The organism is Marinobacter sp. M1C (genome assembly GCF_023314135.1).
Taxonomy (GTDB): domain Bacteria; phylum Pseudomonadota; class Gammaproteobacteria; order Pseudomonadales; family Oleiphilaceae; genus Marinobacter.
Window position 1 is genome coordinate 3,622,483 of sequence record NZ_CP092289.1, and the last position, 57,671, is coordinate 3,680,153.

54 protein-coding genes and 3 pseudogenes (2 of these 57 only partly in view) are annotated in these 57,671 nt (G+C 52.1%); 25 read left to right on the forward strand and 32 right to left on the reverse strand.

Going from position 1 to position 57,671, the window contains the following annotated elements:
- Positions 1–91: the beginning of a DUF3703 domain-containing protein gene (locus MIH19_RS17080; RefSeq protein ID WP_249006009.1), read on the reverse strand. It extends 278 nt beyond the left edge of the window; 91 of the gene's 369 nt are visible here — the first part of the coding sequence; its start codon is at positions 89–91; the stop codon falls past the left edge of the window.
- 591 nt (positions 92–682) lie between these two features.
- Here MIH19_RS17080 and MIH19_RS17090 point away from each other — a divergent pair.
- From MIH19_RS17090 to MIH19_RS17110, 5 genes are all read left to right on the forward strand, one after another.
- On the forward strand, positions 683–3,514 hold the full coding sequence (locus tag MIH19_RS17090) for a molybdopterin cofactor-binding domain-containing protein (RefSeq protein ID WP_249006010.1): 2,832 nt from the start codon (positions 683–685) through the stop codon (positions 3,512–3,514).
- 26 nt (positions 3,515–3,540) lie between these two features.
- The gene (locus MIH19_RS17095; protein WP_249009037.1) at positions 3,541–4,086 is read left to right on the forward strand and encodes a (2Fe-2S)-binding protein; all 546 of its coding nucleotides are present in this window, start codon (positions 3,541–3,543) and stop codon (positions 4,084–4,086) included.
- A 2-nt stretch (positions 4,087–4,088) separates the two neighbouring features.
- Positions 4,089–5,300, forward strand: a complete 1,212-nt coding sequence (locus tag MIH19_RS17100; protein ID WP_249006011.1) for a cytochrome c — start codon at positions 4,089–4,091, stop codon at positions 5,298–5,300.
- Between the two features lie 444 nt (positions 5,301–5,744).
- On the forward strand, positions 5,745–5,966 hold the full coding sequence (locus MIH19_RS17105) for a ParD-like family protein (RefSeq protein ID WP_249006012.1): 222 nt from the start codon (positions 5,745–5,747) through the stop codon (positions 5,964–5,966).
- Entirely contained in the window at positions 5,959–6,249 is a 291-nt protein-coding gene (locus MIH19_RS17110; protein ID WP_249006013.1) for a type II toxin-antitoxin system RelE/ParE family toxin, read from the forward strand. The genes MIH19_RS17105 and MIH19_RS17110 overlap by 8 nt, the downstream gene beginning before the upstream one ends.
- Before the next feature lie 349 nt (positions 6,250–6,598).
- Here the strand turns inward: MIH19_RS17110 and MIH19_RS17115 are convergent, their stop codons facing one another.
- The 19 genes and pseudogenes from MIH19_RS17115 to tkt all read right to left on the reverse strand — a co-directional run bounded on the left by MIH19_RS17115 (position 6,599) and on the right by tkt (position 26,327).
- Complete coding sequence (locus tag MIH19_RS17115; RefSeq protein WP_249006014.1) at positions 6,599–6,808, reverse strand: addiction module protein; 210 nt, start codon at positions 6,806–6,808, stop codon at positions 6,599–6,601.
- Positions 6,809–6,999: 191 nt separating this feature from the next.
- A complete protein-coding gene (locus MIH19_RS17120; RefSeq protein ID WP_249006015.1) occupies positions 7,000–7,785 on the reverse strand; it encodes a reverse transcriptase domain-containing protein in 786 nt (261 codons plus the stop codon).
- 34 nt (positions 7,786–7,819) lie between these two features.
- The gene (locus tag MIH19_RS17125; RefSeq protein ID WP_249006016.1) at positions 7,820–9,436 is read right to left on the reverse strand and encodes an IS66 family transposase; all 1,617 of its coding nucleotides are present in this window, start codon (positions 9,434–9,436) and stop codon (positions 7,820–7,822) included.
- A 39-nt stretch (positions 9,437–9,475) separates the two neighbouring features.
- Positions 9,476–9,844 carry an IS66 family insertion sequence element accessory protein TnpB gene (tnpB, locus tag MIH19_RS17130; protein WP_249006017.1) on the reverse strand — a complete coding sequence of 123 codons (369 nt, stop codon included), beginning with the start codon at positions 9,842–9,844 and terminating at the stop codon, positions 9,476–9,478.
- Positions 9,844–10,164 (reverse strand): IS66 family insertion sequence element accessory protein TnpB, encoded by a 321-nt coding sequence (locus MIH19_RS17135; RefSeq protein ID WP_249006018.1) that lies wholly within the window; start codon positions 10,162–10,164, stop codon positions 9,844–9,846. Before MIH19_RS17135 ends, tnpB begins: the two co-directional genes overlap by 1 nt.
- Before the next feature lie 733 nt (positions 10,165–10,897).
- Complete coding sequence (locus MIH19_RS17140) at positions 10,898–12,277, reverse strand: ATP-binding protein (protein ID WP_249006019.1); 1,380 nt, start codon at positions 12,275–12,277, stop codon at positions 10,898–10,900.
- Positions 12,278–12,393: 116 nt separating this feature from the next.
- Entirely contained in the window at positions 12,394–13,593 is a 1,200-nt protein-coding gene (locus MIH19_RS17145) for a TIR domain-containing protein (protein ID WP_249006020.1), read from the reverse strand.
- Positions 13,594–13,930: 337 nt separating this feature from the next.
- Positions 13,931–15,040: pseudogene (locus MIH19_RS17150) on the reverse strand (IS91 family transposase).
- 9 nt (positions 15,041–15,049) lie between these two features.
- A complete protein-coding gene (locus MIH19_RS22480) occupies positions 15,050–15,286 on the reverse strand; it encodes a tyrosine-type recombinase/integrase (protein ID WP_283164063.1) in 237 nt (78 codons plus the stop codon).
- A complete protein-coding gene (locus tag MIH19_RS17155; RefSeq protein WP_283164064.1) occupies positions 15,199–15,909 on the reverse strand; it encodes a site-specific integrase in 711 nt (236 codons plus the stop codon). The genes MIH19_RS22480 and MIH19_RS17155 overlap by 88 nt, the downstream gene beginning before the upstream one ends.
- 182 nt (positions 15,910–16,091) lie before the next feature.
- Positions 16,092–16,460 (reverse strand): DUF3703 domain-containing protein, encoded by a 369-nt coding sequence (locus tag MIH19_RS17160; protein ID WP_249006021.1) that lies wholly within the window; start codon positions 16,458–16,460, stop codon positions 16,092–16,094.
- Positions 16,461–16,570: 110 nt separating this feature from the next.
- Entirely contained in the window at positions 16,571–16,927 is a 357-nt protein-coding gene (locus MIH19_RS17165; protein ID WP_249006022.1) for a cupin domain-containing protein, read from the reverse strand.
- A 337-nt stretch (positions 16,928–17,264) separates the two neighbouring features.
- Positions 17,265–18,029: a TerC family protein gene (locus MIH19_RS17170; protein ID WP_249006023.1), complete on the reverse strand. Its 765-nt coding sequence runs from the start codon at positions 18,027–18,029 to the stop codon at positions 17,265–17,267.
- A 353-nt stretch (positions 18,030–18,382) separates the two neighbouring features.
- Positions 18,383–19,504, reverse strand: a pseudogene (locus MIH19_RS17175) (IS91 family transposase).
- Positions 19,504–20,355 carry a site-specific integrase gene (locus MIH19_RS17180; RefSeq protein WP_249006024.1) on the reverse strand — a complete coding sequence of 284 codons (852 nt, stop codon included), beginning with the start codon at positions 20,353–20,355 and terminating at the stop codon, positions 19,504–19,506. Before MIH19_RS17180 ends, MIH19_RS17175 begins: the two are co-directional and overlap by 1 nt.
- 603 nt (positions 20,356–20,958) lie before the next feature.
- Positions 20,959–22,023: a class II fructose-bisphosphate aldolase gene (fba, locus tag MIH19_RS17185; protein WP_249006025.1), complete on the reverse strand. Its 1,065-nt coding sequence runs from the start codon at positions 22,021–22,023 to the stop codon at positions 20,959–20,961.
- A 40-nt stretch (positions 22,024–22,063) separates the two neighbouring features.
- Positions 22,064–23,230 (reverse strand): phosphoglycerate kinase, encoded by a 1,167-nt coding sequence (locus tag MIH19_RS17190; protein ID WP_249006026.1) that lies wholly within the window; start codon positions 23,228–23,230, stop codon positions 22,064–22,066.
- Positions 23,231–23,295: 65 nt separating this feature from the next.
- Entirely contained in the window at positions 23,296–24,327 is a 1,032-nt protein-coding gene (locus MIH19_RS17195) for a glyceraldehyde 3-phosphate dehydrogenase NAD-binding domain-containing protein (RefSeq protein ID WP_249006027.1), read from the reverse strand.
- Positions 24,327–26,327, reverse strand: coding sequence for a transketolase (gene tkt / locus MIH19_RS17200; protein WP_249006028.1), 2,001 nt, complete (start codon positions 26,325–26,327; stop codon positions 24,327–24,329). Before tkt ends, MIH19_RS17195 begins: the two co-directional genes overlap by 1 nt.
- A gap of 247 nt (positions 26,328–26,574) precedes the next feature.
- Here tkt and MIH19_RS17205 point away from each other — a divergent pair, with 247 nt between their 5' ends.
- The 9 genes from MIH19_RS17205 to MIH19_RS17245 all read left to right on the forward strand — a co-directional run bounded on the left by MIH19_RS17205 (position 26,575) and on the right by MIH19_RS17245 (position 34,675).
- A complete protein-coding gene (locus MIH19_RS17205; RefSeq protein ID WP_249006029.1) occupies positions 26,575–27,576 on the forward strand; it encodes a metalloregulator ArsR/SmtB family transcription factor in 1,002 nt (333 codons plus the stop codon).
- Between the two features lie 151 nt (positions 27,577–27,727).
- Positions 27,728–28,918: a methionine adenosyltransferase gene (metK, locus tag MIH19_RS17210; RefSeq protein ID WP_249006030.1), complete on the forward strand. Its 1,191-nt coding sequence runs from the start codon at positions 27,728–27,730 to the stop codon at positions 28,916–28,918.
- 26 nt (positions 28,919–28,944) lie between these two features.
- On the forward strand, positions 28,945–30,339 hold the full coding sequence (gene ahcY, locus MIH19_RS17215; protein ID WP_249006031.1) for an adenosylhomocysteinase: 1,395 nt from the start codon (positions 28,945–28,947) through the stop codon (positions 30,337–30,339).
- A 110-nt stretch (positions 30,340–30,449) separates the two neighbouring features.
- A complete protein-coding gene (gene metF, locus MIH19_RS17220; protein WP_249006032.1) occupies positions 30,450–31,319 on the forward strand; it encodes a methylenetetrahydrofolate reductase [NAD(P)H] in 870 nt (289 codons plus the stop codon).
- Positions 31,320–31,613: 294 nt separating this feature from the next.
- Complete coding sequence (locus tag MIH19_RS17225; protein ID WP_249006033.1) at positions 31,614–32,372, forward strand: transporter substrate-binding domain-containing protein; 759 nt, start codon at positions 31,614–31,616, stop codon at positions 32,370–32,372.
- An 85-nt stretch (positions 32,373–32,457) separates the two neighbouring features.
- Positions 32,458–33,129, forward strand: a complete 672-nt coding sequence (locus MIH19_RS17230; RefSeq protein WP_249006034.1) for an amino acid ABC transporter permease — start codon at positions 32,458–32,460, stop codon at positions 33,127–33,129.
- Between the two features lie 13 nt (positions 33,130–33,142).
- Positions 33,143–33,889 carry an amino acid ABC transporter ATP-binding protein gene (locus MIH19_RS17235; protein ID WP_283164065.1) on the forward strand — a complete coding sequence of 249 codons (747 nt, stop codon included), beginning with the start codon at positions 33,143–33,145 and terminating at the stop codon, positions 33,887–33,889.
- A gap of 202 nt (positions 33,890–34,091) precedes the next feature.
- Complete coding sequence (locus MIH19_RS17240) at positions 34,092–34,298, forward strand: type II toxin-antitoxin system VapB family antitoxin (RefSeq protein ID WP_249006035.1); 207 nt, start codon at positions 34,092–34,094, stop codon at positions 34,296–34,298.
- 5 nt (positions 34,299–34,303) lie between these two features.
- A complete protein-coding gene (locus tag MIH19_RS17245) occupies positions 34,304–34,675 on the forward strand; it encodes a PIN domain-containing protein (RefSeq protein ID WP_249009039.1) in 372 nt (123 codons plus the stop codon).
- 446 nt (positions 34,676–35,121) lie between these two features.
- Here MIH19_RS17245 and MIH19_RS17250 read toward each other — a convergent pair whose 3' ends face one another.
- A complete protein-coding gene (locus tag MIH19_RS17250; protein WP_249006036.1) occupies positions 35,122–36,057 on the reverse strand; it encodes a LysR substrate-binding domain-containing protein in 936 nt (311 codons plus the stop codon).
- Between the two features lie 421 nt (positions 36,058–36,478).
- Here MIH19_RS17250 and MIH19_RS17255 point away from each other — a divergent pair, with 421 nt between their 5' ends.
- From MIH19_RS17255 to MIH19_RS17275, 5 genes are all read left to right on the forward strand, one after another.
- Complete coding sequence (locus tag MIH19_RS17255) at positions 36,479–37,678, forward strand: CoA transferase (protein WP_249006037.1); 1,200 nt, start codon at positions 36,479–36,481, stop codon at positions 37,676–37,678.
- A 40-nt stretch (positions 37,679–37,718) separates the two neighbouring features.
- Positions 37,719–38,717 (forward strand): TRAP transporter substrate-binding protein DctP, encoded by a 999-nt coding sequence (dctP, locus tag MIH19_RS17260; protein WP_249006038.1) that lies wholly within the window; start codon positions 37,719–37,721, stop codon positions 38,715–38,717.
- 549 nt (positions 38,718–39,266) lie between these two features.
- Positions 39,267–40,592: a TRAP transporter large permease gene (locus tag MIH19_RS17265; RefSeq protein WP_249006039.1), complete on the forward strand. Its 1,326-nt coding sequence runs from the start codon at positions 39,267–39,269 to the stop codon at positions 40,590–40,592.
- A gap of 20 nt (positions 40,593–40,612) precedes the next feature.
- Entirely contained in the window at positions 40,613–41,347 is a 735-nt protein-coding gene (locus tag MIH19_RS17270) for an enoyl-CoA hydratase/isomerase family protein (protein WP_249006040.1), read from the forward strand.
- 237 nt (positions 41,348–41,584) lie between these two features.
- The gene (locus tag MIH19_RS17275; protein ID WP_249006041.1) at positions 41,585–42,358 is read left to right on the forward strand and encodes an ATP-binding protein; all 774 of its coding nucleotides are present in this window, start codon (positions 41,585–41,587) and stop codon (positions 42,356–42,358) included.
- 300 nt (positions 42,359–42,658) lie between these two features.
- On the opposite strand, the gene MIH19_RS17280 is transcribed toward MIH19_RS17275, so the two are convergent.
- The 4 genes from MIH19_RS17280 to MIH19_RS22560 all read right to left on the reverse strand — a co-directional run bounded on the left by MIH19_RS17280 (position 42,659) and on the right by MIH19_RS22560 (position 44,224).
- Positions 42,659–43,240 (reverse strand): hypothetical protein, encoded by a 582-nt coding sequence (locus MIH19_RS17280; RefSeq protein WP_249006042.1) that lies wholly within the window; start codon positions 43,238–43,240, stop codon positions 42,659–42,661.
- Positions 43,233–43,652 carry an OsmC family protein gene (locus tag MIH19_RS17285; RefSeq protein ID WP_349292911.1) on the reverse strand — a complete coding sequence of 140 codons (420 nt, stop codon included), beginning with the start codon at positions 43,650–43,652 and terminating at the stop codon, positions 43,233–43,235. The genes MIH19_RS17280 and MIH19_RS17285 overlap by 8 nt, the downstream gene beginning before the upstream one ends.
- Positions 43,649–43,804, reverse strand: coding sequence for a hypothetical protein (locus MIH19_RS17290; RefSeq protein WP_249006043.1), 156 nt, complete (start codon positions 43,802–43,804; stop codon positions 43,649–43,651). The genes MIH19_RS17285 and MIH19_RS17290 overlap by 4 nt, the downstream gene beginning before the upstream one ends.
- A 129-nt stretch (positions 43,805–43,933) precedes the next feature.
- Positions 43,934–44,224, reverse strand: a complete 291-nt coding sequence (locus MIH19_RS22560) for a LuxR C-terminal-related transcriptional regulator (protein ID WP_349292881.1) — start codon at positions 44,222–44,224, stop codon at positions 43,934–43,936.
- Between the two features lie 313 nt (positions 44,225–44,537).
- Here MIH19_RS22560 and MIH19_RS17300 point away from each other — a divergent pair, with 313 nt between their 5' ends.
- Positions 44,538–44,813, forward strand: a complete 276-nt coding sequence (locus MIH19_RS17300; protein WP_249009042.1) for a D-(-)-3-hydroxybutyrate oligomer hydrolase — start codon at positions 44,538–44,540, stop codon at positions 44,811–44,813.
- 247 nt (positions 44,814–45,060) lie between these two features.
- On the opposite strand, the gene MIH19_RS17305 is transcribed toward MIH19_RS17300, so the two are convergent.
- From MIH19_RS17305 to MIH19_RS17325, 5 genes are all read right to left on the reverse strand, one after another.
- Entirely contained in the window at positions 45,061–46,335 is a 1,275-nt protein-coding gene (locus MIH19_RS17305) for a TRAP transporter large permease (RefSeq protein ID WP_249006044.1), read from the reverse strand.
- Positions 46,336–46,914: 579 nt separating this feature from the next.
- A complete protein-coding gene (locus tag MIH19_RS17310) occupies positions 46,915–47,940 on the reverse strand; it encodes a DctP family TRAP transporter solute-binding subunit (protein WP_249006045.1) in 1,026 nt (341 codons plus the stop codon).
- A gap of 41 nt (positions 47,941–47,981) precedes the next feature.
- Positions 47,982–48,938, reverse strand: a complete 957-nt coding sequence (locus MIH19_RS17315) for a C-terminal binding protein (protein ID WP_249006046.1) — start codon at positions 48,936–48,938, stop codon at positions 47,982–47,984.
- A gap of 101 nt (positions 48,939–49,039) precedes the next feature.
- Positions 49,040–49,795: a fumarylacetoacetate hydrolase family protein gene (locus tag MIH19_RS17320; RefSeq protein WP_249006047.1), complete on the reverse strand. Its 756-nt coding sequence runs from the start codon at positions 49,793–49,795 to the stop codon at positions 49,040–49,042.
- Positions 49,796–49,798: 3 nt separating this feature from the next.
- On the reverse strand, positions 49,799–50,521 hold the full coding sequence (locus MIH19_RS17325; RefSeq protein ID WP_249006048.1) for a FadR/GntR family transcriptional regulator: 723 nt from the start codon (positions 50,519–50,521) through the stop codon (positions 49,799–49,801).
- A gap of 167 nt (positions 50,522–50,688) precedes the next feature.
- On the opposite strand from MIH19_RS17325, the gene MIH19_RS17330 reads away from it, so the two are divergent.
- Positions 50,689–50,844: a hypothetical protein gene (locus tag MIH19_RS17330; protein WP_249009081.1), complete on the forward strand. Its 156-nt coding sequence runs from the start codon at positions 50,689–50,691 to the stop codon at positions 50,842–50,844.
- 39 nt (positions 50,845–50,883) lie between these two features.
- Here the strand turns inward: MIH19_RS17330 and MIH19_RS17335 are convergent, their stop codons facing one another.
- Positions 50,884–51,831: an IS1595 family transposase gene (locus tag MIH19_RS17335; RefSeq protein WP_249009043.1), complete on the reverse strand. Its 948-nt coding sequence runs from the start codon at positions 51,829–51,831 to the stop codon at positions 50,884–50,886.
- 229 nt (positions 51,832–52,060) lie between these two features.
- Between MIH19_RS17335 and MIH19_RS17340 the strand changes: the two genes are divergently transcribed.
- A complete protein-coding gene (locus MIH19_RS17340) occupies positions 52,061–52,624 on the forward strand; it encodes a transposase family protein (RefSeq protein ID WP_249006049.1) in 564 nt (187 codons plus the stop codon).
- A 47-nt stretch (positions 52,625–52,671) separates the two neighbouring features.
- On the opposite strand, the pseudogene MIH19_RS17345 reads toward MIH19_RS17340, so the two are convergent.
- Positions 52,672–53,082, reverse strand: a pseudogene (locus tag MIH19_RS17345) (integrase core domain-containing protein); the annotation flags it as partial.
- Between the two features lie 780 nt (positions 53,083–53,862).
- Here MIH19_RS17345 and MIH19_RS17350 point away from each other — a divergent pair.
- The 3 genes from MIH19_RS17350 to MIH19_RS17360 all read left to right on the forward strand — a co-directional run.
- The gene (locus MIH19_RS17350; RefSeq protein WP_249006050.1) at positions 53,863–54,801 is read left to right on the forward strand and encodes a LysR family transcriptional regulator; all 939 of its coding nucleotides are present in this window, start codon (positions 53,863–53,865) and stop codon (positions 54,799–54,801) included.
- A gap of 872 nt (positions 54,802–55,673) precedes the next feature.
- Positions 55,674–56,684, forward strand: a complete 1,011-nt coding sequence (locus tag MIH19_RS17355) for a PDR/VanB family oxidoreductase (RefSeq protein ID WP_249006051.1) — start codon at positions 55,674–55,676, stop codon at positions 56,682–56,684.
- A 71-nt stretch (positions 56,685–56,755) separates the two neighbouring features.
- On the forward strand, positions 56,756–57,671 hold the 5' portion of the coding sequence (locus MIH19_RS17360; protein WP_249006052.1) for an aromatic ring-hydroxylating dioxygenase subunit alpha. Its footprint extends 200 nt past the window's final position; only the first 916 of its 1,116 coding nucleotides appear in the window; it begins with the start codon at positions 56,756–56,758; its stop codon lies beyond the right edge, outside the window.

The following is a 57,671-nucleotide window of genomic DNA, read 5'->3' on the forward strand; positions in this document are numbered from 1 at the left end:
GCTGAGTGTCCCCAACCGACTCTGCCCGTTGAGCATTCGCCAACTCGGCCTCAACGTAGGGAGCAATCCGCTGTGAATAAGTACGTTTCATCAAGACCTCCATTCAGTCGCACTAAAATCGGGAATCATTTTCACATGGGATTCCATCGTGATCCCCATCCATTTTAGTATTTGGACAGTTTTTGACAAAATGCACAGCTTCAGCTCTTGAACTCATTTGACCACAGTGTTGCCTGCCATCACATTTAAAACTTGATTTTTCTTGGTTACTGCTCTGGTTAGCGCTTACGGTTTCACTAGAAACTATTGTTAATGAGCCTTTAACGGACTCTCGCCTTTCACATACAGTTCCTTGGGGCACGCCTCAAGCGTCTGTCTTCGGTGCTTTGCTGGGCGGGATCAGGGTAGTTCGTAAATCGATATACCTGCTATTTCGTATCGAGAAAAAACACTATCATTAATTTCGTTCCAGCCTTCAGGCAAATACACCCTAATCGGATCACCTGATTGAAGGTGTTCTTTTGTAGTGGTCACCAATGCGCTGACATTGGTGACCGGACGACGGTAAATCGTCTATGTCAAAGCCCAAGGGCTTATGAATGTGGAAGGTACAAACGTATGCATGTTGTCAGATCTTATCTATAGTGAGAGTTAGCAATTCGCACCGATGAGAGATCTTGGTATGTCCAGATGGTCACTATCCCGACGCTCCTTTCTCAAAGGAAGCGCTGTTGCGGGCGTAACTGCCTACCTCGCTCCTTTGGGCAGCGATGCCTTCGGCGCCCTCTTCGAGGGTCGCATACTGTCGCCGACCAATGAGGCGTGGCAGCTTGCGGAGGGTAAAATGCGTTTCCGTCTTGACGGCATCGCCAAGGTGACCGGCAGCAAGGTGTTTGCCCGCGATATCCGGGCGAAAGACATGCCCCACTGGCCGGATCAGCAATCCCACGCCTTTATCATCCGTGCGACCCGCTGTGATCATAGCCTCAAGGACATCAACCTGAGCCGTCTGGAGCAGGACGGGTTAATGCCGGATCGCCTCGTCACCGCGGAAGACATGGAACGGGATAAAATCGAAGTACCCCGTTTTTTCGGCCCCGACTTCTTCCTGGCCAAAGGCGACACGGCAGTCTACCTAGGCTATCCGGTAGCCATGCTGATCTACCACGACTTCGCCCGTTACCGGCTAGCCAAGAACCGCATTCGCTTCGCCGATGATGTGATCGTCTACGGCGAGCAAACACCGCTGCCGGAAAAGCCGCCCTACGGTGCCTTCCGCTACATCCGTGTCGGGGGCGAAACGCCCTTCGCAGAAGACACCTTCTCCGCGCTGCAGGAGACCGTCCTCTATCCGGACTTCCGCAAGCGCCACCCGGTGTGGCCTGAAGCACTGGAGAACGGCAAGAATACCGAAAAGGCGATGTTCTACTCCCAGCAACTGCAGGGCAAACTGGATAATGCGCCTGACGACTGGCTGGTGTTCGAGGGCGAATATAACTCCCAGTACACGGACCATTTCGCAATGGAGGCGGATAACGCCAACTGCTGGTTCGACCAGAGCAAAGGCGATATGCACGTGGTCTGTGGCACCCAGTCGCCCCAGGAACTCGTCAAGTGGATGCCAGAACTCTTGTCCAAGAGCACCTTCCAGAGCACGCGTTTCTTCCTGCATCCGGCCTACACTGTGGGCTACGGCTCCAAGGATGCCACCATCTTCCCGTATTACGGGCTGATCGCTGCACTTTACGCGGACGGCAAGCCGGTGCGATTGGCCAACAACCGCTTTGAGCAGTTCCAGGCCACCATGAAACGCCACCCCTTCACCATGAAGAACCGCCTGGCGGTGGATCGAAAGACCGGCAAATTCCAGATTTTCAAACAGGATCTGACAGCCAATGGCGGTGGCCGCGCCAACTTCTCCAACTCTGTGGCCTTCGTAGGCACCACGGCCGCGCAATCAATTTACTACATGCCCAACAGCGATCTGACCGCCACGGCGATATACTCACGCATGCCAGAAGCGGGTTCCTTCCGGGGCTACGGCACCTTGCAGAGCATGTCTGCCACCGAAATGATGGTGGATGAGATCGCCGGCCAGCTGAACATGGACCCCATCGAGCTGCGCCTGCGCAACGTGTTCAAAAGCGGCATGAAGAATACCCAAGGTGCAATTCCGGCCGGCCACCTTCGAGGTGAAGAAATTCTGCGCAAGGCCCAGAAACACGCCATCTGGACCGAGCGTGAGGAACGTAAGCAGGCGTATGAAACCACCCACCCGGAAGAGCGCTACGGGGTCGGGTTTGCGTGCGTGCAGAAAGACTTCGGCCATGGCGCTGAATCCGCCTTCTCCGAAGTTCGCCTGACGCCAGAGGGCCGTATCGAGGTGCGTAACACCGGCGCCGAAATGGGCACCGGCTACTCCACCGGTCAGGCCGCCGTGGTCGCCGCCTGGCTGGGCCGTGCTGCCGATCAGGTACGTACAGCGGAGATGGAGTGGGACGACATGCAGATGTACGACACCATCAGTCCTTACTTCATTTCCCAGGAGGAACAGGACAAGGCCATTCAGGACCCGCGCTGGACGCCGCTACTCTTGCAGGCTTCCAGTGCCAGCAACTCGGCTTACTATTTTTCATTTCCCACGCTGGAGGCGGCCCGGGTCATCTTCCGCCACGGCCTCTGGCCCGCCGCCCAGGAATACTGGCAGCGCGGGATCGGTGGCGGCCAGTCGGCACCCTATGTGGTGCGTGAGGAAAACGCCCGCTGGGAAGCCGGCCACCTGACGGCCCGTGGCATGGAACCGCTGCCCCTGGAATTCCTGGCCAAACGCGCCCACGAGATGGGCCTGGTCACCGGCGTCATCAGCCACGCCTTCAATCGCTGGGCATGGTCCAGGGCCGACTATGAGATCAACGGTCGATCCGAGAACCTGCCCCTCGACGGACTCGCCGTTCAGTACGGTACAGGCGCCACCGACGCCCAGAAATCCCTGATGACCAGCAAGCGGGGCTATCATTTGCTGACCCGCAAGAATACTTATATCCCACCAACCCAGCGCAATAATGCCGGCGTCACCTACTACAGTGCCTGCGGCACTTTCGTGGAGCTGGCCGTGCATACGGGGACCGGCAAGGTCTCGCTACTGAACCATCACACCTTCCTGGAATGCGGTAACACGCTTGTCGAGCAACTGGTGTCCGGGCAGATTCAGGGCGGCACCGCCATGGGTATCGGCCATGCGCTCTATGAAGAAATGCCTCTATACGAAGACGGCCCCGGCAACGGCACCTGGAATATGAATCGCTACCACATACCCCGGGCCAGTGAAGTCGCTGTGTGGCAGCAAACCTCAGAAATCCTGCCGCCGCTGTCGCGAACCGACCCGCCTAAAGGCATCGCTGAAGTGGTGATGATTCCCATCGTCGGCGCCATCGGCAACGGTGTCGCCCATGCCATTGGCCACCATTTCCGCAGCCTGCCCATTACGCCGGACAAGATCAGGGAGGTCCTATGACAACGGAACAGCCCAAAACCGCCACCATCCCGGCGCGTTCACTGAAGGTCACAATTAACGGACAGGCTCAGCCGGTTGAGGACATCCCCGAAGAGCTGATGATGCTCGACTACCTGCACGAATACCGCAACCTCACTGGCACCCGGTTCGGTTGTGGTCAGGGCATGTGTCGCGCCTGCACGGTGATTGTTGACAAGCCCGACGGCAGCAGCGAGGAAGTGCGCACCTGCATCACCGGCGCCCACTACTTTGACGGTAAGAAAATCCGCACGGTTGAAGGGCACGCACAACGAGACGAAGAAGGCCATATCAAAACCCTCTCCACGGTGCAACAGCAGTTCCTGGAGCATTTCTCCTTCCAGTGCAGCTATTGCGCACCGGGCTTCGTCAATGCTGCCACGGTTCTGGTGGAACGCCTGCAGCGGCAGCCGATCGCGCGTTCACAGCTGGAAAACACCATCAGCGAGGCACTGGAATCGCACATCTGCCGATGTACCGGCTATGTGCGTTATTTTGAAGCCGTCCGCGATGCCGTTCTGAAGACACCGGGCACCACCAAAGAGGCGAGCTGATTATGAACTATCGCAGCATCCTCGTAACGGCCCTCGCGCTGGGCCTGAGCACCACCAGTGTCTGGAGCGCGACATCAGACAACAGCACCCTGGAGCAGGGTCAGTATCTCGTCCGCGCTGCTGACTGTGCCGCCTGCCATACTAAGGAAGGCGGTACGCCCTACGCAGGCGGAGCTCCGATAGCAACACCATTCGGGACCGTTTACGGCACCAACATCACGCCCGACAAGGAGTACGGCATCGGCGATTACAGTGCCGATGAGTTCTACCACGTGCTGACTGAAGGCGAGCTGCCCGATGGCACCCAACTCTATCCGGCGATGCCGTACACGGCCTACCACAGCATTGCCCGTTCGGATTCGGATGCCATGTACGCCTACCTGATGAGTCTTAAGCCGTTAAACATTGAGGCTCCGGAAACCGACCTCAGCTGGCCTTTCAGCATGCGCTGGACGCTTAACTTCTGGAACCTCATGTTCGCCGGCGAGAGCCCCGGCGACGCTAAGGACCAATCCGAGCAATGGCAGCGGGGTCGTTATATGGTGGATGTTCTGGGACATTGCGGGGAATGCCATACACCGCGCAACGCCCTGGGTGCGCTGGAACGCGACAATCATCTTCAAGGCGGCGTTATTGCCGGCTATGAGGCCCCCAGCCTGACGCCAGACGAACTCGCCGACCGCGGCTGGACACCCGAGGACCTGCAAACCTTCCTCCGCGAAGGCATGAGCGACCAGGGCACCATGTTCAGTGAGATGTACACCGTCTTTCATCACAGCTCACGCTATCTGCGTGACGAGGACCTGAAGGCCATGAGCCTTTACCTGATGGGCGAAAACCCGCCGGACGCCCGGATCGTAGACGCAGGAAACCGTGCAGGTGCCGACAGTCCTGGCCGTCGCCATTACCTCAACGTCTGCGCCGGTTGCCACGGAGCACAAGGCGAGGGAGTGCCCCATGTGGCAGTTGCCATGGAGGGGAATACCACCTTGCGTCTCGACGACGGCCGTAACCTGGTGAAAGTAATTTACGACGGTATTGGCGCCCAGAAATTCAGTGGCTTCGAGCGCATGCAGGCCATGCCCGGTTTTGCCGACAAGCTGAGCAGTGCGGAAATCGCCGAACTCGTGAACTATCTGCGCCAGACGTGGGGCGGTCTGGATGCGACCATTGATGCCGCGGCCGTGGACGAGTTGACCGCGAAGAACGAATAAATAAACAAAGGGCGCCAATGCGCTGGTTTGTACCGGATTGGATGAAGATCGGCATTACGATTGGGAAAACAGCCATCGGGGTCAGGTCTTGCGTTTTGCCTCTCGAATAATCCGGCTAGTGATTACCCATCAGGCAGTAGACGTGGCATTCCCAGTTGAAGATCTCACACACTTCGTCGAAAACTGACAAAAAAAGCGCGGCGGTCTGGCCATTCCCTGGTTCCTTTCGTGGTTCTAATTGCGGCAGGACAAACTGAGACGATTACAACGAAATGGCAAGGCTGGGGCAAAACGCGAGACCTGACCCCGGCTCTTTTTAACGCCCCGATTTGCGGCTACTTTGTAGCGTCAGCGGAAAAACAGTCCGACAACAGCGCCTTGTTACAACTTGCCTCAATTGTGGCGAATTGCTACAATTGAGGCAACTCAATGCAGGAGGTACAGATGGCTACGAACAGTATTCGCTTAGACCAAAACCTAATTAAAAAGGCCACTATTATAGCCAAAGCGCTTAATCGAACCCCGCCCAAACAAATAGAACATTGGGCAAAAATCGGCGAGATGATGGAAGATAACCCCGATTTACCTTACGAGTTTGTAAGACAGGCCATCATCGCGCAGGCAGAGCGGGACGCCGGAAAGCTGGAGGCCTACGATTTTGGTTAAAGCCACCAGTGTATTACAGACCCCTACATTCAAAAAAGCGGTAAAGAAGCTTAAGCCCAACCAGAAGAAAGACCTTGATTTGGCCGTTAAGGACCTAATGGCCAACCCCAACATTGGCGAGCAGAAGAAAGGGGATCTGGCCTTTCTGCGAGTGCATAAGTTCAAAATGAACAAACAACTGACACTGTTGGGCTATAGTTTTGATGATGGCGCCCTTGTCCTTGAACTCATGGCCCTGGGCTTACACGAAAACTTCTACCGCGATATCAAGCGGGAAGAGTGACGTTGTAACGCCTTAGCTCACGAGCGGCAGCGAAGCTGCTGTCTTGTGCAGCTGATTGTTACGTTCTGGTCTTCCAACGACCTGGGTGTCTGCTGCCGTGTATAACCGCAATGACTTGGACAGTCTGAGCTTCTATCCTGAAGTAGACACCAAAAGGGAAGCGCTTGAGCAGGACTCGGCGGATGTCTTTATAAAAAACTGGATAGAGCAGTGGATTACTTCCAAGATTATCAAACGAAGCACTGACTGAATCAAGGAATTCACCGCCCAGACCAGACATTTGCAGTTGATACCATTCAGCGGCTTCTCGAAGATCTGACTCGGCTTCGTCCCTGAGCCGAACGTCGTATCATAATTCCCTACGCAGAGCTTCCAGGACTCCAAAGGCCGGAGCACCGATATTCCGATCGATTGAGTAGGCTTGAAGCCGCTTGTCTAGCAAGACTTTTTGCTCTTCGGTGATCGCAAGTGAACTTTGATCGACTGCGATGCTATCCCAGAGCTCCTGCACTAGCTGAATACGGTCTGCCACGGGAATCTCTCTCAAGGATTCTTTCATGCCGATTGCCTCAATATGGAACGGATCAACACTCTGATCATACTAGAACATCGGTTGTCGAGGAATGGAACATGGGACTGAAGTTCGTGAGTATGAAAGTAATCAGGATAGGGAGGCACCTCACGGCACCCCTCCCCCCACACCACCGGGCATACGGATCACGTACCACGGCGGTTCGGTTGATTGAGTTGTCAGCAATCCACAAGGTCCGGGAGCCCCATAGAGGCAAAGTACTGCCTCGGCAGGGCCTGCCTTAACCCCGGACTATGGCTCAAACGCCACGGGCCATGAGCAGACTTGGCCGTATTCCAGGCCAGCTTTACACTCACTCCGCGCTTGCGCAACTGGCGGTAACCGGATCGCTCCCATTGCTTTAAGTGATAACACCGGAGCTTGCGACGTACCCACTTTTCCAGATCCCGGATCGGCGATTTCACTTGCGCAAAACCGTAATAGCCTTTCCAACCTCTCAGGTATACCACTAACTCACCCATCACCGTTTGCATGGTACGACCTCGCGTTCGCCGGGTGATAGCTCGAACGCGATACTTGAACTGCTGAATCGCGTCTTCGCTCACCTTGCGTCGCTTTTCCCGATCCCGTCGAGTGAACGTGAACCCCAAGAACACTCGCTCCCAGGGACGACCAACCGCGCTCTTTTCCTCATTCACTCTGAGTGTCAGCCGGCAAGATAAGAAGCCGGTGATGCTTGCCAGTACTCGTTGACCGGACCGCTGGCTTTTGACGTAGATGTTGCAGTCGTCCGCGTAGCGGACGAACCGGTGACCACGTCGTTCCAGCTCTTTGTCCAGTTCATCCAGTAGCAGGTTCGCTAACAGTGGTGACAGCGGGCCGCCCTGTGGGGTGCCTTCCGAGGCCCGAGCCCAGACATTGCCCACCATGGCACCCGCTTTGAGGCAGCTGTTGATCAGTTTGAGTATCCGTTCATCCGTGATTCGTCGCTTCACCAGCGTCATCAGTGTAAGCGCCGCTAAATCGACCCACTTGCTTTCAGTCGATCTGCGGCACTTTTTTTGAAGCCCGCTCCAGATTCACATTCCACGGCAGCAGTGCTTCCAGCTTTTCCAGCGTGCCTGCCTCGGCAATGCGGTCCAGCACATATTGGATATACGCCGAGGGCTCCAGACTGTTTGCCTTAGCGGTCTCGACCAGGGAATAGCAGGTTGCACTGGCACGGGCGCCCCGTGAGGTATCTGCAAAGAGCCAAGCCTTTCGACCTAGAGCGAACGGACGGATAGCGTTCTCGGCCAGCACGTTGCTGATCTGCAGGTCGCTCCGTTCGCAGTAGCCGACCAAGGTGGACCATTGGTTCAGCGTATAATCCATGGCTTTGCGAGTCAGGGTGCCCTTGGCAACCTTGCTGACGTTGGCCTCCAGCCAGGTCTTTAGGGTTTTCAGTCTCGGCACGCTCAGTTCCTGACGGATGCGGTAACGCTCGTCCACACTCAATTCTTTGATCTGGCGTTCGATGGCGTAGAGTTTGTTGATGTGGCTCAGAGCCACATCGGCTTTGGAGGCTTTCGTGGGTTTGCCTTTACCCTGAGGCTTGGCCGCTTTGGTGGCCTCCACATACTTACGTCTCGCGTGGTCCCAACAACCAATCCGGGTGATGTTGTTGTCCCGGCACACCTTGCCATAGCCGGAGTAGCCATCGGCTTGCAGGATACCCTTAAAGTCGTCGAGCAGACGCACCGGCACTTTGCCCGCCCGTGACGGGTCGTATTCAAACAGAACCGACGGTTGCCCTGGTGGGCCACCGCGGGTAACCCACATCCACTTGTCGGACTGCGCCGTTTTACCGTCCTCTTTCAGGACTTGTATTCGGGTTTCATCGGCCTGCAGGTAATCGCTGCTGTTTTGCACTTCGCGCATCAGGTTGATCAGCGGTTTGAACACGTCCTCCAGGCGGATAACCCAGTGTGCCATGCTGGTACGGCTGATCTCATGACCCAGACGTTTGAGCATGTGTTCCAGACGATATAGAGGCAGGCCATCGGCGTATTTCGAGGTGATGACGTAAGCCAGTAATGACGTGGTGGCCGTGCACTTGCCTAGCGGGTGAATTGGGCGTGCAGCAGCGACTAAGCGTTCTTCACCGTTGTGTTCGAACACCGCTTTTTCCTGCCAGTATTCCAGAACTTTAAGCTGAGCCGGGATGAATTGCAGTTCTTCTTTGACCTTGGTGAAGAAGGTCTTGCTGGCGCCGGCCTTGTCTTCGTCGCTGAGGGTCAGTTCGATGCGCTCACGCAGCAGTTTGTCTGAAAAGCCACGCTGGCGACGTTTGCGAGAGGCCGGTGGTGCCTCTTCTTCTTTGACATCGTCTGGTAGCTGATCGCGCAGGTCATCGATCTCGGCTTCCAGCTCCGCTTCGTCGAATAAATGGATTTGGTGTGTAGACTTCTCACTGCTGGCGCCGAACTGCTGAATCCGTTTCCAGCGCAGCAGTTCTTCGAGTATCTGAATGTACTGATCGCGCTGTTGAACGGCTGCCTTCTTGGCAGACAATTCTTGCTGAAGGCCTTCGACCACCGACAGCAATTCAGCGGCCGTTAGGCCGCTGATATCGGGTGCTTTTGAAGGGGTTTCAGGCTTTAATTTCATGAACAAATTATAGCAAAAACAACGCATTGAAGCACGTAAAAAGACTTAAATAACGGCCTCATAATGCAGAGTTTTATGGCCTTTCAGCAGTGCAATATCGTAGCCGTCCAGCAGCCAGTTAATCTGCTCGCCGGTCAGTACCATTAACTCATCTGAGGCTTTCGGCCACTTGAATTTCTCCTCGGCCAGGGCTTTGTAATAGAGGACAAAGCCGTTGTCTTCCCACATTAAACACTTGATCTTATTCCGCTGCCGATTGGTGAAGGCGTAAAGCGCACCGGTGAACGGGTTATGGCCCAACTCCTGCTCAACCAGCACCGCCAGGCCGTTGGCCTGTTTGCGGAAATCCACCGGTGCCCGATATAAATAAATCTCTGGCAACGACAAGGACGGTCGCAAATACCGGCGGCGCATTACAGCTGCCTCAAAACCACAGCCAACAACTCGATGTTGCCAGCGTGCAAACCCGTGATGGAAACGCCGCCGGGTAAGGAAACAGTCAAACCATCGGAGTCGCCACTACCAACGTCGGACGCAGGAACCACGCGAGTGAACCCTGTGGTTGCCGGCGCCGGCTTCGGATAACCTTCTGCAGAGCTGAGTTTTTGACGCCAATAAACAAATTGATGATAAATCAGGGACTGCTGTTTGCAGTAAGCGCTGCCGGACAAGTCTGTCGCTTCCCAGTCGTTAATCTGTTGTTGCCAGAAGTGCACTTTTTCGGTCGGGGTCATACTGATTCCTCGTGGAATGAATGAGGCGTTCAGTGTGTGCAATTGCCGAGCTGGGGTGTAGGTGCTGATTTATGGGCGCTTACGTTCCATCAGTCGATCGTGAACAACCGGAGTGTCTTCTCTATCAGATCCAGCCACCACTTCACCCCCTGTTTCCAGGGTCAGCGTTTGCTGTTTTTCTGGTGCACTATGGGGTCTCATCACAACAGTAACTGCTCTCTTCTTTCAAACCCCTGTTCCAAGGGGTACCGTTCGGGCCTTCCCATAGACATTCACTACTGAAAAAAAAATCAGTCGAGTAATCACCGGTACTATGCCCTCTGCTGACTTCTCCTGTGCGGTCGAGAGCGATTGCTCGCTCCCCAGCGGTTTTCAACTGCACGCAGTTTCCCAGCGCAGCAGCAGGAGATCTCCCGGGGTAAGACACTTAACTTTCATCGCGTAGACGCTCAATTTATAAAACATATCCCAGTTGCAGATGGAGGGCTTGGCAGTCACGTGCCCGCTGGCCCCGAATATGTCACACCTCATATTGAGTTCTTGTTCATCGCCCCGCGATTTCGCGTTGGGCTTCCTCCAGACCTCCCTCACGGGTTTAGCCCTTGCCCTTTCGCTAACCTTCGGCCCTGCGAATACCTGGTATCGGGACTTTCACCCAACTAGTTAAGTGCCATGCCCGGCACACACGCTGAGCGCACCGGCGCACTTTAGTGCGTCCGAGTGACGCGATTTGTTAGACACTTTTTGTTCGCCACGCTGATGCCGGTCCTTTTCGTTCAGGTATCGGCTCGATCAAGTTTCGATCTTTTAAGCGGAGGAAAACATTTTTCATAGTATTTTCGCTTTTTATTCCGGTAATATCACGAGCAATACGATTGGTGATCTCCCCATGATCCTCCAAGTATTCCAACACCAACTCTTCTGGCGATGCCAGCGATTCATGGGGTATTATTACCAGTACTGAGTTTTCCTTCTCATTCACAATGGGAGGCTTCAATCTCAATGCTTCCATTGCACTAAATGCCGTGTTTAAACCTTCACCTACGTCTTGGTTGGGAGGGTTCGGAAATTTATTTATCAAGCTGACCAGCATTGGATTACGAGAAGCTTGTGCATCCAAAATATTTTCTGTAGTCACGTGGCCAGGAAGTCTTCCAGGGCTCTCAACTTCGATGCGGTTATCAAAAACTCTAACCTGAACATCCGTGGCTATACTATAATCTCTATGTAAAATAGCATTCGTAATTATTTCATGAAGGGTTTCATGTGGGTAAGCAACCGGTTCCATACCTTTTGAGCCGAGCCTTTGTATTTTCTCAACAATTTTTACGGTCTCTTCGACTGAGGAATAAATTACATTGTAGTTGTCGCCTTCGATCGTTAGCGGGACCCCATCAAGAAACTCTCTTCCAATATCTTCCGTCTTCGTTCGGTAACGCATTATTTTAACGCTGCATCGTTTTGGAAGATAGATTGCGGGCTCATCACAGAAAAGAAGAATGCCACATACTTTGCATTGCCCCTTTCTAATAAGCTCCTTATTATTTAAATAAGTTAAAGGCTCAGCGCTAGGCACAACATTCATCATAAAGTTTATAATAGAAATGCTATTTTCTATTTTTTGTAGGTCTACGTTTACCCATTCATCTTCAAAAGTAACAACACCCTTATCAAGCTCAAGCTGCCTCAACTGCTCATCAGTTTTTATTTTTGCCTTTCCGGCATTCAAACGAACAAATACATCGCCATTACTTGACTTTACTATTTCCTTTACCTTTTTCACTGCAACGTGCAATACATACCCATCGAATCCAACACCGTTGAAATATTCAAATTGTAAATGATTGCCAAAAGGATGCGCCTGAAACAACGTTTGAATAATATCGTTTGCAGCTTCTACGTCTTCAAATCCATTCCACTCTCTGGCTTTTTCCTCTCCAACCTCAGAAATTCCAACGTATATGTCTCCTCCACCTGCATTTGCGAACGCAGAAACCGTTTCTGAGAGCTTTGCTGGCTTGATTTCTTTTGCCTTTACATCGTTCAGAAAGCCTTCTTCGACATATATTATCTGTTCTGCCTGCTCTCTATCGATTTCGTAGACTGGGTACATTACGCCTATCCCCTAGGTTTATTTTGCATGTCTAACGCCGAGCTTTGCGGCTAATTTGGAGCGAAGCGGAAAATTTGTCCGACAACAGCTCATTGTTAAAAAATGAGCCATGAAGACTACTCTGGACTAGGATAACCAATCGTCTTTCCCTTCGGCACGGCATACTTGATCGTGTCACTACTCTCTGGCCTTAATTCAATTTGTTTCTCAGGAACATGCCATTCTCTAGAGAGTGTTTCTTTAAGGGTTTCCAATGAAAATTCCCTGAACGATAGCTTCCACATATTACTGAAGGAATCCTCTTCCGCATCAATTAAGAGGTCCTGACCTTTAACTAAAATCGCCTCAATAGTTGGAGGATCTTTCTTCTGAAGGTCAAGATCGACAACCAAAATTTCCGGATTTGAGTTAGGGATAACAGGAAGCTGATCTTTGTAAGGCTGAAGAACGCGCTTTATGAAGCTTATTGACTCTGAGTACTTTTCAACAGATTGAATTTCAAGCAACTCATCTAAGCATCTACTTTTCAAACTGCGACCTCGAAACTCTCCCTTCGAGTCAAAATAAACCTCATAGAACATCCCATTTATTAAATGCTCTGCAGCTATCTGCCGAAGTGCCGCCATTTCCCTCCGCAGATTATCCAGTATATCGTTTGCTTTTTTTTCTCCACCACACGCTGTTTGGTATATATTCCGACCAAGCACGAATAATTCATCGTCACTCAGAGCGTCTAGATCAAGCTTGAATATCTTGTTAATTGCGGGATTCTGGGTATACCAATTGCTGGACTTCAAATCCACAATGATTTCAGATATGGCAGGGTACTCTACAAGAGGAAAATCTATATCGGCTTTGGCAGTATTGGAATAATTAAAATTTTCCTCTACCTTCAGAGTAACTCCGCTATCCTTCAATTTATTAATTATCTTGTCACCGAGCTCCTCGGGCGAAAGACTACGTAAGCTAATATAGCCGGTGGTTTTCAGCAACCCCGGTATTTCGACACTTTCATCAAACATCGCCGGCAGGATATATTCTTGACTTTCGGTAAAAGCACGAGCCTGCGCACTTTTGCGTTCGTGATTAGTCCATAACTTTTCTTTGTAGGCTTCAGATACGAACATAACGGTGTATAAGGCTCGGTTTTGATATATATCCGTTAAATATGTATATAGATCCTTCCCCCAAAGTTTGGTTTCTTCAAACTTATCGTAGAAAACCTCGACACCATTTTCACGTAGATGGGTCGCGACACGATCGACATAATCCCTATCTTCACCAGCGAACGACAGCGCAATATGGTACTTGCTCACAGAATCTCCTTTTTTGTATTTCTAACACCTAAGCATTTAATGGTCGTGCGCAGCATGACCTTTAAATGTCTGTTGGACTAAGCCGCCAACGCCGCAGCTATCGAACGATGCTTAAGGATAAAGTAATTTGGAGGCGAAGCCTGAACGGTACATCTGGGGCCCGGTACGAAGCAATGCCGGCGGGTTTTGGTCTCATTCGATCCTTCATGAGGCGGTTCCTTGTTGTGACTACCCTCAGATTACCCCTCGTATACCCCTTTTTCCAGCGTTCGCCCGCAGAAACGCCCAGCTTCTTTAGAATGGCTGCTTTCCAAGCACCGAACCAGACGGAGATGGGTTACCCCGTTAGGATCATCGCTGGTCTAAATCGTGGAATCTGACGAATCATCCGAACCACACCGCTGTCACAGAGAAGACACGGCCAGCATCGCTGAGACACCGGGTTCTCCAGTGTCGCTTCTGGTTTGGGCGGCTGCGATAAACAGTGCCGGATAACCGCCAGTTTGCGGCGTCGAGTGCAGTTGCTCAGGTAGCCAAAATGACGAATTCGCATGAAGCCTTTGGGCAGAATGTGCATCAGGAATCGCCGTACGAACTCCTGGCCATCCAGCCATTGAGTCTTCAATCGGGAATGATCCCGATAATCCTTATAGCGGAAGGCGATCCGGTCATCCTCCATCGTCAACAAACGCCCATTACTGATGGCAATCCGATGGGTATAGCGCGCCAGATAATCCACCACGCTCTCGGCCTGGCTCAGGCAGTGTCGGGTGTAGACCACCCACTCGTGTTGCATCAGGCCGTCGAGCACACCGTCAATCTCACCGCTGCGGGTCACCCGGTGCAGTTCGCCTGCGTTCACCGACGCTCTCAGCAACAACACCATTCATCCTCGAAAACGCCGGGATAAGGCCCGTACCGGGAACAGGTAGTGGCTTTTGGCTTTGTGCCAATCACCGGTGCCAGTCAACACTCCCCCGGGGATCAAGCTATGCACGTGCACATGACGGCTCAGGTTCTGTCCCCAGGTGTGGAGCACCGCCGTCATACCCAGTTCGCCGCCGAGGTGCCGAGTGTTGCGCCCAAACTGTTTAAGCGTGTCCCAGACGGCGGCGAACAGACAGCGATAGATCACGTCGGGATGGAGCTGAACCCAGCCGTTCAAGGTGTGAGGTAGCGTAAACACCAAATGGAAGTAAGGCACCGGCAGTAACAGGGAGCGCTGACGTGCGCTCCATTGTTCAGTTGCATGGCCCTGGCATTGCGGACAATGGCGATCCCGGCATCCGTAGTAGCAGATGGAGCGGGCCTGGCAATGATCACAACGCATGTCCATACCGCCCATGCGGGCGGTTCGGCAATCCGTTACCCGGGCGCAGACCTTGCGACGGTGGCTGTCCAGTGTTTGATCCGGAAGGAAGCGTTGCAGAATACTCTGGACGCTCAGTGTGAGCCGTCATCCTGCACCTCCAAGACTGGCGATCAGGTCCGCGGGGCCACGGTTCTGAGGCATTACCCCTGGCAGCCAGTGCAAGTAGCGTTGGGTACTGCGCAGATCGCTATGGCCCAAGAGCCGCTGCAACTCATGAAGGGGAACGCCCTGTTCTAACTGATGGGTGGCATAGGCGTGGCGTAGGGCATGAATGCCTCCGCCCTTAAGGATGCCACTGACGGTCTTGGCTTGGTGGTACACCTTCTGAGGCGTGGTGGGGTGATATGAAGGTGCTGGTCCGGTAACAAGTTGCTGGAAAATAACCACGTCATGGGCTGACAGGCCCGCCAATACTGACGAAGCACCCGGAGTACCCCAGGTGCCAGGGGCACCATCCGGTCTTTGGCTCCCTTGCCTTGAGCCACTCGAAGCAGGTGACGTTCACCATCAATGTCTTTCACTTTCAACGCGACCGCTTCGCTGACGCGCAAACCGCATCCATAGGTAACGGATAACAGGGCTTGGTGCTTGGGGTTAAGAACAGCGGCCAAAAGGCGCGCGACTTCCTGGCGTGTCAGTAATTCTGGAATACGCTGAGGTCGCTTGGGCAGCACCAGGGTTACATCGAAGTGCGCCCAGTGCAGCACCTTCAGATACAGAAACCGGATGCCATGGAGGTAAACACGGCAACTGGCCGGTGACAGGGAACGCTCCTGCACCAGATAGTTGAAAAAGACTTGTAAGTCTTCAACCTTCAACTGATCGGGCGAGCACCGATAATAACGGGCCAGCGCGGTGACGACGTAAAGATAGCTGTGCTGGGTTCGGGGGGAAAAGCCATGTTGGCACATGGCCTGGATCATGGTCTGACGTAGTGGTGTCATGACGGACTCTCCTCTTCTGAATAGCCCACTCGGGCTACTCAAAAGTATCCGTCAAGACACCCAATCTTGCAGGAAATGATCAGGCGTAGTCGCTACCGCGAAGCGGTTTAGTTCAACGCGGAGCGCACCTGTGGCCTTTACAGAGCAGAGCGGCGTAAAGGACATCCGTGTGACGCGTATGGTTATACACCGGACTTGGCCTTTTGAATCAAAATGGCCAACTCCGGCGCAATTGGCATTTTCTTGAACGGGCTGACATTAGCTCCGCCAGTATTGCCTTGAGGTACCAACCCGAATGCGGTTTTAGTCGCAGCGCCGACAATGCCAAAAAACTGACCTAGTGCTTCTCGGGCTGAACCGTTACGAGTAGCCCATACCAGCATCAACACGTGGACCTTGACGTGCCAGTACGTTGATTCTTGTCCCAGCACATGCGCCCGTTCCAGATGGGTAAATTCTTGCTGAAGATCACCGGCTGACCTTGCCCGCTTAGCATTCGCCAGCTCGGTCTCGACGCAGGAAGCTATTCGCTGTGTAAAAGTACGTTGCATAAAGACCTCCTCGTAGGTGTATAACGTAAAGTTAAGGGACTCGCCCGCTTCTGGGCGAGTCCCGCTCGAACGCCGAGTTAGAACTAGCTTGGGCACACATTTGAGAGCGTCTATTTTTCAGCCAACGCAAAACCCGCGTTGCCAGATGCAACCACTGAGACAAATACAAACGGCACTGAACCAAAATTCAAAGCACCATGCACTTGCCCAGGTTTTGCTATGGCAATATCTCCAACCTTTAGATGAGCGACTATGCCGTCCCCTTGGTAATATTCAGCTTCTCCAGAGATAACTGTCCAAGTATCTTGGCCGTGCGGATGTATATGAGCGGCTATTTCTTGCCCAGGATGGGCATGCCAAACAACAACTGCTGACTCTTTTGTTTCCAGAACCACTGAACGAATTGGTTCGCCATCAGATGGACGAATATGTTTTTCTACCGAAAATATTCTTGATTTCATTTCCAAATCCTTTCCAAAAATCTAAATGATTTTAAAGTTATTACTGAACAACTGTATCCGAGAGTTCTAACGAGGCTGTAGAAAAACCCTCGAGTATTTTTTGATGACGCTCCTACGTAAAATCTGGGTGTGTTTTCGATGATAGGTCCTCCAGATTTTAAGAATAGGCGCTATTTTTAGATCGTTTATTGATCAATTTCAGATCGAGGATTGTCTTCGACCTTTTTCTACAGCCTCAACGCCTAGCTCACCGGCCCATATTGCGGAGAGCGTTTTGTGTAAAATGGAGCGCAGCGACTACACAAAACGAGCGTAGCAATATGGGTTCGCGTGCAGCTATTTGTTAGGCATTTTCATCTTCAGTGATTTTTTTTGCCAGCTGTATTGTCTCAACAGCTTTTGCCCTGCGATTTCTTATTTTTATGTTGAGCATCTCTACGACGAAGGAAAAGGCCATAGCAAAATAAACGTAACCTTTTGGTATATGAACATCGAACCCCTCCGCAATAAGAGTGAACCCTATCAGCATCAAGAAAGACAGCGCCAACATTTTTATTGTAGGATTCGCATCTACAAAATCACCTATTGGTTTGGCGGCTACAAGCATAACGCCAACCGATGCAACAATTGCTATAACCATTATGCTTAGATGATCAACTAACCCTACAGCAGTTATTACCGAATCAAGTGAAAACACAACGTCAAGGATAGCAATCTGAATGAGGATTGAGATAAACCCGGAGGCTACAAGCTGCGCCTTAGATGCTTCTTGTATTTCAAAACTACCGTGTATTTCGTGTGTGGATTTTGCGAGAAGAAAAAGCCCGCCTATAACTAGTATGATGTCTCTTCCAGATATTTCATTTCCGAAGGCAATAAATAAAGGCTCCACCAGGCCCATAACCCAAGCCAAGCTGAAAAGCAATAGTAACCGAGTGCCCATCGCTAAGGATAGACCAATCTTTCGAGCTTTAGCCCGTTGTTTTTCTGGCAATCTACCAACGAGTATTGATATAAATATAATATTGTCTATTCCAAGAACAATCTCCAATGCCATTAGGGTTGCTAATGCTACCCACGCCTCTGGACTTGCGATCCATTCAAACATTCTTTTTTACTCTACATTTGTGTGAAATTACGATTGCCTAACACCTAAGCATTTAATGGTCGTGCGCAGCATGACCTTTAAATGTCTGTTGGACTAAGCCGCCGGCTCCGCAGCTATCGAACGATGCTTAAGGATAAAGTAATTTGGAGGCGAAGCCTGAACGGTACATCTGGGGCCCGGTACGAAGCAATGTCGGCGGGTTTTGGTCTCATTCGATCCTTCATGAGGCGGTTCCTTGTTGTGATTTCCCTCAGATTACCTCTCGGATACCCCTTTTTCCAGCGTTCGCCCGCAGAAACACCCAGCTCCTTTAGAACGGCTGTTCTCCACGCGTCGAACCAAGCGGGGATGGGTTAGCCCGTTGGGATCACCGCTGGTCTAAATCGTGGGATCTGACGAATCATATGAACCAGACCGTTGTTACAGAGGAGGCACGGCCAGCATCGCTGAGACGCCGGGCTTTCCAGTGTCGCTTCTGGTTTGGGCCGCTGCGATAAACAGTGCCGGATAACCGCCAGTTTGCGGCGTCGAGTGCAGTTGCTCAGGTAGCCAAAATGGCGAATTCGCATGAAGCCTTTGGGCAGAATGTGCATCAGGAACCGCCGCACGAACTCCTGGCCATCCAGCCATTGGGTCTTCAATCGGGAATGATCCCGGTAATCCTTATAGCGGAACGCGATCCGGTCATCCTCCATCGTCAACAAACGCCCATTACTGATGGCGATTCGGTGAGTGTAGCGAGCCAGATAATCCACTACGCTCTCGGCCTGGTTCAGGCAGTGTCGGGTGTAGACCACCCACTCCTGTTGCATCAGGCCGTCGAGCACACCATCAACCTCACCGCTGCGGGTCACCCGGTGCAGTTCGCCTGCGTTCACCGCCGCTCTTAGCAACGACACCCTTCGTCCTCGAAAACGCCGGGATAAGGCCCGTACCGGGAACAGGTAGTGGCTTTTTGCCTTGTGCTAATCACCGGTGCCGGTCAACACTCCGCCGGGGATCAGGCAATGCACGTGCACATGACGGCTCAGGTTCTGTCCCCAGGTGTGGAGCACCGCTGTCATACCCAGCTCGCCGCCAAGGTGCCGGGTGTTGCGCCCAAACTGGTTGAGCGTGTCCCAGACGGCGGCGAACAGACAGCGATAGATCACGTCGGGATGGAGCTGAACCCAGCCGTTCAAGGTGTGAGGTAGCGTAAACACCCAATGGAAGTAAGGCACCGGCAGTAACAGGGAGCGCTGACGTGCGCTCCATTGTTCAGTTGCATGGCCCTGACATTGCGGACAATGGCGATCCCGGCATCCGTAGTAGCAGATGGAGCGGGCCTGGCAATGAACACAACGCATGTCCATACCGCCCATGCGGGCGGTTCGGCAGTCCGTTAGGCGGGCGCAGACTTTACGACGGTGGCTGTCCAGTGTCTGACCCGGAAGAAATCGTGCCAGTATGCTTTGAACGCTCAGTGTGCCCGCCATCACGCACCTCCGAGACTTGCGATCAGGTCTGCGGGTCCTCCGTTTTGGGGTGTAACGCCGGGCAACCAGTGCAGATACCGTTGAGTGCTGCGCAGATCGCTGTGCCCCAAGAGCCGTTGCAGCTCATGAATGGGTAAGCCCCGTTCCAGCTGGTGTGTGGCGTAGGCATGCCGCAAGGCATGAATGCCACCGCATTTTTCAATGCCACTGGTTGTCTTGGCTGTGTGGTAGACCTTCTGAGGCGTGGTGATATGAAGGTGTCTGTCCGGGAGTAAATCGCTGGGAAATAACCAGAGCATGGGATGGCGAATCTGCCAATAGCGACGGAGCGTCTGGAGTAACCCGGGTGCCAGGGGCACCATCCGGTCTTTGGCGCCCTTGCCTTGTTCAATCCGCAGCAGATGGCGTTCACCATCAATGTCTTTGACCTTCAACGCGACCGCTTCGCTGACGCGCAAACCGCATCCATAGGTAACGGATAACAGGGCTTGGTGCTTGGGGTTAAGAACAGCGGCCAGAAGGCGCGCGACTTCCTGGCGTGTCAGTAATTCTGGAATACGCTGAGGTCGCTTGGGCAGCACCAGGGTTACATCGAAGTGCGCCCAGTGCAGCACCTTCAGATACAGAAACCGGATGCCATGGAGGTAAACACGGCAACTGGCCGGTGACAGCGAGCGCTCCTGCACCAGATAGTTGAAAAAGACTTGTAAGTCTTCAACCTTCAACTGATCGGGCGAGCGCCGATAATAACGGGCCAGCGCAGTGACGACGTAAAGATAACTGTGCTGGGTTCGGGGGGAAAAGCCATGTTGGCACATGGCCTGGATCATGGTCTGACGTAACGGTGTCATGACGGACTCTCCTCTTCTGAATAGCCCACTCGGGCTACTCAAAAGTATCCGTCAAGACACCCAATCTTGCAGGAAATGATCGGGCGTAGTCGCTACCGCGAAGCGGTTTAGTTCAACAGCGTGTTAGATAGCGATCTTCATTATTGCGAAAAACTGACCGCCGCATAACACGCAACCCTCTAACGACGAATTTTTTACTTTTATCCATAAATAACAAATGCTTAATAAATACAAGCTGAACAGCTATTTGTAATCGTTTGACCGCTTCGTTATTGCAATAACGAAGAACGCTCTACTTTCCACGCCTCAAGACCCCCATTCAAGCAAGATTCCGGGCAAACCCACCACGAATCAAAAAATAAAAATCAGCGGCCAAAGATGCAGGCACTACAGCATGCAGACAGCCAAGAAAAAAAAAGAATCATTACAGAAGAAATCATCGGCTGTTATCCTTAACAAGCGCGCGCACCCATAGCGCTAATCCGTACACATTAGACCCTTTTGGGCCTTATGACCTCCCCCAAAGGGTCAAAAAACGCAAAAAAAAGCCCCCGGCTCTCACCGAAGGCTTTTCATCAAAACACTACCTACTTCAACACAAAATCACTTCACCTTAGGGTCCAACTCCCCACGCTCATAAGCCTCATACATCCGTTCAAGATTAATTGGCTTGATCTTGCTGGCATTACCCGCAGTACCAAACGCTTCATAACGCGCAATACAAATATCTGACATGGCCACCATGGTGGCTTTCAGGAATTTGCGTGGGTCGAATTCGGCTGGGTTCTCGGCCAGGAAGCGGCGAACGGCGCCGGTGCTTGCCAGGCGCAGGTCGGTGTCTATGTTGATTTTGCGCACACCGTGCTTGATGCCTTCCACGATTTCTTCGACGGGTACGCCGTAGGTTTCGGGGATTTGGCCGCCGTATTGGTTGATGATTTTCAGCCATTCCTGGGGTACAGAGCTAGAGCCGTGCATCACCAGGTGGGTGTCTGGAATGCGTTTGTGAATGGCTTTAATTCGCCCGATATCCAGGGTGTCGCCGGTGGGCGGGCGGCTGAACTTGTAAGCGCCGTGGCTGGTGCCGATGGCGATGGCCAGTGCGTCTACGTGGGTCTTTTTCACGAAGTCTGCGGCTTCTTCGGGGTCGGTCAGCATCTGGCTCATGTCCAGAGTGCCTTCGGCGCCAATGCCGTCTTCTTCACCGGCCTGGCCGGTTTCCAGGGAGCCCAGGCAACCCAGCTCGCCTTCTACCGATACGCCACAGGCGTGGGCCATTTCTACTACGCGGCGGGTAACGTCTACGTTGTATTCGTAGTCGGTCGGGGTTTTGCCGTCTTCACCCAGGGAACCGTCCATCATCACCGAGCTGAAGCCCAACTGAATGGAACGCTGGCACACGGCGGGGCTGGTTCCGTGGTCTTGATGCATAACCACCGGGATGTGCGGAAACTCTTCAATGGCCGCCAGAATCATGCGGCGCAGGAAGGGGGCACCGGCGTATTTGCGGGCGCCTGCCGAGGCCTGAACAATCACCGGTGAGTCGGTTTTGTCCGCCGCTTCCATAATCGCGCGCATTTGTTCCAGGTTATTCACGTTAAAGGCTGGCACACCGTAACCATGCTCGGCGGCGTGGTCCAGCATTTGCCGCATCGAAATCAGGGCCATTAGGTTGTCTCCTTAAATTGTACGATTGGTTAAATGCGTTTTACGCGCCACGCTCTTCAAGCATGGCGACTGCGGGCAGGGTTTTGCCTTCTACGAATTCCAGAAAAGCACCGCCACCCGTGGAAATATAAGAAATCTTCTCACTTACACCGTACTTGTCAATGGCCGCCACGGTATCACCGCCGCCGGCGAGTGAAAATGCAGCGCTGTCGGCGATGGCGTGGGCCAGCACTTTGGTGCCGTTTTCAAACGGGTCGAATTCAAATACACCCAGCGGGCCGTTCCATAAAATGGTTTTGGCATTTTTCAGCAGCCCGGCAAACTGGCCGGCGGTTTCGGGGCCTACGTCCAGAATCATGTCGTCTTCGGTCACGTCTGAAATGTTGCGAATCGTGGCGGTCGCGGTTTCAGAGAACTCGCTGGCAACCACTACGTCAACCGGCAGCGGAATTTCAACGCGGGAGGCGATGTCTTTGGCGGCGTCTATCAGGTCGTGCTCGCACAGTGACTTGCCTACGGGGTGACCTGCAGCCGCCAGGAAGGTGTTGGCTATGCCGCCACCCACAATAATCTGGTCGCAGACTTTTTCCAGAGCGTTGAGTACGTCCAGCTTGGTGGAGACTTTGGAGCCGCCAACAATGGCAACCACCGGCCTGGCCGGGTTATCCAGAGCTTTACCCAAGGCGTCCAATTCACCTGCCAACAGCGGGCCGGCACACGCTTCGGGGGCAAACTTGCCTACGCCGTGGGTAGATGCCTGGGCGCGGTGTGCGGTGCCGAAGGCGTCCATCACGTAAATATCGCAAAGCGCGGCGTATTGCTTGGCCAGGGCTTCGTCGTCTTTCTTCTCGCCTTTGTTGAAGCGCACGTTCTCGAACAGCACCACGTCGCCGTCGGCCAAGTTTAAGTCTTCGCCGTTCAGGTAGTCTTTTATCAGGCGTACGTTCTGGCCTAGGGCTTCACTCAGGTGCTCGGCCACGGGCTTAAGGGAAGCGGCTTCGTCATACACGCCTTCTTCCGGACGGCCAAGATGCGACATCAGCATAACTTTGGCGCCGGCGTTTGCAGCCGCTTTAATGGTGGGCAGCGCGGCACGAATGCGGGCGTCGCTGGTAATGCTGCCGTTTTTCAGCGGTACGTTCAGGTCTTCCCGAATCAGTACGCGCTTTCCTGCCAGATTCAGGTCGGTCATTTTTTTGATGGCCATACTCTTTTTCCCTTCAACAGTTCGTCAGCGTCAAATGTGATTCAGATTTTGAATCTGGTTATAGCTCAGTGCGCTGCCAGCCAGTGCCGGCTGACATCCAGCATGCGATTGGCAAAGCCCCATTCATTATCAAACCAGCACAGCACTTTCACCATGGTTTCTCCGGTAACCCGGGTTTGGCCGCCATCAACCACGCCAGAACGGGAATCGTGGTTGAAGTCTGAGCTGGCCAGCAGTTCGTTGGTGTAACCCAGTATGCCCATCAACGGTAAAGTGGTCGCCGCCCGCTGCAGTATGCCGTTAACGTCGGCTACGGTCACCGGTGTGCGTACGTTCAGCACCATATCAATGGCAGACACGTTTAGCGTGGGCACGCGCATGGCAACGGAACTGAAGCGGCCCTGCATGTGGGGCAGCAGGCGTTCAATGCCACGGGCCAGCGCGGTGTCTACCGGTACTATGTTATGCAGCGCGCTGCGGGTGCGGCGCAAATCCTGATGATGGTAAGCATCAATCACTGGCTGGTCGTTCATTGCCGCGTGAATGGTGGTGGTGGTGCCTTGCTCTATGCCCAGCGCATCGTCCAGCACTTTGATCATCGGCACCAGACAGTTAGTCGTGCAGGAACCCGCGGCCACAATGCGGTCGTCTTTGTCCATTTCAAGGTGATTGATGCCGTAAACCACCGTGCGATCGACATCGGCTTCGGCCGGCTGCGAGAACAGCAGGCGTTTGGCGCCAGCGGCCAGGTGCTGTTCCGCCGTCGCGCGGTCAGAAAACGCGCCTGAGCATTCCAGTACCAGGTCAATGCCCATTTGCTGCCAGGGCAGTTCGGCCGGGTCGGTGCTGTTTAAAACACGGATAACGTCGCCATTCACCCACAGGCTATCGCCCTCAACCGCCACGGTACCTTGAAAGCGGCCGTGGGTGGAGTCGTAACGGGTCAAGTGGGCGATGGTGTCGATGTCTGACAACTCGTTAATCGCGACCACTTGGAAGTGGTCGCGATAACCGTTTTCATACAGCGCCCGCAGCACGCACTGGCCGATGCGGCCGTAACCGTTAATGGCAACGCGGAAAGGCGCGGGCTGGGTCATCAAGCTTCCAATAGCTCGGCGGCCACGTCCAGGATGTTATCGACGGTAAAGCCAAATTCCTTGAACAGTTCGCCAGCGGGTGCCGATTCACCAAAGGTTGTCATGCCTACAATGCGGCCGTCCAGGCCGACGTACTTGTACCAGTAATCGGCAATGGAGGCTTCCACCGCGATGCGGTTGGTGACGTCCAGCGGCAATACCTGCTGCTTGTAGTCGGCGCTTTGGGCATCAAAGATGTCGGTAGACGGCATAGACACCACGCGAACGGCTTTGCCTTGCTCACGCAGTTTGGCGGCTACTTCTTGGGCCAAGGCAACTTCGGAGCCCGTCGCAATCAGAATCAGTTCTGGCGTGCCTTCGCTGTCTGACAACACATAGGCACCGCGGGCAACATCGGCAAGTTGCTGCGTAGAACGATCTTGGTGGGGCAGGTTCTGGCGGCTGAATATCAAAGCGGTGGGGCCGTCGGTACGCTCAAGCGCGGCTTTCCAGGCAACGGCGGATTCTACCGCGTCGGCCGGGCGCCAGGTGCTCATGTTGGGCGTGGTGCGCAGGCTGGCCAGCTGTTCAACGGGCTGGTGCGTAGGGCCGTCTTCACCCAGGCCGATGGAGTCGTGGGTGAACACATAGATGGCGCGCTGCTTCATCAGGGCAGCCATGCGTACCGCGTTGCGGCAGTATTCCATGAAAATCAGGAAGGTGGCGCCGTAGGGTACGAATCCGCCGTGCAGGGCCAGGCCGTTCATGATGGCGGCCATGCCGAACTCGCGCACGCCGTAATTGATGTAGTTGCCGCTGGCGTCTTCTTTGGTGACGGTGGTACAGCCACTCCAGATGGTCAGGTTGGAACCGGCCAGGTCGGCAGAGCCGCCCAACAGTTCCGGCAGCATCGGGCCATAGGTGTTCAAGCTGTTCTGGGACGCCTTACGGCTGGCGATGGTTTCGCCTTTATCCTGAACGCTCTGAATGTAAGCCTGGGCTTTTCCGGAGAAGTCGGCGGGCAGGTCACCGGCCATGCGGCGCAAAAACTCGGCGGCCAGTTCCGGCTCGGCTTTCTGATACGCGGCGAAGGTGTCGTTCCAGGCACTTTCGGCGCTCTGGCCTTTTTCTTTCGCGCTCCACTTGGCGTAGATGTCTTCCGGCACTTCGAATGCGCCGTGTTTCCAGCCCAGTGCTTCGCGGGTCAGAACGATTTCGTCTTCGCCCAGCGGTGCGCCGTGTGACGATTCGCTGCCCTGCTTGTTGGGCGAGCCAAAGCCAATCACGGTTTTGCAGCAAATCAGCGTGGGCTGCTCGGTGTTGGCGCGGGCGACTTCAATGGCCGCACTCAGGGCGTCGGCGTTGTGGCCGTCTACGTCGGCAATCACCTGCCAGCCGTAAGCTTCAAAACGCAGCGGCGTGTTGTCGGTGAACCAGCCGTCTACTTTGCCGTCAATGGAGATGCCGTTGTCGTCGTAAAAGCAGATTAGCTTGCCCAGCCCCAAAGTGCCGGCCAGTGACGACACTTCGTGGGAGATGCCTTCCATCAGGCAGCCATCGCCTACAAAGGTGTAGGTGTAGTGGTCAACAATGTCGTGGCCCGGGCGGTTGAACTGCGCCGCCAGGGTTTTCTCGGCTAGGGCAAAACCGACGGCGTTGGCCAAACCCTGCCCCAAAGGCCCGGTGGTGGTTTCAACACCCGGGGTGTAGCCGTATTCCGGGTGGCCCGGGGTTTTGGAGTGCAGTTGGCGAAAGTTTTTGATGTCATCAATGGAAACGTCGTAACCGCTCAAGTGCAGCAGCGAATATTGCAACATGGAACCGTGGCCGTTTGACAGCATAAAACGGTCACGGTTGGCCCACTGCGGGTTGGCAGGATTGTGGCTTAGGTAATCATTCCACAGCACCTCGGCGATATCAGCCATGCCCATGGGCGCACCCGGATGGCCAGATTTGGCTTTCTGAACCGCATCCATGCTCAGCGCGCGAATGGCGTTGGCGAGATCTTTACGAGAGGGCATCAACATTTCTCCAATGTTTTTCAAGGTAGTAGGGACAAATCCCGATCTGCTGGCCGCGTGTCCGCACTGCCATAACGGCGTTACAACAGCGCGACAATAAAGCGACAACAGAACGCTCAAAAATAAGGCGCATATTTTCGCCGATTACGGTGGGTGGGGGCAAATCGACTTTGTATTAACAATCTATATCAAAAAACTTTGATATAGCACTTGCCTGGCCCAAAAAAGCTCCTTACACTGCATCCCTATGACAAACACCAGCACTGCCATTCCCGACTCCGCTCCGGCGGACGCCCTGGCCACTATCTATAAGGCCAGCGGTGATCCTTTGCGCCTTGAAATTATGCGGGTATTACGGCGGGACACGTTTGGCGTGCTGGAGTTGAGCCAACTGTTTGATATGCGCCAATCGGGCATGAGCCATCACTTGAAGGTGATGCACAAGGCCGGCCTGGTGGAGCCACAGCGCGAAGGCAATTCTATTTTTTACCGCCGCCCGTTAAACCTGACCGTGAACACCCTGACCGGACAGACCATTCGCCAGGTGTTTTCCACCGTTGATCAGGTGCCGCTGCCCTTACATTTGCAGGAGAAAATTGACGTGATTCGCGGCCAGCGGGCCGATCAGTCCCAAGTGTTTTTCTCCCGCCACGCGGCGCAATTCCGCGAGCAGCAGGAGCTGATTGCGCCGTTCGAGCTTTACGCCAAGCCCGCGGCAAGGCTGATACGCCAACGTGCGCCTAAAAAGAGCTGGCCAACCGCGTTGGAAATCGGCCCCGGGGATGGCAGTTTTTTGCCGGTGTTGTCGCCACTGTGCCATCACTTGGTGGCTCTGGATAACAGCCGCGACATGCTGGCCAAAGCGCAGCAGACCTGTATTGATGAAAAGCTAAATAATGTGGATTTGATTGAAGGCGTAACCGACACCCTGCTGGCCCGCGGCGACGGTTTTGATCTGGTAGTGGCCAATATGGTGCTGCACCACGTACCTAGCCCTGTGGATATTTTTCTAGACGCTGCAGCTCTTATGAATAACGGCGCCTGCCTGATTATCAGCGAGCTGTGCCGCCACGATCAGGTTTGGGCGCGGGAGAATTGCGGTGACCTGTGGCTGGGTTTTGAGCCTGAAGAGTTAACCGCCTGGGCCGCCGATGCGGGCCTGCAATCCCGCGAATGCATATTTATTGGCCTGCGCAACGGCTTTCAGGTGCAGGTTCGGGAGTTTTGGAAGACCACGGCAAAGCGGTGAACACCGGCCTTGCAGGGCATTGAAGATGAATATCAAAAAACTTTGATATAGGTGTAAGTGTTATTACGTATACCTATTCAGAAGTACAATTTTGGACCGCTCACATAATTTTAGATCGCTCATAGATCGCTCATAGAAGGAGCCACCGTTAATGTCTGACTACAGTGTTTTCACCTCCGAATCCGTTTCGGAAGGCCATCCGGACAAACTGGCAGACCAGATTTCGGATGCCGTACTAGACGCCATCCTTACCGAAGACCGGCACGCCCGTGTTGCCTGCGAAACCATGGTGAAAACCGGTGTGGCTATTATTGGTGGTGAAGTAACCACCAGCGCCTGGGTAGACCTGGAAGATCTGGTGCGAGGCGTGATTAAGGACATTGGCTATACCTCGTCTGACGTCGGTTTTGACGGCGACACCTGCGGCATTATCAATATCATCGGCAAACAGTCGGTGGACATTGCCCAAGGTGTAGACCGCCAGAAACCAGAAGACCAAGGCGCCGGCGATCAGGGCCTGATGTTTGGCTACGCCAGCAACGAAACCGACGTGTTGATGCCCGCCCCCATTACTTTCGCTCACCGTTTGGTAGAGCGCCAGGCCGAAGCCCGCAAAAACGGCGTATTGTCGTGGTTGCGCCCAGACGCAAAAAGCCAGGTGACCTGCCGCTATGAAAACGGCCAGGTTGTGGGCATTGATGCGGTAGTACTGTCTACCCAGCACGACCCAGACGTCAGCCAGGCTGATCTGAAAGAAGCCGTAATGGAAATGATTGTGAAGAACGTGTTGCCGGCAGAATTGCTGCACAAGGGCACCCAGTTTCACATCAACCCCACCGGCAAATTCGTGATTGGTGGCCCGGTAGGAGACTGTGGCCTGACTGGCCGTAAAATCATCGTAGACACCTACGGCGGCATGGCACGCCACGGCGGCGGTGCCTTTTCTGGCAAAGATCCGTCAAAGGTTGACCGCTCCGCCGCTTACGCTTGCCGCTATGTGGCGAAGAACCTGGTGGCTGCCGGTTTGGCCGAGAAATGCGAAATTCAGGTTTCTTACGCGATTGGTGTGGCACAACCCACGTCTATCTCGGTAAACACCTTCGGCACTGGCAAAATCAGCGATGACAAGATCATTGAACTGATACGCCAGAACTTTGACCTTCGCCCTTACGCTATTACCAACATGCTGGACCTACTGCACCCGATGTATCGGAACACAGCAGCCTACGGTCACTTCGGCCGCGAGCCGCAGCAAGTCACCATAAATGGCGAAACATTTACCACATTCCCATGGGAAAAAACCGATCGCGCGGCAACTTTGAAAGACGCAGCCGGCATTTAATCGATAATGAACTGGAGAACACCTGAATGAGCACTCCCGCAGAAAAACTGAACACCGTTGAAGACTTTAAAGTACGTGACATCTCGCTGGCGGCTTGGGGCCGCAAGGAAATCAACATCGCCGAAGGCGAAATGCCTGCACTGATGGCGCTGCGCCAAAAGTACAAAGCTGAAAAGCCCCTGGCTGGCGCTAACGTGCTTGGCTGCATTCACATGACCATTCAAACAGCCGTGCTGATTGAAACCCTGATTGAACTGGGTGCCAACGTGCGCTGGTCGTCTTGCAACATCTTCTCTACCCAGGATCAGGCCGCAGCTGCCGTTGCCGCAGTGGGCGTTTCGGTGTTTGCCTGGAAAGGCGAAACCGACGAAGAATACGAGTGGTGCCTGCATCAAACCGTAGGCGCAAACGTGGAAGGCTGGGCGCCCAACATGATTCTGGACGACGGCGGTGATTTGACCGAACTGCTGCACAAAGAATACCCGGCGATTCTGGCCAACTGCCACGGCGTGACCGAAGAAACCACCACCGGTGTACACCGTCTTCAGGAAATGCTGCGCGACGGCACCCTGAAGATTCCGGCCATCAACGTGAATGATTCCGTCACCAAGGCCAAGAACGACAACAAATACGGTTGCCGTCACAGCCTGAACGACGCCATCAAGCGCGCCACCGACCACCTGCTGTCGGGTAAGAAAGCACTGGTTATCGGTTACGGCGATGTGGGTAAGGGTTCTGCTGCTTCCTTGAACCAGGAAGGCATGATTGTAAAAGTTACCGAAGCCGACCCCATTTGTGCCATGCAAGCCTGCATGGACGGTTTTGAAGTGGTTTCTCCGTACATTAACGGCGAAAACGACGGCACCGAAGCCAGCATCGACAAAGCCATGCTGTCTAAAATCGACATTCTGGTGACCACTACCGGTAACTACGACGTGTGCGATTCCAACATGCTGAAGGCTCTGCGCTCTGGTGCGGTGGTGTGCAACATCGGTCACTTCGATAACGAAATTGACACCGCATTCATGCGCAAGAACTGGGAATGGGACGAGGTTAAGCCGCAGGTTCACATTGTGTACCGCAACAAAGCGGCCAACGACCACTTGCTTCTGCTGTCTGAAGGCCGCCTGGTGAACCTGGGTAACGCAACCGGTCACCCGTCGCGCATTATGGACGGCTCTTTCGCCAACCAGGTGCTGGCTCAGATGTACCTGTTTGAGCGCAAGTTTGCTGACCTGCCAGAAGAAGCCCGCGCTAAAGGCGTGTACGTTCAGGTTCTGCCCAAGCACCTGGATGAAGAAGTGGCCCGTGCCATGGTCGAAGGTTTTGGTGGTGTGATTACCAAAATGACCCAAAAGCAGGCCAACTACATCGGTGTTCCGGTGGAAGGCCCGTACAAGCCGGAAAGCTACAAGTACTAGTCATAAAGGCTATCTACAGGTACTTGCTTAAGCACTAAACCGCCACGGCGGATGTGATCACGGGCCAGCTTCGGCTGGCCCGGTTCCAACCCTACATTCTGGACAGCAACATGGAATCCCAAAAACAATTCAAGCGGCGGTTCAGTTTTGAGTTCTTCCCGCCCAAGACCGAACAGGGCAAAATAAAACTGCAAGGCGTTCGCGACGAACTCGCGGCCGTAAACCCGGATTTCTTTTCAGTGACGTTTGGTGCCGGTGGCTCTACCCGCGAACGCACACTGGAAACCGTTTTCAGCCTGCACCAACAGGGCATTTCTGCCGCCCCGCACCTGTCTTGCGTCGGTGGCACCCGGGCAGAAATCAGTGAGCTGCTCGACACCTATAAAGAAAAAGGCATTAACCGCATTGTGGCGCTTCGCGGCGACCTGCCCTCAGGAATGGGTGCAGCCGGTGAATTGCGCTACGCCAACGAGTTGGTGAGCTTTATTCGCGAGCACAGCGGCGATTATTTCAATCTGGAAGTGGCCGCCTACCCGGAGTTTCATCCTCAGGCCCGCAGCGCCGAGGAAGACCTGAAGAACTTCACACGCAAGGTAGAAGCCGGCGCCAACAGCGCTATTACCCAATATTTCTTCAACGCCGACAGCTATTTGTACTTTATTGACCGGCTTGAAAAAGCAGGCGTTACCATTCCTGTCGTTCCCGGCATTATGCCCATTGTTAATTTCTCCAGCCTGGTGCGTTTTTCCGACATGTGCGGCGCCGAAATTCCACGCTGGATACGCAAGCAGTTGGAAGCCTACGGTGACGACAGTGTGAGCATTCGCCAGTTCGGCGAGGAAGTGGTTACCTGCATGTGTGAAAAACTGTTGAAAGCCGGTGCGCCCGGTTTGCACTTTTACACGTTGAACCAAGTTGAACCCAGCCTCGGCATCTGGAAAAATCTTGGATTGGGCGAACGCGAAAAAATATCGTTTTAACCGACACAAACACCCTTAAGAGCTTATAACCATTTGCTAACACGGGTATTTTTTTGCTCTGAAAAAGCCGTAACACGTTTCACGTGTTTGATTTTGCACCACAGTCTGAGTAATAGTCTAAAGTGTACTGAGTGCAGTTCTAAACATGGCTCTTAGCATGGTTTTGAACACAGCTCTTAAACGTAGCTCTTAAAATAGCCCCGACAATTCGCTTCGGTTATCCCCTGCCCTTACCGGCTCGGAAAACTGTTCATATTGCGACAGCCGGGGTCCTATAAAAACCAAGGAGAAAGCATGAGCACAAAATGGCTGAAAACACTGACGGCTGGTCTGGTTCTGACCGCAGCAGCTGGCACCGTGAGCGCAGAAAAACTGAAAATTGCGACCGACCCTAGCTTCGTACCCTTCGAAATGCTGGACACGGAAACCGGTGAAATGATCGGTTTTGACATGGAAATCATTGCCGAAGTCGCCAAACGTGCCGGTTTCGAATATGAAATGAATACCATGGACTTCAACGGTATTATCCCGGCCCTGCAAACTGGCAGTATCGATATTGCGGTTGCTGGCATCACCATCACGGAAGCTCGTGGGAAAATCGTCGACTTTTCTGACCCGTACTACGATTCGGGCCTGCGCCTGCTGGTGCGCGTTGATAACGACGACATTATGGAATTGAAAGACCTGGAGGGCAAAAAGATCGGCTCCAAGATCGGCAGCACCAGCTACGATTACCTGACCAACAATCTGGAAGATAGCGCCGGCGTAACGCCCTACCCGGGCAGCGCAGACATGTACCTGGCGCTGATGTCCCGCTCTGTTGATGCGGTGTTCTACGACGCCCCCAACGTGGCCTATTTCGCCCGGACCAAAGGCGAAGGCAAAGTAAAAACCGTTGGTGCCTTGTATGAAGGTCAGCAGTACGGTATTGCCCTGAAGGCCGGTAGCGAATGGGTAGACGAAGTGAACACTGCTCTGGCAGAAATCCGCGAAGACGGCACCTACAAAACCATTTATGAAAAATGGTTTGGCCCTCTGCCCGAAGCTAAGTAAGCTCGGGGTTTAACGATCTGTTCTACTGCACCGGGGCCACGAGCCCCGGTGTTTTATCTCGCTAACTCCCGCGGAGACATTCACTGTGGAATCACAGTTCCAATTTGACTGGCAAGCCGCCATAGATTCCATACCCTTCCTGGCGAAGGGTATTCCTTACACGTTGATGATTTCGTTCGGCGGCCTTGTTATTGGTTTTCTGCTGGGCATTTTGTTTGGCTTGTTAAGCATTAACAAACACTGGTATTTGCGCTGGCCGGCAACGGCTTATATTGAAATATTCCGCGGCACGCCCATTCTGGTGCAAGTGCTGTTCATATTTTACGGTTTGCCCGACCTTGTCGGCGGCCCGATTGACCCGCTTGTCGCCGGTATTGCGGCCATCGCCCTGAATTCGGGTGCCTATATTTCCGAAGTGGTTCGTGGTGGCGTGCAGTCTATTGACCGCGGCCAAACCGAGGCTGGCCTGTCACTGGGTTTGTCCCGTACCCAGAGCTTTTGGTCGATTGTGTGGCCCCAGGCGTTTCGCCGGATGATTCCACCCCTCGGTAACCAGGCCATCGTCAGCATTAAAGACACCTCGCTGTTTTCTGTTATCGGCGTGGGTGAACTGGTTCGCCAGGGCCAGGTGTACATTGCCAATACCTTCACCGCCTTTGAGGTGTACTTTGTAGTGGCCCTTATGTATCTCGCTATAACCCTGTCGCTATCTATAGTTCTGCGCTACATGGAAAAGCGCGGTTTGGCCTCTGTGTGAAGGAAACTGACTGATGACCCATATTGTGCAGCTCAAACGCATGAACAAGTACTTCGGCAAGCTTCACGTGCTGAAAGATATCGATCTGGCCGTAGAAGCTGGTGAAGTGGTGGTGATTATCGGCGCCAGCGGCTCCGGCAAATCCACCTTGATCCGCTGCGTGAACGGTCTGGAAGAATTCGAATCTGGCCACCTGGAAGTCGACGGCCATAAACTGGCGCCCAAAGGCGGCAACCAGGAATCCCTGGCTGAGATCCGCAAAGAAGTGGGCATGGTGTTCCAGCAGTTCAACCTGTTCCCTCACCTGTCGGTGAAGAAGAACATCATGCTGGCGCCTATGAAAGTTAAAAGTGCCGATAAAACCGTTGCTAATGCCACTGCAGATCGTTTGCTTGAGCGCGTTGGCATCAGCGATCAGGCCGACAAGTTCCCCAGCCAACTGTCTGGCGGCCAGCAGCAACGGGTGGCCATTGCTCGCGCCCTGGCGATGGAGCCGCGGGTAATGCTGTTTGACGAGCCCACCTCGGCGCTAGACCCGGAAATGGTTGGCGAAGTGCTGGACGTTATGCGCGAACTGGCCAAAGAAGGCATGACCATGATGGTGGTGACCCACGAAATGGGCTTCGCCCGCGAAGTGGCCGACCGGGTGATTTACATCCACGAAGGCCAGATTGTGGAAGAAGGCAAACCCCACGACGTGTTCGACAACCCCCAGAACGAACGTACCCAGGCGTTTCTGTCACGGGTGCTGGCGCACTGATGGGTTGTTGGCGTTGAGTGACAGCGTTAATTAAAGAGTAACAACAAAGCCCCCGTATTCGGGGGCTTTGTCGTTTTAAGTCGCGCTCACTGGCCTGGTCGACGTAGCCAACAGGAACTTTGGGCAAACCTTACTTGAACACGCCATCTGTTGATGCTAATTTTGATGCATGTAGTCATCAAATAAAAGATCAGGAGACGTCATGCGAACAACCGTAACCATCGACGACGAACTCTACCAGCAGGCGCTCAGCATGGCTGACCCCGGCATGGACAAGGCGGAACTGTTTCGGGAAGCAATAAAAGTGTTTATAAGAACTCGCGCAGCGAAACGCCTGGCGGCGCTGGGTGGTACTGCACCCGAAATGCAAGACATCCCTCGCCGCCATGAAGACGCTCCGGCGTCATAAATGTACTGGTTGATACATCAGTCTGGGCGGGGCACTTTCGTAATCGCAGTACAACGCTCACCAAGCTGTTGCTCTCAGACCGAGTTCTGACACACCCCATGGTGGTTGCCGAACTGGCTTGCGGCACGCCGCCCTCACCGCGCGCACAAACCCTCTCTGATATCGGTCTACTGGAACCCGCGGACCAGGCAAGTATTGCCGAAGTGAGGATTCTGATTGAACAGGAAAAGCTCTACGGTTTAGGTTGTGGACTAGTGGATATTGTTCTCCTGGCGTCCACATTGATTACACCGAGCGCCCGACTGTGGACCTTCGACAAGCGACTGGAAAGGTTGGCGGAGCGTTTCGATATCCATTATTCAGGGCTCAAGCAATAGCTCTCAGCTGTGCCAGCAAACGTCGGATCTGCGGAGCATGATTGCCTATGCTCTTCGGTGTGCTCCAAATAATAGACATACAGACCCCACCACACATGCACGGAATTCAGGCCCCCGCTTTGGTCTTCTCAACCTGTATATTCATCAAATAACGGCGAGCAGCCCAGCCAAACACCAGCAAACAGAACACAGTCTGCAACAAAAGAACCCCTCCAACGCTAACAACGAACACTACAATGGAAAGATAAGAAAACACCATCATAAATTCCTCAAGCGCTAGATGCCTCCAGTGAAGTAGAGCGTTGCCGCTAACAACACCCACGATATGATCAGAGCACACAGATTAACAGCGATTGATAACACCCAACTTTCCGAACGGTTCGGCGCTCGCCCTAACCCGGGTTTACATTAGCGGAACCCTCTCAATTTTCTCGGCCACTATAACGCTAACTCTTTTCTCTATTGATCATGTGGGCACCTAGCCACTCTCCGTTTTTAATCATCTCATCGACAATATTAAAGAAAAGTTCTCTGACGAAGCGCGCAGCCTCGGTGAAAGGTAGCGAATCAGCCGTGCATAATGAAAGCTCGCGTACAGTGGGTGATGCCAATCGTACAGATGACAGGGCGCCGGAATTTACTTCCTCGCGCACGGCTGACCAAGGTAATACGGTGGCAGCTAAGCCCGCTTTGACAGCAGGAATTAGTATGGCTGAGGTGCTAGCTTCTGCGACTAACACATAGCTCAACTGCTTCTCTAGGAAAAGCTGGTCAACGCTTGCGCGCAGGGTGTTCGGTTTGCTCGGGAGAATAAGAGGAATATTTGCGAGTTCTTCCACGGAAACTGGAATAGAGGATATCTGCATGTCGGGGCTAATGATGAGGAATAACTCTTCAGTCAGCACTGGCTGCATGGAAATTCCCCGGCGAGGTTGCTCGTTGGGAGTGATGGCCATATCTACACGCCCCTGAGCCACAAGCGCTGTTAAATCAGCGCTTGGGACATCAACGATCTCGATAGTTATACCAGGATATAGACGCATGGTTCGCTGCAGCAAGGGTAACGCAATAGCTCTACCTGTGCTTGAGGGCATACCAATGGAAACCTTCCCGTTTATCGGACCGTCTTTCTTCACTAGGAGAGCGTGGGTGTTGTCTATTTGGCGCAAAATAGACCGGGCATGGCGATACAGTAACTCGCCTTCCCTAGTTGGCGAAACCCCGTGCACATTTCTGTGCAGGAGCTTAACGTTCAGCTCAGACTCCAGAAGCCTAACTTGTTGACTGAGGGCTGGCTGCGCTACGTGGAGCTTTTCTGAGGCCCTAGTCATATTTTTGAATTCGACGATTGTTGTAAAATAGTTAAGTTGTTTTAGGTTCATACTGCACCGAGGGCATCGTAAGCCCTTCCTGATTAGTGTTCACACAAAATTGAAACTAAATGGTGTGGAGGCGCTGCTAAGGTTTTCTGCATTTTTCAAATACACGTTTCCGACGACTAAAAAATAACAGCTCAATTATTCTGAATGGGCACGACTTGCTTTGTTGAGCACCCGACCATTGATCAACCTGTGATTCTCCCAAATCTTGCATGACACGCCGCCAGCCACTACCCATTAATAGATCCTAAAGTTTTCAAAGCAAAACTACAGATAGGTATAAGAAAATCTTATCGACAAATAATTATATAGTATTTTTCAAGCTCGCTACCATTGGCTATCTTTATTAAACACAACATTTGGAAATTTTTTAAAAATACTTAGGGAAAGTTATGAATCCGGAATTAGATTCTGAGGAAATGAAATGTCTCTTCCACTGAGCGGAATGCGGGTTTTAGATCTTACCCGAGCTTTGTCAGGCCCATTTTGCACCATGATTCTTGCTGATCTAGGTGCTGAGGTAATCAAAGTTGAACCATGCCCTAGCGGTGACATGATCCGTCAATGGGGGCCATTTGACCGGGGAAATAGTGCGTACTATCTAAGCAGCAACCGCAATAAAAAGGGAATTGGCATTGATTTCCGGAGTCCGGAAGGGCTTGCTCTAATTCGTGAGATGGTACTGAAATCAGATGTAATTGTTGAGAATTTCAAGCCAGGAAGGATGGCCGAGATGGGCTTAGGGTACCCCGAGCTAGCCGATGAAAAGCCCAGTTTAATTTACGCATCTATTACTGGTTTCGGCAGTTCTGGCCCGGCAGGAAACTGGCCGGGATTTGATCAAATTGCACAAGGCTACGCCGGCCTAATGAGCATTACAGGCATGCCAGACACGGGCCCAACCCGAGTTGGTGTAGCAGTTAGCGATCTTACGACCGGCATGTGGGTGGCAATGGGGGTATTGGCTGCTTGGATTGAAAAGCTACAGACTGGCCGGGGCCAGTTGGTCGAAAGTTCATTGCTGGCCAGTTTAGTGGGCCTGCTCAGCGTTCAGGGTCAGCGCTATTTAAGCTTGGGAGAAGTGCCGGAACCTACTGGTAATACACACCCCGTTATCGCTCCATATGGTGTCTTTGAGACGGCTGATGGGCCGATGAACTTAGCCCCCGCCACCCACGACATGTGGCTGAATCTGTGCAAGTTACTCGAACTTGAACATCTTACGACAGACCCTCGATTTTTGACTAACGCAGAGAGAATGCAAAACAGAAATGTATTGAAAAATATTATCGAAGAAAAGTTATTACTGCGTAAACGTAAAGAATGGACGGAGCAGATGATCGACCTTGGGATTCCTGCAGGCCCAATCAACAATTTGGCCGATGTATTTAATGACCCTCAAGTCAAACATTGCCGTATGGTCGAAACGGTCGAACATCCTCAATTAGGCACGCTTAAGCAATTGGCGCTACCTATATCGATGCCCGGGCTCGCTAATGGTTCTGTGCGTACAGCACCACCGACCTTTGGCCAGCATACATTAGAAGTGATGGAGGATTATGGTATTGATGTCGATCGGGTAAAAAGGCTGCACGCTGAGGGAACTATCCACCAAGGAAAGTGATTCAGTAAAAAACATACTTTAAATAATATCGGAGAGCAAAATGATTAATTTAACAAAAACAATTGTTCTTACAACCTTAGTTTTATTGATAAGTATCTCGAATGTACAAGCTGAACCTTTAAAGCTCTCCCATCAGTGGCCCAGAGGTGATGGTAGAGACGTTGGAGCTCGCGCGTTCGCTGAAGAAGTAAATCGCTTGGACTCGTCTTTGAAATTTCGTATATATCCTGGTGCATCGTTGATCAGTAGTCCTGTTGGCCAGCTTGACGCGCTACAGAAAGGCAGTATTCAGCTGTCGGTTTTTCCTCTTATTTATGGTGTTGGAAAAATACCAGAGCTATCAGTAACGATACTACCAGGTGCCGTTAATGGTGTAGAGGCCGCAATGGACCTGGAAAAAAGTGAATATCGGGACCAGCTCCAAACTCTAGCAGAAAGGAATGGCTTCCACATCCTTACATGGTGGTGGACTGAAGGCGGTATCGCCAACCAAGAGCGCGCAATCACAGGGCCAGACTCAGTAAACGGACTGAAGATGCGCGGGGCCGATCGAACGATCGACACAGTCTTGAGCTCTGCAGGCGCCTCAGTTATATCGATGCCCTCAACAGAGTTGTACAGCGCGCTTCAAACAGGAGTGCTTGATGGGCTAATGACCTCCTATGAAAGCTTGCTAAGCATGAGGTTATACGAACAGACTAAATACGCAACATTAGGCGGAGACTACACGATATTTGTGCTCCTTCAACCTTTAGTAGTTTCGATGCAAACCTGGAACAAATTGACACCTAAACAAAAAGAGATATTTGAAAAGGCAGCAGACAACACTAACGCCCCATTCCTTAAAGAACAATTGTTGATTAAAAAGGAAGCCGTTGATAAGTTTAAAAATGCTGGCGTTGAGGTCAGGGAGATGAAAAAAGACGAATTCAACGAGTGGCTTGATTTGGCAAAACAGACGTCTTGGGTTGAGTTTTACAATATAAGTCCTGATGCGAAAATGCTAATCGATGCATTAGATAAGTCTCAGAGTAAATGACGGAATATACGGCTCAAACGGGAGGGCACCCACCCCTCGTTTCACTGAGCCCACTCACTAATTTTTTTAATATTTTTGTAACTCGTATGAGTATTGCCAGCGCAATGATTTCGGCATTACTTTTGTTTGCTGGAGTTCTAATTGTTACTTGGATGGTGCTAGCACGTAACATTGGCCTGCAGACGTCTTGGGAGTTGGAGGCCAGTATTGAAATAATGGTTATCGCCATATTTCTGGCCTGTCCTTACACTTTGCATACAAATGGTCATGTCCGAATGGAGGTTCTTGAAGGAGTCCTCCCCATCAGGATCGGGAATGTGCTTTCAATAATAGCTAAGCTGATCGGTCTATTCGCGTGTCTGTATCTGGCCTGGGTAGGTTGGCAGATAACAGTCGATGCTTATAGTTCGGGAGAACGAGGGCTTGGCGCGTGGGCGCCTTTGGTCTGGCCAAAATACGCTTCAATGGCTTTTGGAATGGCCCTCACGGCGCTGCAGTATATTGTCATAATATGCCAACAGCCCTTCAGAGCCCATGGGGGAAGTGAGAATGTCTGAACTTGAAATCGGTGCTTTGCTGTTCATAGTCACATTCGTGGTATTATTCGCCGGTGTTCCGATCGCGTTTAGCCTGGTTGCGATCGCTGTCGGTTTTCTTGCGACTTTTGGTGGCGCGGGAGCCTTGTCTTCTGTCGCCCACTCGTTTGTTAATGAACTCTCAAGTTTCGCTTTGTTGGCGCTGCCTATGTTTGTGTTGGTAGGGGCTGCGATTGGTATGTCTCCGGCTGGCAAAGATTTATATGAGTCATTACATCGCTGGTTCTGCGGATTACCCGGTGGTTTGGTGATCGCAAACATATTTGGTTGTGGTTTATTTTCTGCAATGTCGGGATCGAGCCCAGCTACGGCCGCAACCATAGGAAAAGTGGGCATTCCGGAAATGGTTAAGCGCGGCGTGCCAGCACGCTTGGCTGCCGGCTCTATCGCGTCCGGGGGAACATTGGGCATCCTTATTCCTCCGTCGATCACTCTCATCGTTTATGGAATAGTTACGCAAACGTCTATCGGCCGCCTTTTTCTTGCGGGGGTAGTGCCTGGGTTACTTCTGGTTTTCATTTTTGCTTTTTACGCTTGGCTGGTGACTGTACTTAGGTTAAGGGCAACAAAAGCTATAGATTCAGGCCCCCCGGAAGTCTATTCATTGAAAGAAAAAGTGTCGGGATTTTCTCGAACCATGCCCTTTCTTTTAGTAATTGCAGCGATTACTTTTTTTATGTATGGCGGGTACGCAACGCCATCTGAGGTGGCAGCTGTAGCGGCATTTATGGTAATCGTATTGGTCGCCCTAATTTACAGGATTTATAGACTATCTGAAGTTTGGCCAATTATGGCAAGTGCAACTCGCGACTCGACAATGATTCTAATGATCGTCGCTGGGGCTGCGCTTTATGCTTATATGATGTCCTATCTTTATCTGACTCAAAGCGTCGCCGACTGGATGTTCGGTTTGAATATGAGCAAATGGGAGCTTCTAATAGCTCTAAATGTGTTTTTGCTTATAGCGGGGCTTTTCCTTCCGGCTGTATCAATAATACTTATGAGTATGCCGATAATCTATCCTGTTCTTGATCTTTACAATATCGACCTTATATGGTTTGCGATAGTAATGACTATCAACCTGGAGATAGGAATGATTACGCCTCCTTTAGGTCTTAATTTATTTATTATCCGGGGTATTGCACCTGACATTACGATGAAAGATATAATGTTGGGATCGTTGCCTTTTGTTTTTTTGATGTTAGCTTACATAGTTTTTCTTGTGATTTTTCCAGAGATAATTACATGGCTTCCTGACATGCTGATGGGCCCAGGCTAATATACAAAAGAGGAGTTTTTATGTCTAAAAATATTGACAATATTCCAAGCTTGACAATATCAGGACCTATAGCAAAAATAACTCTATGCCGTCCTAAACAACATAATCGTATAGATCCTTCCGATCTTTCGGTTCTACTTGATCATTTTTCGGCTATCACCAGTAGCGACAGTATTCGAGTGCTAATTATAACAGGAGAGGGATCTAGTACGTTTAGTTCTGGTTATACGTTGAGCGCTATAAAGGAAGAGTTGGATGATCGCTTTGAGTGCGTGCTAGACACCTTGGAAAGCCTTCCAATACCAGTTATTTGTGCGATGAACGGCAGCGCTTATGGCGGCGCCACGGATCTCGCTCTATGTTGTGATTTCCGCATCGGTATTGAGGGAACTCGCATGTTTATGCCTGCAGCTAAGTTCGGGCTGCATTACTACCCTGGGGGAATCAGGCGGTATGTTACAACACTGGGACTCACTGCGGCCAAAAAGCTATTTTTAACTGCGCAACCAATAAATGCAAAAGAAATGCTTCGAATCAACTTTTTGACGGAGCTCGTTAAGCCTGAAGAGCTCAACGATACTGTCCAGCATTATGTGACAGAGTTGCTTAAATGCGCGCCTAGGGTGATCGCTTCAATGAAGAGTGATCTGAATCAAACTGCGGCCGGCTCTCCCGACCTAGTAGTTCAGCGCGCTAATTATGAAGCCTCGCTGAAATCTGAAGAGCTGACTAAGCGTGTAGCAGGTCTGGCTTAATGACTGGCGCTGAGTTTTTATAAGGAGATTGAACGGAAGCCTCTTGAAATTGACAGATTACTATGGACGGGGGCTGTGGTGGGATAGCGGTGATACGCACTTGAGCGCCGCAGGAGTGCGAAATAGTATTGCAAATAGAGTGATAGATCGGTGGGTAATACACCCCTATGACTCAATCTTCTTGTTAATATGCTTGCCCTAACGTAACCGATTTGAAACTAATTTCAAGGGGAAACTATGGCCGATAATCATTCAATCGACTGGCTCGCTACACCGGCGGCTGTTTGGCGTCGCCACCACGCTGGCCTGCGCGCGATCCGCCGCCTGGATCCGGTTGGCTGGGGCACACTGACTGGCGTCAATCGGCAACAGCAGGAGCTGGCGCTAAACACCGAACGGTTTATTCAGGGCGAGCCGTCCAATAACGTGCTTTTGTGGGGCTCACGCGGCACCGGTAAGTCGTCGTTGATGAAAGCGCTGCTGAACCGCTATAAAGATGAAGGCCTGCGCATGGTCGAAGTCGATAAAGACGATCTTGTGTATCTACCTGAAATTGTGGATGAACTGTGGGATGAACCTTATCGCTTTATTGTTTTCTGTGATGATCTTTCGTTCGAAGCTGGAGAGACGGGATACAAGGCTCTGAAAAGCATATTGGAAGGTTCACTGGAACTGCCACCGGAGAATGTTAGGGTATATGCCACATCAAATCGACGCCACCTGATGCCGGAATTCATGGCCGACAATTTAGGTACCCAAAGCCGCGGCGGCGAAATCCATCCTGCAGAAGCGATTGAAGAACAGGTTTCCTTGGCGGATCGCTTTGGCTTGCAGCTATCATTTTACGCGTTTTCTCAGGAACTCTATCTTAAAGCGGTGGATGCGCTGTTCCCAGAGGTGGAGGATCGAGCTGAGTTGCATCAGCAGGCTCTGCGCTTTGCTACCGCCCGAGGTGTGCGTAATGGCCGCACTGCGCAGCAGTTTTACCGGCATACTGTAGTGGTTCAATGATTCCGGGTTGGCAGAAATCTAGCCTTAGTACTCTCAGGATTAATCCAGTCCACTTTTGACACAGGGGTGTTAAGTATCTTTTCGATGTGGCAAATCAGACCTGGTATCGGGATGGCTACTCCTCCGTCGACCAGCATCCTGTTTTCTCTCGCAGTGAGTGGTCCTTGGTCCAATGTCTGAGATTCATCGCGCGCAGATGGCTCTTCTTCACTCATGAATTCTGTCGTAACGTTCTCCTGATTAGCTCTGTCCCTATCTCCAGAAAACACATATCCCGGTATTGGCGGTACGCCGATTCGGCTACAGGTGGACGTAATTTGCTTTACTTAGGATAAAAAAGGCGAGGTCAATATTCTCATCTGTCTGCTCCTTGTCCCGTAACCAGCGGACTTGGATCCCCAAGTAATTTGCCCACTCTACGCCTTTTTTGAACTTTCTTTTCTGGTTGTTTTTAGCGCAAATCTCTAAGTATTGATTGACCAGTTTGTACTGGGATTTTCCGGCACGATATTTTGCCTGTTCAAACGCTTGCTCAAATAGATCCATAGCTGCAGAGAAGTCTTCTGCCCTGTATGTGCGAGCCGCGTCGACCCAGGAAGCTAGCCAGCACAGCTGATCTGCCAAGCCTGAGGTACGCAGATTTTCTTTGAAATCGTCTGCATTGGATTGAAGGGTACTGCTGTTCTTGAGGTCGAACCCTCTTTGGAGCAAGCGCTGGAACTCTGGGTTTACACCCCATCTGTTCGCATGTGTGATTGGATAAAGTGCTGCTATAACAGGATAGCGTATAGCGCGACAATTAACTTGGCCGGTCCGGACAAGATAGTTGACGCTGCATACAAGGGCTACTTTCAGATACTTGAGCTTTAGTTCCTCATTCATGAGATGCCTCCTCCTGCTCCACGTGCCAGAGCGTCTTCACATCGGTCCCTCCACGAAGGGTCTGCAATACTACACAGCAGGCTTCTGCGTGCTTCATCAATGCTTTTAGCCTGCTGTCATCGGTTTGCGTAGCGAGCTGCAGAAATACATTGCAATCCATGCGCTGAAAACCCACCTGAACGGTTGAGTCCACCATGAGAGAGCCCCGCACATCGCATTCCGCCCCGACTGCCACCTCGATATCAGCGAGTTCGATATCGAGCCACTGCGCGATCATGCGAGTGGTGGAGTGTAGACAAGCGGCGAGTGATGCCGAGAGCAGATCCCCCGGATTTGGCGCATCGTGATCGCCCCCAACCGCCCGGTGGATCCCGAAAGACCAGCGCTTTCCTGCGTTGTTCGGTGGCCCTATCTCACCATGAAAAGGGTCACACCGCTCCCAACGACTGCCCGGGCTTCATCTCGAATCCATGCGGCATCAGGCTCTTTACGATAACGTTGCTGCAACGGCTTCTGGCGGGTTGGAACCAACCGTGTCTCGATGTTCGTAGTAGTTGCGTTCATGATCTGACTCCTTTTGTTTGAAGCTTGCGACTTCAAACTACTTCACAACAGGAGCTCCGAGCATGGGGCAATTGTCCCGGTTGGATGGAAAGTATTGCGTTCATACGGGACAAAGGTCCCTGATGAAGTTCAGTCTGCGCCAAACCCCTTCTCCCGTGCCTGCACAATCAATTGTGCACGGGTCGGGAGATCGAGATTGCCACATATTGCACAGACATGATTACGCACGGTTTTTGTCGCGATAAACAGGGCCTGGGCAATTTCGGTATTTGACTGCCCCCGGGCCACGAGGTTGAGCACCACCCGCTGGGAGGCAAGCCATGACAGGACGGTATGAGCTTTCTGAGCAGAACTGTTAAATAAGCCAGACACCCATCCGTAAACTATTGATGGGTATCCATGTGAACCCACTGCGTCCACCTATTTTGCCTTCGCGTTAGGCGCTGCATCCGTTCGCCATGGCGTCCCATTACAAGTCGGGTAATTGCTGCAACTAGGTAGACAGCCAGGACAAGGTAGTCGATGTGATGCCGCTGGAGTATTCGGGGTCGTAGAACCGCTAATCTGGACACCCATCTATAAAAGCTAATTTAATCAATCGTCAAGGCTCATCATGGACATGGGTGTCCTCTTTAAATTGCCCGAGGCCTGATCGACGGCGTCGCAGTCTCCGAGCCCAACGTTAACCCGACGGTGAAAATGACCTGAGCATTCAGCAGGTGAGGCCCCGCCGATCACCGGCCATAGCCGAAGTCTCTATGACTACACCACCGCCCTCGCGCTCTACCAGGGCTGCGCCAACCTCGCGCCGGCTAACGCCGGCGTGAGGTTGAGCGGATTGAACAATTTCGATATCAACGAAACTATCTGTAGCGCGCTCTCGGCTAAGGGGCTCGTGGCAGGCTCCACCGCCGAGGAGCGGGCGACTGATGCCCAGCGGATTCTCAACGAGGAGTTTGCGATCCAGCCTGAGCAGAATCCGCAGGGGAAAGAAGACCTTCTAACTTAGATAGGTTGCTATGAGTTTACCATGGTAGCTATCAGCATGACGGTAGTGGTTCAATTATTCTGGACACCAACGTAGATGGTAATATCGCCACCATAAGCTAGGTGTCTGATGACCAGGAAACCACTGTTTGTTGGCGGCTGAATTACCGCCAACAAACAGTGGTTTTATTTCTAGCTGCGTTCACGATCTGACGTAGGTGTGTTCGCGCGCAGCGTCGTGGTTCGTCAGTGGCCATGTTCGGCGCGTTTCAGAACATTAATCCCGGAAGCCAGGTCGAAAGCATCGGCACGAATGCCAGCAGCATCAAACAAACGATCAATGTCACCAGGAATGGGAAGACCATGCGCGACAGTTCGCCGATCGAGACGCCAGAGATACTGCAAGTGGCAAACAGCGTGATGCCAACCGGCGGTGTCGCCATGCCGATGGCCAGTGCCACGACGGTAATGACACCGAAGTGCACCATGTCGATGCCCAACTGATGAGCGATAGGCGTGAATATTGGCACCACCAGCAGAATGATCGCGCCGGTTTCCATGAAGGTGCCGAGTATCAGATATATCAGAATAATCAGCATCAGGACCAGGTAAAGATTGGTCGAAAGCCCGAGAATGGTATCAGAAACCATCTGTGGCACCTGCTCTATCGTCATGATCCAGCCGAACGGGCTCGCAACGGCGATGAGCAAAATGATCATTGCCGAGTTCAATGCCGCTTTGTAGAAGATGGGGAAGACATCCTTCCAGCCCAGTTCCCGGTAGATGAAGGCGCTGACGATCAGCCCGTAAATAACCGCGATACCAGCCGACTCGGTTGGCGTGAATGCACCGGTCATGATGCCGCCGAGTATGATGACAGGCATCAGGATGCCCCAGAAGGAGTCTATGAGCTTCTTCCAGCGCTGTTTCCAGTTCTGCCTCGCCTCTGCCGGGTAGCCGAGGCGGTGCGAACGCGCGATGCTGACCACGATCAGCGCACCAGCCAGCAGCGCTCCCGGAATGATACCGGCAATGAACAGCTTGCCGATGGACACATCGGCGACAATGCCGAACAGGATGAAGGTAATGCTGGGAGGAATGACGACGCCTAGGCACGAAGCCGAGGCGACGACAGAAGAAGCGAAGGACTTCGAGTAACCACGCTTCACCATTTCAGGAATGGTCAACTCCCCCACGGCCGCCGCGGTACCGGGCGCAGAACCCGAAATCGAAGCGAAAAATGTACAGGCCATTACCGAAACGGCCGCCAGACCGCCTTTGAAATGACCCACTAGGGCGCTAGCAAGCTCGATGATTCTCCTCGAGATGCCGCCACGCTCCATGATGGAGCCCGCCATCATGAACAGCGGGATTGCAAGCAAGGGAAAGGAGTTGATGCCGGCAACCATGCGCTGTGGCAACATTTCGACGGGCATCATGCCACTGGCGATCAGGCTGGCCAGGGCAGCAAGCCCCATCGTGAAACCAATGGGCACGTTAATGATGAACCCTGCCACCAAAACGATTAGAAGAACGGCCAGCATATCATGCCCCTTTACGGATCAAACGTAGTCTGTTGTTGGAGTTGAATATTTCGATCATGCAGTAAAGAAATATCAGTGCACCCATGATGGGTACTGAGGCATATATCCAACTCATGGGTATTCCTAACGCGGGAGATGTTTGAAACCGTGTTGCTATGGCCACCTTGTATCCATAAAAGATTAGATACCCCGAGAATGACATAATGCAGAGATTTCCAACTATCTCGATCATGACCCGTAGCTTCTCGTTAAAGAAGTTGACGATGATATCGATGCCAATGTGTATCTTATCTCGGACGCCCATCGCAATGGATAGAAAACTGCACCAGATAAAGATGAAGCGAATGGCTTCCTCGCTCCAGGAGCTTGACTGATTGAACCCGTATCGCATCACTACCTGGTAAAATGTCAATGCTGCAATGGAAATCATCATTGCAACGATGCATGTTTTGAGAAACAGGTCGAGATAGCGAACTGGGCTCTTATTTTTTTTTTGATCCACCATTTCATCCTCGAAATAACGATGTTGGAAAGGAATGCTGGGGCGCTATGGCATGGTGTAGCGCCCCAGCATGAACGTTACTCCGTTTTCAAGATAGTTGAGATGAGTTCCTTTCCTCGTTCCGCATCTCCACTGCCAAGCACTTCATAGTAATTGGGGTAGATCTTCTCCAGGGCCGTCTCGATAAAGGCATCCTTCTCCACTTTATTGATCTCCATTCCCTCGCCCTCGAGAGCCTTGCGCATCTCAGTTTCGTAATCGGCCAGTGCCTCGCGCTGGATGGTGGCCGCCTCCAGTGCCGCCTTAGAAATGATCCCCTGATTCTTTTCATCTAGGGTGTTCCACCAAACCGCACTAGCAATGTACTGGCGAGGATAATAGAAGTGCCCGCTCAAGGAGAGGTAATGCTGTACCTCGTAGAAGCGCTGGCTTTTGATCAGGTTCATCGGGTTCTCTTGACCATCAACCACACCTTGCTGCAAGCCTGTATAGAGTTCGCCGAAGGACATCGGTACGGCAGAGGCTCCAAACGCATTCAAAGCGTCAATCATGACTTTACTTTCCATCACACGTATCTTGAGACCTTGCAGATCATCCATGGTGCGAATGGGACGCTTGTCATTGGTGAAGTGCCTGAACCCCCCATCGTTATAAGCTAAGTGTTTAATGCCCACATCCAGGTACTTTTCTTGTATCTGACTCCCAATTTCACCGTCCAAGACTTTGTGAGCATGGTTGAGGTCCCGGAATAGAAAGGGAAGATCCCACAGCATTGCTTCGGGTACGAACCCACCCATGGGCCCGTTTTCGACATCTCCCATCTCGATCATGCCCAGCTGAATCCCTTCCACGATTGCACGTGCGTCTCCAAGTTGACCTGCCGGATATATCTCGACATTGATCTCACCATTGGATCGATCTTCCACCATTTTCTTGAAGGCGTTGACCCCAATATTCTGTGGGTCTTCAGGGTTCGTGTTGCTGTTGTGCGCGAGTTTTATATCCACGGTTGCTTGGGCAATCATGCTGACAGACAGCGCAGCCACGAAAGTGCCGGAAACAATGGTGCGCAGGAGAGAGGTTCGTGTTGATGCTTTAGTCATTTTGTTTTCCTAATGAAATATTTTTGTTTTTTGACTATGGGTCAATTTACCGGGTGGGCTGGCGTGCCGCTGTGTAGAGTTCTCGCGATTTCCAGTGAGGCTTTTCTTCTCAGCTCCAACACGGAATCCTGAGATAGGAAAGCGGTATGGGGGGTGATTACGACATTATCCAGTTTGGATAGCTCTGGCGCTCCATCCGGAGGCTCCCGCTCGAGAACATCCATGGCGGCGCCGGCGATGCGATTTTCTATCAATGCGTTATGCAGGTCATCTTCCTCTATAAGTCCTCCTCTTGATGTGTTGATGATAAGTGCACTCTTCTTCATCCTGCCTAACGCAGACTTATCAATTATATGAGTGGTCTTCTCGTTCAGGGGAAGGTGAAGTGATAAAAAATCGACCTCCCCTAGGAATTCATTGAGGTCATCGATCTTGCGTATATTCTGTTGGGACAGCGTCTCGGCTGAGCTGTAGGGGTCATGGCCCACCACATTCAAACCAAAGGCCATGGCGCGTTTCGCGACTTGCTGGCCGATCGCGCCACAACCAAGCAAGCCGAACGTCTTACCTCTCAGTCGTGGAGCGTTTTTGCCATCATTTGCATTCCATGTTCCATTCTTGACTTGATTGTTCAGGTGACAGATTTTCCTGGCCAGAGCTAGAAAAATACCAAAAGTATGATCCGCGACTTCGTCCTGGCAATAGTCGGGAACATTGGCTACGATAATGCCTTTCCTGGATGCCGCTTCCATGTCGATGTTGTTGTATCCAATGCCCGCTTTGACAATGACCTTGCAGCGGTTCAGGTTTTCGATAACGTCTGCACCTATTTGCGCGTATATCACAAGAAGCGCATCCGCCTCCTTGCCGAGTTCCGAGAGCGTTGCGGCGTCATGAGAAGGGCTTAATTCGAAGTCGATACCATTTTCCTTGAACACACTCTGCTCGAGTGATGTGTCAGGAAAAATGGTATCCGTCATCAATACTGATGCATTCATGATTTTGTCTCTTGTTGTTGATATCTTTTTGGGCACAGAAAGATTATGCATCGATTTCCGGGAAGCAATACTTTGCGCGTTTGTTTATAACGGTGATGGTATTATTCGATGGTCAACGTATTAGTCAGAGTGCCAATTCCATCAATGGTGACTGACATCTCATCTCCTGATTTGACTGGCCCGACACCATGGGGAGTTCCAGTGAGAATGACGTCCCCAGGCATCAGCGTCATGTACTGAGAGATGTAACTAACTACCTCATTGACTTTGAAGATGAACATTTTGATGTTCGAGCTTTGTTTGACTTCACCGTTGACGGTAAGTTGTATCTTGGCATCGTCCTGATTTATCTCCCTGACGATACCAGGGCCCAGTGGGCAGAAAGTGTCAAAGGACTTTCCGCGAGTCCATTGCTGGTCGCTGAACTGAATGTCCCTTGCCGTGAAATCATTCGCACAGGTGAAGCCAAAAATCACATTGGCCGCGTCTTCAACAGAGACGTTTTTTGCCTGCTTGCCAATGACGATTGCCAGCTCCCCCTCATAGTCGAGGCGACCCACGTTGCCGGGAGCTTTGATCTCGTTCTGATGCGCTATGACGGTTGTCGGTGGCTTCAAAAACAGCAATGGTGCCTTGGGAAGCTCTAGGTCCATCTCCTTGGCATGATCCAGGTAGTTTAGGCCTACGCAAACCACCTTGGACGGCTCGCAAGGCGCGAGTAGTTTGACGGCGGACGCAGAGATCGTTTCATCGCTTGGTTCGATGCTGTCGAACATGTTGCCTTCGAGCCTGGTAATGACCCCTTTGGCTAAATGGCCATAGTGTGTCTGGTTATTATAGATATATCGCACGTACATGAATCACAGTCCTCCTATTATTGTTTCTTTCTTGATCAGGTGATTGAGCCTTTTCTGGACATCCATCAAGTGCATCTGCATCTCCTTTTCTGCCTGCTCTGCATTTTTATTCTTTAATGCCTCCAGAATTTTCCCATGAAATTTTATGGACTCTTTCATGACTGGGTTGTCTTCCTTTACACTCTTCTGAGCCCTGAATACCAAGGTGATGATGGCGTTGTAGAGGCTCGCCAGTACCTCGCTTTTCGACGCCTTGGCGATCTGTTGGTGGAAGGCGATATCAGCGAGAACAAAGTCGTCACTGTTACCTTCACGCTCAGCCTTGATCATCGACTCAAGTTGCAACGACATGATGCTGATATTCTGCGTTTCGATACGACTCGCCGCTAGGCGAACCATGGTGCGTTCAAGAAACATCCTCGCTTCCATCACATCCTCGTAGCTGTAGTCGTTCAGCAGAATTTTTAGTGCCAGTGTCTCTTCTAGAATGGAGGCGAAGTTGGTGGTGATAACGGTTCCGGCATTGGTCCTACTTATCAGCCCTTGCAAGGAAAGAATCTTGAGGCCTTCTCGAACCGAGGCCCGACTGACGCAAAATTGCTCGCACAGTTCACGCTCGCTGGAAATGCGATCGCCTTCCTTGAGGTCACCACTAACGATCATGGACTTGATCTTGGCAACTACCTCGTCACTCAGACTCTTCTTCTCCAGCGGCTCAATTTTCATGTGGTTGTTGATCTCGGCTCATGCTTTTCATGGTTCTATAATCTGATGGTCAGACCACGCGATAGTTTAAATAACTTAGTCCCTCATACAAACTGGGTCAAGTTTTTTTCGGGCGGCGTAGGGCGAGAATCGCATGTCCGCATTCACCCACCCCGGTAAGCCTCATAATGGAAGCAGTGGAGGTGTTCATAACCGAGAAGACAAGACGTTGGTATTTCGACAAACTAAAGGCCGAGGCGGTAAACATGGTTTGGGCCGAGGGCTATGCCATCGCGGAGGCTGCCAGGTGGCTAGATATCGATCGCAGCCTGCTGGATCGCTGAGGGTCACCGCCGTCCATAGTCCTGCAAGAACCGACCTGATTACCCATAAACCTCAGCCAGTTTCAAAAGCCTTATTGGCATAGGCGGTGTTCTAACGGCAATGAAACAAAATCGCGGCAACATCCTGTCCAGCTCAAAACGCCGGTTGAAGCGATAACAGAACTCCGCCAGGTAGCGCGGCAGGTGTCTGTGATTAATTGCAGGGTAAGCCCCTCTCAGGCTGTTCTTCACATGCCCGATCATCGTGTTGACCCAGGTAAATTCTACCAATGAGACACAGGCTGGCCCACCACCCGTTACAATGCTTGTATGCTGGCACCCCGCTTTTTTAACAGCAGAAAAACATGCCAACCCATCGGATACGACTTGGCACCCTGGCTCAAGATGCTGTTTGGCCCACCGCTCAATCTCTTTCGAACGAAAGCCTTTAACAACATTCATAGTCATGTGGATCGGATGCCCGTCTTCATTAACGGAAACCGCGACGACAAAGGGCGTCTTATTGGGCGATCCTCGGCCTGATTTTCCGCCATGGCGCTCACCGCCCCAATAAACATCATCCAGTTGAATCACACCGGATAGCACCTTGCTGTCGTCACGTTCTTTCATGACCTGCATGATTTTGTGCTTGAGGCTCCAGGCGGCGTTGTAAGAAACACCGAGCTGCCGGTGTAATGACAGCGCTGAGAGCCCCGTTTTTGCCTGCGTCAGCAGGTATATCGCCAAGAACCAGGTTGCCAGAGGCAATTTGGTCGCCTCAAAAATGGTGCCGCTCATCAGCGAGTGTTGATGGTGGCAATGATTGCACTGGTAGAGAGCACGAGTCTTTAGAGTGCAATGACTTTTCCCCCCGCATTGAGGGCAGGCATAGCCTTGAGGCCAGCGTAATTGAAACAGGGTGTTACAGCACTGCTCTTCGGTACCGTAATCCCTCATGAGTTCTATTAAGCTGTAGCCTTTTTGAAATTGAATTTTGTTTTTCATAATGCAACCCTCGCTCATTCCTGCTACTCGTAAGTATAGGCACGAAGTGTTGGCTGAGCTTGAGGGGTAATCAGGAAAATCCAAGTCCACGAACTCAGTTAAAGCGTAGGTAAGGCCCGGTGCGCAAGTCTATGACGAGCAGTTTAGACAGGTTTTACTCTACATCTGGTACACGGCTAATCAGGTTTGTTCGAAGCGACTTGTGCCTTTTCTACCGGACCTTGTCGCTGCCATGGAACGCCACGGCCACCTTCGCATCAACGCAGATATTAGACACAAGTTGGAAAAAATCAGTGCCGCAACAGTGGATCGGCTTCTTCAACCCGAGCGGCGTCAGATTAAAGGCGGCATCAGCCGCACGAAGCCGGGCTCATTGCTGAAGAATCAAATTCAGGTTCGCACATTTGCTGACTGGGACGATGTTACCCCAAGTTTTTTCGAAATAGACCTAGTTGCCCATTGTGGCGGAGATCCTAACGGCGCATTTTTGAACACTCTGGTCATGATTGATGTATCGACAGGCTGGCTTGAGTGCATGCCTTTACTGAAAAAGAGTGCGGCCGATGTGATTAACGGTATAAGCGTCGCTATCAAACTGATGCCTTTCGAGCTAAAAGGCCTCGATACTGATAGTGGTAGCGAGTTCATCAACCTTGAAATGCTCGACTTCTGTGAAGCTCACAGAATCACTTTTACGCGTGCTCGTGCCTACAAAAAGAACGACCAGGCCTACGTAGAAGAAAAGAATGGATCAGTTGTTCGTCGGCTCGTCGGCTCGTCGGCTCGTCGGTTATGACCGTTTCCAAGCGGTGATTTGCAACCCAGTTGTCCAAATAGCTGCACTTAAGCAGCCTGTTTATTGCGCTCAATTTCCTGCAATTTTCCAGGGTTGAGGGATACGGCTCCGGCGACTGTCCAGTTTCGAATGTCACCAGACCAACGCCTGGGATTCAGACTCTTTGCTCGTTCATACACCGCTTCACGTTTGGCTAGCAACTCTGCATCAACACCTTGGTGTCGTTGTGCGGGCGTCACGAAGTTGATGCCGCTGTGCAAGTGCTCCTCGTTGTAGGCCTGCTCGAACAACAGCATCCATTCACGCACCGTTGTTAGTGATCTAAAGCCTTTGGCAGGCCACTTCGGGCAGTACTTCAGCGTTTTGAACAACGACTCTGAGTACGGGTTATCGTTGCTCACTCTGGGTCGGCTGTGAGACATCAACATACCCAATTCCACCAGCCTCGCAGGTATGGATTGATAAAGTCAGCAATGTCCATTATCGACAGATCTGTTCGCCGCCCTATCTTACACGCTCGCACCTTCTGAATAATCGCCTTAAGTGAGGGACGACTGATGCCCGGACAAAATCCCAGAAAAAGCTCTCCGGTTTTGTCTTTGACCATTCGTTTCATAAAGGTATAGCCCAAAAATTCAAAGGATGTGTGTTCGTGGTTTCCTGTTCTACGGTGATCCTTACAGTAAACAATCTTCGTTTTCTCTGGATGCAGCTCAAGCCCACATTCACCGAACCTTTCACGTAGCCTACGTAGCAGGAAGTGAGCCTGCTTTTCAGTACTACAATGAGGCAGCCCATCATCTGCGTACCGACACCACTCAATGGTTGGAAAGTGCTGGCTCAGCCAGCAGTCGAACGTATAGTGCAAGAAGAGATTCGCCAGCACAGGGCTGATCACACCACCCTGTGGCGTCCCTTTCGTGCGCTCAATCGCCCGCCCCTCCGGACTCATTAAAGGTGCCGTTAGCCAGCGTCGAATGTACAGTAATCGGTTTTGTCTGCTTACTTGATAACACGCCGACTTATCTCAAGGACGTTCTGGACTTCGCTCAGTTGGGTGCAGTTGTCTATCGCATGAGTGATACTGAGCCCCGCATCTGGGTAAGATGCGGATTACGTTGTTAGAATGCATCAATAAAATTTAAATATCGGCTGCTTGAGTCTCGCGGAGGTCTTTTTTGGATTGAAAATGACTAAGTACAGCGACCGACCGACAATTTAAGCTTAAAGGGCTCATAATGAATCTACGACAACTGGAGACTTTTTACTGGGCTGCCAGGCTTGGCAGTTTTAGTGCCGCGGCAGAACGCCTCCACGCGACGCAGTCCACGGTTTCGATGCGTATTCGCGAACTTGAGCATACCATGGGTATGGTTTTGTTCGATCGGTCGAAACGGCGAATACAGCTCACTGCAAAGGGCCGTGAGCTCGTCGATTACGCTAACCGTATTCTCGATCTCGAAGCGGATATCAAATATCGCATCTCCTCATCCGATACATTGACTGGGAGTCTTAGGCTGGGGGTTGCAGAGATGATTTCGATTACGTGGCTGCCGACACTGGTCAAATCAGTCTCCAAGCGATACCCGAAAGTCCGTCTCGAAATCGATGAGGGATTGACGGGGGATCTCTTGCAGGGGTTGTCCGATGGCCATCTGGATCTGCTGCTTGTTCCGGGCAATTCATCTGGGATGAACGTCCGCACCTACAGTCTAGGTCATGTCAGTTTCGCGTGGTTCGCAAGTCCTACTCTAGGCTTGGGCACGTCGCGGCATACGCCGCAGTCGTTGTCTGAATGGCCGGTGATTGGGCTCAAGAGCGCCTCCTTCCATCACGCAGGTATCGAACATTGGTTCCGCCATGCCAATGTGCGCTGTCGTTATTTCGCCCGCTGCAAGAGTTTGGGTGTGGTCGCCTCTATGGCCTCTGCCGGGTTGGGCATCGCCTATCTGCCCATACATTATCATAGCGGAAAACTCCCCCACGTTGAGCTTGAGAAGTTGCAAACGACGGACCCCCTCCCCCCCGTCGAGTTTGTGGCCGCGCTCTCGGTCGACGAACCCCATGGTTTGGCCAATCTTATAGCTGAGCTTGCTGTCAGCGCCAGTGATTTTTACCGAACAGGTTGTTTGTCGGCCGACTATGCTGAGGTTGGTAATGACCAGGGTGCATCCTGAAAGATCTGGACATGACTTGTCTCATAAACGATCTGGTCTTTTGTGCTCGGAGCCATGTCAAGGCGGGTTTTGGCGTGAACGGGAATGCCCAAGGTTGCCATTAATTCCTGGACCAGTGGATCGTCGATGACATTGTATCGTCCGCACATGCGTCATCTTCTATATCTGCCCCGTTCTGACTGATCCTAAAGGTATTCATCTGCTGCCGTGTTTCGATCAACTCGGCCGACTGAGGTATGGTTAATACATTGGTGGTGACTTATGAATCGTAAGCGCCAATAATTCGATCTACTTACCTTCAGTCGAACCGTGACACTTTTTGGAAGCCCCTTCCAGGTCCACATCTCATCGCAACGATGCTTCCAGATTTTCCAGTGTGCCTGCCTTAGCAATGGGCTCCAGCGCATACTGCATATAAGCCGAGGGTTCCAAACGCACACCTTGCCATAGCCGGAGTAGCCATCGGCTTGCAGGATATCGTTAAAGCCGTCGAGCGGGCGCATCGGCACTGTTTCCTCCCGACGGGAAGGTGGTTCAATCTAGACGATGAAAAGTGCCAGACAAGCCCATGACGACCAGTTGTCAGTTGTTACCAGGTCTGCGCGAAAAATCCCACAGTAGCTCTTAGCGATTAAGTGCGGCTTTACGGCAGTGATTTCGACCGAGCGGATTGTGCACACGCTGGCGATGCCGCTGGGAGTAGGCCCCTTGAGACACATCAAAAAACCTGATGCATTAAGGTAAAAATTTATCGTTTGTATTTGTATATTTGACAACCCATTGTAAATGACATCGATCAAGCCAAAGCAAATGACACTAGTTTACAGGCACTAGCAGCGACAAAGCCCGAATGTGAGTAGGAGAAAACTTATATGGTCGCCATGCCCAACAAAAACAATCGAAATGTTCTGAATAAGAAAAAACTCAACGTCCGGGTTCAATCAATTTCCTATTTGGCTGAGGACATTCTTGCATTTGAATTCGTAGATCCAGCGGGCATGGAACTCGCGCCATTCGCCGCGGGAGGTCACATTGATGTGCATCTCGCGAACGGATTGATCCGCCAGTATTCGCTGTGTAACGACCCCGCAGAAGCGCATCATTATGTCGTTGCCGTGCTGCGCGAGCCTAACAGCCGTGGCGGTTCGGCGGCCATGCATCAAGAAGTCTTTGTGGGCAACGAGCTCACCATTTCGCAACCGCGTAATCATTTTGCGCTGTCTAAGCACGCCGGCCGGCATGTTCTTTTGGCCGGAGGGATCGGTGTCACGCCAATTATGGCGATGGTAGCCGAGCTCAGTCGCCGAGGCGAACCATTCCATCTCTATTACTGCACGCGCTCGCCCGAGCGCACGGCGTTTATGCCGGAAATTAACACGCTGGCCGAAAAAGGTTTAGCTACGCTTATCCACGACCGAGGTAATCCGAGTGCAGGTCTCGATTTCGGCAGGGTGCTGGCAGATTATACGATCGGCGATCATCTCTATTATTGTGGTCCGGGCGGTTTTCTTGCCGCCGTTGAGGCAGCCTCTCCGCACTGGCCTACCGAGGCTAAACACTGCGAACGCTTCGCTGCAGCAGACGGTGTCGACGCACGCGCAGACACGGATGATCAGGTCGGATTCGACGTCCAGCTATCCCGTAGCGGTAAGACTTTCCGCGTCGAACCTGGGCAAACCATTGTTGATGTTCTTCGCGAGCACGGCATTGACGTGGATACCTCCTGTAGGGAGGGATACTGCGGTACCTGTCTGACGCGATATTTAGCTGGCCGGCCTGCCCATCATGACACCGTTCTTGACGAAGAAGACCGTGAGGTATACGTGATGATTTGCTGCGCACGAGCGGAGTCTGAGGGTGAATGCTTGGTTCTTGATATCTGATCGGCTGGAGATGCTAGTCGGCATCTCCTTGATGTTTGGTGTTTATAACAAAAAATGATGAGGAGAAAGTCATGGCTGAGTTTAAGTATGTTAAAAACTGCTGGTACCCAATGGGGTTATCGACAGAATTCACGCCGGGTGAACTGCAAAGTCACACGGTAGTCGCCAAGCCTTTCGTAATGTGGCGCTCCAAGGAAAATGGTAAAGTTGTAGGGTTCGACGATCGCTGTTGCCACAAACGCTTCCCGTTGTCTGAAAGTGATCTGCTCGAGGACGGTACACTGCGCTGTGCATATCATGGTCTAACCTATGATACCAGTGGCCAGTGCGTAGCCATTCCTGCCCAGCCTGATAAACCAATTCCCAAACAGGCCCGACTGCGCGCGGCACCTGTTCGCGAACAAGACGGTGTGGTCTGGCTATGGCCCGGAGACCCTGAAGTCGCTGAATCGATCAATCCACCGCCTACCCCAGAGCTCAGTTCGAAGGAGACAGTGACTGTCGGAGTGCCCATGCCACTGAGAGTGCCTGCCAATTACCTTCTTTTAATTGAGAACCTGCTGGATATTACCCACTTTTTCCCCCTTCACGATGGGAATATTGGGGATGAAGAAAATAGCAGGATTCCCGTTGAGTATGAGGAAGGCGAAGAAAACGGTTGTCAGTATATTAAGACTATTCGCCATACCAAGCTCCATCGACAGCCGTCGTTCTTCAAGGAATGGTTCCACTATGATGAGGTGGAACGACTGCATACTCACTGCATGGTTACTCCAGGCTTGACCCGTGTAGAGCTGCGCGTAGCTCCACCTGGGGAACTCAACACTGAGGCTGAGCGCGGCTACACCTTACTGCATCTGCACCTGCCGGTGGACGAACGCAACCTCGTTTGGCGATGGTTGGTGTCCTGTAATAAGGATCACACACCATTATCAGATCCCTCGATTTCTACTGTTGAAAAGATAGCGGAGATGTTTCCAGAGGTAG

Excerpts from the sequence above, each read along its gene's own strand:
- MIH19_RS17170 (WP_249006023.1), bottom strand. The coding sequence starts at position 18,029 with ATGTTTGAATGGATCGCAAGTCCAGAGGCGTGGGTAGCATTAGCAACC.
- MIH19_RS17105 (WP_249006012.1), top strand. The coding sequence starts at position 5,745 with ATGGCTACGAACAGTATTCGCTTAGACCAAAACCTAATTAAAAAGGCC.
- MIH19_RS17190 (WP_249006026.1), bottom strand. The coding sequence starts at position 23,230 with ATGGCCATCAAAAAAATGACCGACCTGAATCTGGCAGGAAAGCGCGTA.
- MIH19_RS17290 (WP_249006043.1), bottom strand. The coding sequence starts at position 43,804 with ATGAACGCAACTACTACGAACATCGAGACACGGTTGGTTCCAACCCGC.
- MIH19_RS17140 (WP_249006019.1), bottom strand. The coding sequence starts at position 12,277 with ATGTACCCAGTCTACGAAATCGATAGAGAGCAGGCAGAACAGATAATA.
- MIH19_RS17240 (WP_249006035.1), top strand. The coding sequence starts at position 34,092 with ATGCGAACAACCGTAACCATCGACGACGAACTCTACCAGCAGGCGCTC.
- MIH19_RS17310 (WP_249006045.1), bottom strand. The coding sequence starts at position 47,940 with ATGACTAAAGCATCAACACGAACCTCTCTCCTGCGCACCATTGTTTCC.
- MIH19_RS17315 (WP_249006046.1), bottom strand. The coding sequence starts at position 48,938 with ATGAATGCATCAGTATTGATGACGGATACCATTTTTCCTGACACATCA.
- MIH19_RS17305 (WP_249006044.1), bottom strand. The coding sequence starts at position 46,335 with ATGCTGGCCGTTCTTCTAATCGTTTTGGTGGCAGGGTTCATCATTAAC.
- MIH19_RS17120 (WP_249006015.1), bottom strand. The coding sequence starts at position 7,785 with ATGACGCTGGTGAAGCGACGAATCACGGATGAACGGATACTCAAACTG.
- MIH19_RS17195 (WP_249006027.1), bottom strand. The coding sequence starts at position 24,327 with ATGACCCAGCCCGCGCCTTTCCGCGTTGCCATTAACGGTTACGGCCGC.
- MIH19_RS17100 (WP_249006011.1), top strand. The coding sequence starts at position 4,089 with ATGAACTATCGCAGCATCCTCGTAACGGCCCTCGCGCTGGGCCTGAGC.
- MIH19_RS17355 (WP_249006051.1), top strand. The coding sequence starts at position 55,674 with ATGGTCGCCATGCCCAACAAAAACAATCGAAATGTTCTGAATAAGAAA.
- MIH19_RS17205 (WP_249006029.1), top strand. The coding sequence starts at position 26,575 with ATGACAAACACCAGCACTGCCATTCCCGACTCCGCTCCGGCGGACGCC.
- MIH19_RS17115 (WP_249006014.1), bottom strand. The coding sequence starts at position 6,808 with ATGAAAGAATCCTTGAGAGAGATTCCCGTGGCAGACCGTATTCAGCTA.
- MIH19_RS17250 (WP_249006036.1), bottom strand. The coding sequence starts at position 36,057 with ATGAACCTAAAACAACTTAACTATTTTACAACAATCGTCGAATTCAAA.
- MIH19_RS17235 (WP_283164065.1), top strand. The coding sequence starts at position 33,143 with ATGACCCATATTGTGCAGCTCAAACGCATGAACAAGTACTTCGGCAAG.
- tkt (WP_249006028.1), bottom strand. The coding sequence starts at position 26,327 with ATGCCCTCTCGTAAAGATCTCGCCAACGCCATTCGCGCGCTGAGCATG.
- MIH19_RS17265 (WP_249006039.1), top strand. The coding sequence starts at position 39,267 with ATGTCTGAACTTGAAATCGGTGCTTTGCTGTTCATAGTCACATTCGTG.
- MIH19_RS17180 (WP_249006024.1), bottom strand. The coding sequence starts at position 20,355 with ATGACACCGTTACGTCAGACCATGATCCAGGCCATGTGCCAACATGGC.
- metF (WP_249006032.1), top strand. The coding sequence starts at position 30,450 with ATGGAATCCCAAAAACAATTCAAGCGGCGGTTCAGTTTTGAGTTCTTC.
- metK (WP_249006030.1), top strand. The coding sequence starts at position 27,728 with ATGTCTGACTACAGTGTTTTCACCTCCGAATCCGTTTCGGAAGGCCAT.
- MIH19_RS17350 (WP_249006050.1), top strand. The coding sequence starts at position 53,863 with ATGAATCTACGACAACTGGAGACTTTTTACTGGGCTGCCAGGCTTGGC.
- MIH19_RS17135 (WP_249006018.1), bottom strand. The coding sequence starts at position 10,164 with ATGACCCCGACCGAAAAAGTGCACTTCTGGCAACAACAGATTAACGAC.
- MIH19_RS17255 (WP_249006037.1), top strand. The coding sequence starts at position 36,479 with ATGTCTCTTCCACTGAGCGGAATGCGGGTTTTAGATCTTACCCGAGCT.
- MIH19_RS17325 (WP_249006048.1), bottom strand. The coding sequence starts at position 50,521 with ATGAAAATTGAGCCGCTGGAGAAGAAGAGTCTGAGTGACGAGGTAGTT.
- MIH19_RS17155 (WP_283164064.1), bottom strand. The coding sequence starts at position 15,909 with ATGACACCACTACGTCAGACCATGATCCAGGCCATGTGCCAACATGGC.
- MIH19_RS17340 (WP_249006049.1), top strand. The coding sequence starts at position 52,061 with ATGGAACGCCACGGCCACCTTCGCATCAACGCAGATATTAGACACAAG.
- MIH19_RS17270 (WP_249006040.1), top strand. The coding sequence starts at position 40,613 with ATGTCTAAAAATATTGACAATATTCCAAGCTTGACAATATCAGGACCT.
- dctP (WP_249006038.1), top strand. The coding sequence starts at position 37,719 with ATGATTAATTTAACAAAAACAATTGTTCTTACAACCTTAGTTTTATTG.
- ahcY (WP_249006031.1), top strand. The coding sequence starts at position 28,945 with ATGAGCACTCCCGCAGAAAAACTGAACACCGTTGAAGACTTTAAAGTA.
- tnpB (WP_249006017.1), bottom strand. The coding sequence starts at position 9,844 with ATGCGCCGCCGGTATTTGCGACCGTCCTTGTCGTTGCCAGAGATTTAT.
- fba (WP_249006025.1), bottom strand. The coding sequence starts at position 22,023 with ATGGCCCTGATTTCGATGCGGCAAATGCTGGACCACGCCGCCGAGCAT.
- MIH19_RS17330 (WP_249009081.1), top strand. The coding sequence starts at position 50,689 with ATGGAAGCAGTGGAGGTGTTCATAACCGAGAAGACAAGACGTTGGTAT.
- MIH19_RS17280 (WP_249006042.1), bottom strand. The coding sequence starts at position 43,240 with ATGAATGAGGAACTAAAGCTCAAGTATCTGAAAGTAGCCCTTGTATGC.
- MIH19_RS17160 (WP_249006021.1), bottom strand. The coding sequence starts at position 16,460 with ATGCAACGTACTTTTACACAGCGAATAGCTTCCTGCGTCGAGACCGAG.
- MIH19_RS17225 (WP_249006033.1), top strand. The coding sequence starts at position 31,614 with ATGAGCACAAAATGGCTGAAAACACTGACGGCTGGTCTGGTTCTGACC.
- MIH19_RS17275 (WP_249006041.1), top strand. The coding sequence starts at position 41,585 with ATGGCCGATAATCATTCAATCGACTGGCTCGCTACACCGGCGGCTGTT.
- MIH19_RS17320 (WP_249006047.1), bottom strand. The coding sequence starts at position 49,795 with ATGTACGTGCGATATATCTATAATAACCAGACACACTATGGCCATTTA.
- MIH19_RS17090 (WP_249006010.1), top strand. The coding sequence starts at position 683 with ATGTCCAGATGGTCACTATCCCGACGCTCCTTTCTCAAAGGAAGCGCT.